Annotated in this window: 35 protein-coding genes (1 of these 35 running past the window's edge); 15 read left to right on the top strand and 20 right to left on the bottom strand. The window is 72.7% G+C overall.

Annotation, left to right across the window (positions count from 1 at the left end; translation table 11 throughout):
• Together ABD366_RS39130 and ABD366_RS39125 are read left to right on the top strand one after the other, a co-directional pair.
• Nucleotides 1-155, top strand: partial view of a TetR/AcrR family transcriptional regulator gene (locus ABD366_RS39130; protein WP_324768555.1) — the 3' portion only. It extends 469 nt beyond the left edge of the window; only the last 155 of its 624 coding nucleotides appear in the window; its start codon lies beyond the left edge, outside the window; its stop codon occupies nt 153-155.
• A gap of 43 nt (nt 156-198) precedes the next feature.
• A complete protein-coding gene (locus tag ABD366_RS39125; RefSeq protein ID WP_324768553.1) occupies nt 199-384 on the top strand; it encodes a DUF5302 domain-containing protein in 186 nt (61 codons plus the stop codon).
• A gap of 144 nt (nt 385-528) precedes the next feature.
• On the opposite strand, the gene dnaE is transcribed toward ABD366_RS39125, so the two are convergent.
• Together dnaE and ABD366_RS39115 are read right to left on the bottom strand one after the other, a co-directional pair.
• On the bottom strand, nt 529-4128 hold the full coding sequence (dnaE, locus tag ABD366_RS39120) for a DNA polymerase III subunit alpha (protein ID WP_324768552.1): 3600 nt from the start codon (nt 4126-4128) through the stop codon (nt 529-531).
• A gap of 473 nt (nt 4129-4601) precedes the next feature.
• Nucleotides 4602-5366, bottom strand: coding sequence for a TetR/AcrR family transcriptional regulator (locus tag ABD366_RS39115; protein WP_324768551.1), 765 nt, complete (start codon nt 5364-5366; stop codon nt 4602-4604).
• Nucleotides 5367-5487: 121 nt separating this feature from the next.
• Between ABD366_RS39115 and ABD366_RS39110 the strand changes: the two genes are divergently transcribed.
• The gene (locus ABD366_RS39110; protein WP_324768550.1) at nt 5488-6606 is read left to right on the top strand and encodes an FAD-dependent oxidoreductase; all 1119 of its coding nucleotides are present in this window, start codon (nt 5488-5490) and stop codon (nt 6604-6606) included.
• A gap of 142 nt (nt 6607-6748) precedes the next feature.
• Nucleotides 6749-8116 (top strand): COG1361 family protein, encoded by a 1368-nt coding sequence (locus tag ABD366_RS39105; RefSeq protein WP_324768549.1) that lies wholly within the window; start codon nt 6749-6751, stop codon nt 8114-8116.
• A 45-nt stretch (nt 8117-8161) separates the two neighbouring features.
• Here the strand turns inward: ABD366_RS39105 and ABD366_RS39100 are convergent, their stop codons facing one another.
• On the bottom strand, nt 8162-8908 hold the full coding sequence (locus ABD366_RS39100) for a GbsR/MarR family transcriptional regulator (protein ID WP_324768547.1): 747 nt from the start codon (nt 8906-8908) through the stop codon (nt 8162-8164).
• A gap of 273 nt (nt 8909-9181) precedes the next feature.
• Here ABD366_RS39100 and ABD366_RS39095 point away from each other — a divergent pair, with 273 nt between their 5' ends.
• Genes ABD366_RS39095 through ABD366_RS39085 form a run of 3 tightly spaced genes read left to right on the top strand, consistent with a single transcriptional unit; the run spans nt 9182 to nt 11653 of the window.
• Nucleotides 9182-9850: a DUF4097 family beta strand repeat-containing protein gene (locus tag ABD366_RS39095; protein ID WP_324768545.1), complete on the top strand. Its 669-nt coding sequence runs from the start codon at nt 9182-9184 to the stop codon at nt 9848-9850.
• Between the two features lie 46 nt (nt 9851-9896).
• Nucleotides 9897-10880 carry an ATP-binding cassette domain-containing protein gene (locus tag ABD366_RS39090; protein WP_324768543.1) on the top strand — a complete coding sequence of 328 codons (984 nt, stop codon included), beginning with the start codon at nt 9897-9899 and terminating at the stop codon, nt 10878-10880.
• Nucleotides 10877-11653, top strand: coding sequence for an ABC transporter permease (locus ABD366_RS39085; protein WP_324768542.1), 777 nt, complete (start codon nt 10877-10879; stop codon nt 11651-11653). Before ABD366_RS39090 ends, ABD366_RS39085 begins: the two co-directional genes overlap by 4 nt.
• A gap of 81 nt (nt 11654-11734) precedes the next feature.
• Here ABD366_RS39085 and ABD366_RS39080 read toward each other — a convergent pair whose 3' ends face one another.
• From ABD366_RS39080 to ABD366_RS39050, 7 genes are all read right to left on the bottom strand, one after another.
• Nucleotides 11735-12310, bottom strand: coding sequence for a transcriptional regulator (locus ABD366_RS39080; protein WP_324768540.1), 576 nt, complete (start codon nt 12308-12310; stop codon nt 11735-11737).
• Nucleotides 12311-14068 carry a helix-turn-helix domain-containing protein gene (locus ABD366_RS39075; protein WP_344443384.1) on the bottom strand — a complete coding sequence of 586 codons (1758 nt, stop codon included), beginning with the start codon at nt 14066-14068 and terminating at the stop codon, nt 12311-12313.
• Nucleotides 14065-14310, bottom strand: a complete 246-nt coding sequence (locus ABD366_RS39070) for a hypothetical protein (RefSeq protein WP_324767981.1) — start codon at nt 14308-14310, stop codon at nt 14065-14067. The genes ABD366_RS39075 and ABD366_RS39070 overlap by 4 nt, the downstream gene beginning before the upstream one ends.
• Before the next feature lie 170 nt (nt 14311-14480).
• Complete coding sequence (locus tag ABD366_RS39065; protein WP_324767982.1) at nt 14481-14906, bottom strand: XRE family transcriptional regulator; 426 nt, start codon at nt 14904-14906, stop codon at nt 14481-14483.
• Nucleotides 14907-15470: 564 nt separating this feature from the next.
• Nucleotides 15471-16163, bottom strand: coding sequence for an RES family NAD+ phosphorylase (locus tag ABD366_RS39060; protein ID WP_324767983.1), 693 nt, complete (start codon nt 16161-16163; stop codon nt 15471-15473).
• A gap of 277 nt (nt 16164-16440) precedes the next feature.
• The gene (locus ABD366_RS39055) at nt 16441-18798 is read right to left on the bottom strand and encodes a hypothetical protein (protein WP_324767985.1); all 2358 of its coding nucleotides are present in this window, start codon (nt 18796-18798) and stop codon (nt 16441-16443) included.
• 145 nt (nt 18799-18943) lie between these two features.
• The gene (locus tag ABD366_RS39050; protein WP_324767986.1) at nt 18944-21100 is read right to left on the bottom strand and encodes a hypothetical protein; all 2157 of its coding nucleotides are present in this window, start codon (nt 21098-21100) and stop codon (nt 18944-18946) included.
• Between the two features lie 86 nt (nt 21101-21186).
• Here ABD366_RS39050 and ABD366_RS39045 point away from each other — a divergent pair, with 86 nt between their 5' ends.
• Entirely contained in the window at nt 21187-22605 is a 1419-nt protein-coding gene (locus tag ABD366_RS39045) for an esterase/lipase family protein (RefSeq protein ID WP_324767987.1), read from the top strand.
• Here the strand turns inward: ABD366_RS39045 and mhpA are convergent.
• The 3 genes from mhpA to ABD366_RS39030 form a co-directional block, all read right to left on the bottom strand.
• Nucleotides 22602-24194, bottom strand: a complete 1593-nt coding sequence (gene mhpA, locus ABD366_RS39040) for a bifunctional 3-(3-hydroxy-phenyl)propionate/3-hydroxycinnamic acid hydroxylase MhpA (RefSeq protein ID WP_324767989.1) — start codon at nt 24192-24194, stop codon at nt 22602-22604. The genes ABD366_RS39045 and mhpA overlap by 4 nt on opposite strands.
• A 93-nt stretch (nt 24195-24287) precedes the next feature.
• On the bottom strand, nt 24288-25226 hold the full coding sequence (locus ABD366_RS39035; protein ID WP_324767990.1) for a glycoside hydrolase family 113 protein: 939 nt from the start codon (nt 25224-25226) through the stop codon (nt 24288-24290).
• A gap of 68 nt (nt 25227-25294) precedes the next feature.
• Nucleotides 25295-26848, bottom strand: coding sequence for an FAD-dependent monooxygenase (locus tag ABD366_RS39030; protein WP_324767991.1), 1554 nt, complete (start codon nt 26846-26848; stop codon nt 25295-25297).
• A 173-nt stretch (nt 26849-27021) separates the two neighbouring features.
• On the opposite strand from ABD366_RS39030, the gene ABD366_RS39025 reads away from it, so the two are divergent.
• Together ABD366_RS39025 and ABD366_RS39020 are read left to right on the top strand one after the other, a co-directional pair.
• Nucleotides 27022-28095: an arylcarboxylate reductase gene (locus ABD366_RS39025; RefSeq protein WP_324767992.1), complete on the top strand. Its 1074-nt coding sequence runs from the start codon at nt 27022-27024 to the stop codon at nt 28093-28095.
• Nucleotides 28096-28146: 51 nt separating this feature from the next.
• Entirely contained in the window at nt 28147-36261 is an 8115-nt protein-coding gene (locus ABD366_RS39020; RefSeq protein WP_344443381.1) for a type I polyketide synthase, read from the top strand.
• Between the two features lie 31 nt (nt 36262-36292).
• Here ABD366_RS39020 and ABD366_RS39015 read toward each other — a convergent pair whose 3' ends face one another.
• The gene (locus ABD366_RS39015) at nt 36293-37258 is read right to left on the bottom strand and encodes an ACP S-malonyltransferase (RefSeq protein ID WP_324769024.1); all 966 of its coding nucleotides are present in this window, start codon (nt 37256-37258) and stop codon (nt 36293-36295) included.
• A gap of 176 nt (nt 37259-37434) precedes the next feature.
• On the opposite strand from ABD366_RS39015, the gene ABD366_RS39010 reads away from it, so the two are divergent.
• Nucleotides 37435-38511 (top strand): alpha/beta hydrolase, encoded by a 1077-nt coding sequence (locus tag ABD366_RS39010; protein WP_324769025.1) that lies wholly within the window; start codon nt 37435-37437, stop codon nt 38509-38511.
• A 96-nt stretch (nt 38512-38607) separates the two neighbouring features.
• Entirely contained in the window at nt 38608-39423 is an 816-nt protein-coding gene (locus tag ABD366_RS39005; RefSeq protein ID WP_324769027.1) for a helix-turn-helix transcriptional regulator, read from the top strand.
• Here the strand turns inward: ABD366_RS39005 and ABD366_RS39000 are convergent.
• Nucleotides 39381-40529, bottom strand: coding sequence for a macrolide family glycosyltransferase (locus ABD366_RS39000; RefSeq protein WP_324769028.1), 1149 nt, complete (start codon nt 40527-40529; stop codon nt 39381-39383). The genes ABD366_RS39005 and ABD366_RS39000 overlap by 43 nt on opposite strands.
• Nucleotides 40530-40790: 261 nt before the next feature.
• Here ABD366_RS39000 and ABD366_RS38995 point away from each other — a divergent pair, with 261 nt between their 5' ends.
• Together ABD366_RS38995 and ABD366_RS38990 are read left to right on the top strand one after the other, a co-directional pair.
• Nucleotides 40791-41438: a class I SAM-dependent methyltransferase gene (locus ABD366_RS38995; protein ID WP_324769029.1), complete on the top strand. Its 648-nt coding sequence runs from the start codon at nt 40791-40793 to the stop codon at nt 41436-41438.
• Between the two features lie 21 nt (nt 41439-41459).
• On the top strand, nt 41460-42323 hold the full coding sequence (locus tag ABD366_RS38990; RefSeq protein ID WP_324769030.1) for a 1,4-dihydroxy-6-naphtoate synthase: 864 nt from the start codon (nt 41460-41462) through the stop codon (nt 42321-42323).
• 85 nt (nt 42324-42408) lie between these two features.
• Here the strand turns inward: ABD366_RS38990 and ABD366_RS38985 are convergent, their stop codons facing one another.
• The 4 genes from ABD366_RS38985 to ABD366_RS38970 form a co-directional block, all read right to left on the bottom strand.
• Nucleotides 42409-43623 (bottom strand): macrolide family glycosyltransferase, encoded by a 1215-nt coding sequence (locus ABD366_RS38985; RefSeq protein ID WP_324769031.1) that lies wholly within the window; start codon nt 43621-43623, stop codon nt 42409-42411.
• Entirely contained in the window at nt 43610-44623 is a 1014-nt protein-coding gene (locus tag ABD366_RS38980; RefSeq protein ID WP_324769032.1) for a Gfo/Idh/MocA family protein, read from the bottom strand. Before ABD366_RS38980 ends, ABD366_RS38985 begins: the two co-directional genes overlap by 14 nt.
• 88 nt (nt 44624-44711) lie before the next feature.
• On the bottom strand, nt 44712-46022 hold the full coding sequence (gene rfbH, locus ABD366_RS38975; protein WP_324769033.1) for a lipopolysaccharide biosynthesis protein RfbH: 1311 nt from the start codon (nt 46020-46022) through the stop codon (nt 44712-44714).
• Nucleotides 46015-47025, bottom strand: a complete 1011-nt coding sequence (locus ABD366_RS38970; protein WP_344443377.1) for an NAD-dependent epimerase/dehydratase family protein — start codon at nt 47023-47025, stop codon at nt 46015-46017. Before ABD366_RS38970 ends, rfbH begins: the two co-directional genes overlap by 8 nt.
• A 237-nt stretch (nt 47026-47262) precedes the next feature.
• Between ABD366_RS38970 and ABD366_RS38965 the strand changes: the two genes are divergently transcribed.
• Nucleotides 47263-48531 carry an activator-dependent family glycosyltransferase gene (locus ABD366_RS38965; RefSeq protein ID WP_324770691.1) on the top strand — a complete coding sequence of 423 codons (1269 nt, stop codon included), beginning with the start codon at nt 47263-47265 and terminating at the stop codon, nt 48529-48531.
• 82 nt (nt 48532-48613) lie between these two features.
• Here the strand turns inward: ABD366_RS38965 and ABD366_RS38960 are convergent.
• Nucleotides 48614-57671, bottom strand: a 9058-nt coding sequence (locus ABD366_RS38960; RefSeq protein ID WP_344443375.1) for an SDR family NAD(P)-dependent oxidoreductase, incomplete at its 5' end; no start/stop codon positions are given.

Raw genomic sequence — 57671 nt, 5'->3', positions numbered from 1 at the left:
GCCTGCTGATCGCCGCCACCGCGCCGCTCTATCATCAGCTGGTACTCCTGCGGACCGCTCCTGATCCGCAGTTGCCCGCACACGCGGCCACCACAGCGGTCCTCGCCGCCACCGCCGGAGCGTTCACCCGCTCCGCCACGGACGGGGGATCATGACGGCCGGCCCGCTGTCTCCTACGACCACGAGAAGGAGGACCGGATGACCGAAACCCCGAAGAACAACCGCTCCGAGGACGACGAGGTACGCGCCAAGTTCAAGGAGGCCCTGGAGCGCAAGTCCCAGGCCTCGCAGGCCAAGCAGGCGCACGAAGAGGGGCGCGGCAAGGTCTCGAACATGAGCGGACCCGCGGGGCGCAAGCGCAACTTCCGACGCAAGTCTGGCTGAGTCCCCGAGCACGCATTCCTCGAAGAGACCGCGACACCCGTACCGGGTGTCGCGGTTTTTCAGATGCACGTCTCCCGCCAGGAGCCGGGGGCGTGGGGCGGGCGGGGCGCGGAGGGCCGGGCCCCGCAAGGGGGCCCGGTCAGGTCACGCCACCCCCTGCCACGCGTCCGGGCCGAAGGAGCCCTTGATGTCGGAGGCGATGGTGGTGGCGTTCACCATCGAGGGCAGCTCGTAGACGGTCGTCTTGCGGGGGCCGCGCACGGCGACGTGGACCGGGTTCTGGCCGGGGTGGGCGCCCATGATGCGCTTGAGTTCGCCGATGAACTGTTCGGTGATGCGGTGGTACGGCAGTTGCAGCCGGACCGGGGCCGCGCCGTCGCGTTCCGCCGACGTGACGTCGAGGACCTGGAGCTCCTGGCCGAAGATGCTGATGGCGCCGTCGCGGTCGTTGATCCGGCCCTGGACGGTGATGACGCTGTCCTCGACGAGGGCGGCGGCGACCAGCGGATAGGTGGCGGGGAAGAAGAGGACCTCGGTCGTGCCGTCGCGGTCGGCGAGGTTGACGATGGCCCACGCGTTGCCCTGCTTGGTCATCTTGGGCTGGACGCTGGTGATCAGGCCGGAGAGGCGGACCATGCCCTCGGTGCGGCCGGAGGCCAGCAGGTCCACGATGGTGGTGTCCCGGTGGTTGGAGAGGATGTGCTCGGTGCCGTCCAGGGGGTGCGCGGAGACGTACATGCCGAGCATCTCCCGCTCGGTGGCGAGGAGTTGCTTGCGCGGCCACTCGTCGTCGCTGATCGGCACGTCCAGGGTGAAGCCCGCGTCGTCGCCGCCCCCGTCGCCGCCCATACCGGCGAAGAGGTCGTCCTGCCCGTAGGCGGCGGCCTTCTTCAGCGGGACGACGGCGTCGATGGCGCTCTCGTGCGCGGCGGACAGGCCCTTGCGGGTGTGGCCGAGGGAGTCGAAGGCACCGGACTTGATGAGGGACTCCACGGCCCGCTTGTTCAGGGCGGGCAGGTCCACCTTGTCGAGGAAGTCGCCGAACGACACGTACTTGCCGGCCGACTTGCGAGCCTCGATGATCGATTCGATGACGTTGTCGCCGACGTTGCGCACCGACAGCAGGCCGAAGCGGACGTCGTCGCCGACGGCCGCGAACTCCGCGAGGGACTCGTTCACGTCCGGCGCGAGGACGGTGACGCCGAGCTTGCGGGCGTCGGCGAGGTAGATGCCCGCCTTGTCCTTGTCGTCGCCGACGGAGGTGAGCAGGGCCGCCATGTACTCGGCCGGGTAGTTGGCCTTGAGGTACGCGGTCCAGTAGCTCACCAGGCCGTAACCGGCGGTGTGGGACTTGTTGAAGGCGTAGCCGGAGAACGGGAGCATGACGTCCCAGATGGCCTTGATGGCCTTTTCCGAGTACTTGTTGGCCTCCATGCCGTCGTGGAACTTCTGCCACTCGGCGGCCAGCACTTCGGGCTTCTTCTTGCCCATCGCGCGGCGCAGCATGTCGGCGCCGCCCAGGGTGTACCCGGCGAGGGTCCGGGCGATGGCCATGATCTGCTCCTGGAAGATGAGCAGATGGTGGGTGGAGCCGAGGATCGGGTCGAGGACTTCTTTCAGCTCCGGGTGGATCGGGTCCGGGTTCTGCTTGCCGTTCTGGCGCAGCGCGTAGTTGGTGTGCGCGTTGGCGGCCATCGGGCCGGGCCGGTACAGGGCGAGTGCTGCCGCGATGTCCTCGAATCGGGACGGTTCCATCAGCTTCAGCAGGGCGCGCATGCCGCCGCCGTCGAGCTGGAACACGCCGAACGTGTCGCCGCGGCCGAGGAGTTCGAAGGTCTTCTTGTCGTCGAGGGGGATGACGGTGATGCCGTCCTCGCCGTTGCCCGGGTCGACGGTGGCGAGCCGCACCCCGCGGTTCTCGCGGATGTTCTTGAGGGCGTGGTCGATGACGCCCAGGTTGCGCAGGCCCAGGAAGTCCATCTTGACCAGCCCCATGTTCTCGCAACTGGGGTAGTCGAAGCCGGTGATCTTGACGCCGTCCTTGGCGCGCATGTGCAGCGGGATGCGGTCGGTCAGCTTCGTCTTGGACAGGATGACCGCGGCCGCGTGGACACCGGTGCCGCGGGTCAGGCCCTCGACGCCCTTGGCGGTGTCCATGACCTTCTTGACGTCCGGCTCGTTCTCGTACATCTGCCGGATCTCGCCGGCCTCGCCGTAGCGGGGGTGCGCGGGGTCGAAGATGCCGTCGAGCGGGATCGACTTGCCCATGATGTCCGGCGGCAGCGCCTTGGTGATGCGCTCCCCGTGCTGGAAGGGGTAGCCGAGGATGCGGGAGCTGTCCTTGATCGCGTTCTTGGCCTTGATCTTGCCGAACGTGTTGACCATCGCGGTGTACTCGTCGCCGTACTTCTCGGTCACGTAGCGGACCATGGCGTCGCGCTGGCGGTCGTCGAAGTCGAGGTCGACGTCCGGGGGGTTGATGCGCTCGGGGTTGAGGAACCGCTCGAAGAGCAGGCCGTGTTCGAGGGGGCACAGCTCGGTGATACGGGTCGCGTACGCCACGATCGAGCCGGTCGCCGAACCACGCCCCGGACCGACCGGGATGCCGTTGTCGCGGGCGTGGCGGCAGATGTCGGCGACGACGAGGAAGTACGAGGAGAAGCCCATCGGCCCGATGACCGTCATCTCGGTCTCGAAGCGCTCGGTGACCTCGTCGGGCAGCGGGGTGCCGTAGCGCATCTCGAGTCCCTGGCGGCACTCCTTGCGCAGCCAGGACTCCTGTGTCTCCCCCTCCGGCACGTCGGGGTACTGCGGCATCTCGTCCTCGTTCTCGAAGACGCTGTCGTACGAGCCGACGCGCTCGGCGATCAGGAGGGTGTTGTCGCAGGCCTCGGGCAGTTCGGAGAACAGCTCGCGCATCTCGGCGGCGGACTTGAGGTAGTAGCCGTTTCCGTTGAAGCGGAACCGTTTTTCGTCGGCCTTGTTCTTGCCGACGCCGATGCACAGCAGGTTGTCGTGCGCGTCGGCCTGGTCCTGGTGGACGTAGTGCGCGTCGTTGGTGGCGAGGAGGGGGATGTCCAGGTCCTTGGCGAGGCGCAACAGCCCTTCGCGGACGTCCCGTTCGATGGACAGGCCGTGGTCCATCAGCTCCAGGAAGTAGGACTCCTTGCCGAAGATGTCCTGGTAGGCGGCGGCGACCTCGCGGGCCTCTTCGTACTGGTTCAGGCGCAGCCGGGTCTGGACCGCGCCGGAGGGGCAGCCGGTCGTGGCGATGATGCCTGAAGCGTGCTCGCTGATCAGCTCCATGTCCATACGCGGCTTGCCGGCCGGGAACTGGCCGGTGTAGCTGGCCTCGGTGGACATGTAGAAGAGGTTCTTCAGGCCCTGGACGTTCTCCGCCCACATCGTCATGTGCGTGAAGCGGCCGCCGCCGGAGACGTCCTTGGAGCCCTCGCCGTCGTCCGACATGGCGCGCTGGCCGCCGGGCCCCCAGAACTCCTGCTTGCGGTTGCGGCGGGAGGACGGGGCGACGTAAGCCTCGATCCCGATGATGGGCTTGACCCCGTCGAAGCCCTTGCTCACCGAATGGAACTCGTACGCACCGAACATGTTGCCGTGGTCGCTCATGGCGACGGCGGGCATGCTCTGACGGTCGACCTCCGCGAACATCGGCTTGAGCTTCTGCGCGCCGTCGAGCATCGAGTACTCGGTGTGATTGTGCAGGTGAACAAAGGAATCAGGCACCGGGAGGGCCACCTCCGAAGGGGTCGTGGATGTGGGCGTGAAGCCAGCACCCTAACCCCCCGGACGGGGTCGGATCAGGCCACGGGACGGCACCGGAAACGCCCTCCCCAAACGCGGCACGGGTGACCTCGCGGTCTCACACGCGGAAGTCGGCCGATTCCTCGGCGTGGCGGCGTATCGCGTGTCGCGTGTGATCTTCAGAGGGACGGCACAGGCGGTCCTGGCCGCTCCGCCGTGATGCCGGTGAGAGCCTGTCTTTGAACCCCCGTCGTCCGCGCGGAGCGCGGGCGCAGCGGCGGTCGGTGCGTGCGATCGGTGCGCGGAGTCCCAGGTCATGTGGCGGAGCCACCTGTCCTGGGGCACCGCGCAGCATGGGGGTCCCCCCTGCTCGAGCGAAGCCGAGAGCTTGGGGGAGTGCGTGCCGGGCGTCGGGGCGCTGGGGGCACCTCCCAGCGTTAGCTGGGGGAGGGGGTTCAAAGACAGGCTCTCAGGATCAGATCGACGCCCGCGAGGAACTGCTCGCGGTCGTCGTGGTCGCGCACCTGGGCCGCGACGGCGCGGGTGAACGGGTACTCCCCCGGGTCGAGTTCCTCCCAGGTCCGCGACACGGCGTCGAGGTACTGGCCGCGGTCCGCGTCCGGGCCCAGCGCGCGGCCCGTCTCGTTGTTCGCGGCGTTCTGGCCCGCGGCGCCGAGGATGTAGTGCACCAGCGCGGAGGTCGCGGTGAACCAGGCGCTCTCGGGCACGCCAAGCGCCTGGACCCGGCGGCCGATGGCTTCGAAGATGCGGGGCGTCACCGATTGCCGGGCATTGCGGGCGAGCTGGCCGGTGAGCTGCGTGGCGAGCCAGGGGTGGGCCTCGATCGCCTCGAACAGGCCGAGGGCGACCGTACGGATCTGCTCCTGGGGTGCATTCTCCGGTGCCTTCTCTGGTGCTTTCTGCGATGCCTTCTGCGGTGCCTTCTGCGGTGTCTTCTGCGATGCGGTGGCGGGGCCGGCCTCGGGTCCGGTGGGCAGAGCGGCGGCGACGACGGCTTCGGTGGCGGCGGCGAGCAGTTCGCCCTTGTTCGCCACGTGCCAGTAGATCGCTCCGGGCCCGGTGGCGAAGCGTTCGGTCAGCGCCCGGAACGTCAGTCCGCCCTCGCCCGCCGTGTCGAGCAGCTCGACGGCGGCCTCGATGATCCGCTCCCGGGTGAGCGCGTCCGTGCGCCGCGGTGACCGGCGTGCTCGCGTTGCCATACGCCCAGTCTGGCACAGCTGGAGCGGCGTTCCAGCTTGACAATTCTGGAGCGCCGTTCCAACACTGGTAGAACCGAATGGAACGCCGTACCAATGTGGTACCGGCAAGGGAGTGATCCTCATGAACACCCACGTCACGATCATCGGTGCCGGACTCGGCGGCCTCGTGCTCGCCCGCGTCCTGCACGTGCACGGCATCCCGTCCACGGTCTACGAGGCGGAGGCCTCCGCCACGGCCCGGGCGCAGGGCGGGATGCTCGACATCCACGAGGAGAACGGGCAGGCGGCGTTGCTGGACGCGGGCCTGACAGAGGAGTTCCGCGGCCTCGTCCTGGAGGGCCACGAGGCGGCCAGGCTCCTCGCCCCGGACGGGACCGTGCTGTTCGAGGACGACGAGGAGCGCGGCCGGCCGGAGGTGCAGCGCGGGGCGCTGCGGCAGATCCTGCTCGACTCGCTGCCGGCCGGCGCCGTCCGGTGGGGGCACAAGGTCGCGGGCGTCCGCGCCTTGGGCGACGGCCGCCACGAGGTGACCTTCGCCGACGGCACCACCGTGAACACGAGCCTGCTGGTCGGCGCGGACGGCGCCTGGTCACGCGTGCGGCCGCTGCTCTCGGACGCGGTCCCCGCCTACACCGGCCGGTCGTTCGTCGAGACCTACCTGTACGACGCCGACACCCGGCACCCGGCCGTCGCGAAGGCGGTCGGCGGCGGGTCGATGTTCGCGCTGGCGCCGGGCAAGGGGATCCAGGCCCACCGGGAGAGCGGCGGGACCCTGCACACATATGTGGCGCTCACGGAGTCGCCCGAATGGTTCGCCGGCATCGATTTCACCGACGGCGCGGCGGCCGCCGCGCGGATCGCCGAGGAGTTCGCCGGCTGGGCGCCGGAGCTCACCGCGCTGATCACCGACGGCGAGAGCGCGCCGGTCCTGCGCACGCTGCACGCCCTGCCCGTCGACCACCGCTGGGACCGGGTGGCGGGGGTGACCCTGATCGGCGACGCCGCCCACCTCGCGGCGCCGAACGGCGAGGGCGCCAACCTGGCCATGTACGACGGCGCCGAACTCGCCAAGGCGATCGCCGCGCACCCCGACGACATCGAGGCCGCGCTCACCGGGTTCGAGCAGGCCATGTTCCCGCGCAGCGCGGCGGCCGCCGCCGACGGGGACGAGCTGCACGCGCTGATGTTCGGCGACGACACTCCGCAGGGGTTGCTCGCGATGTTCACCGGGGGCGAATAGGCCTCCGAGCAGGCCGCCGAGCAGGCCGCCGAGGCGTGGCCGAAAATCCGGGCGTCGGGGGTCCCCTGTCATGTGATGATCCTTCCGGCGCGCCGGAGTTGTTGGTGCGTCAGTCGCTTTATCGCACCCTTGGGGGGTAGCAATGAGACTGTTCTCTGCTGGACGCCCGGTACGTCTCAGATCCGGCGCCGCCGTGGCGGTGGCGGCCGGTCTGCTGACCGCCGGCCTCGCCGCGCCCGCGGTCGCCGACGACGAGCCGCAGAACGACCAGTTGTGGATCAACAAGCCGTACGAGCGGACGCTGCCGCTCGGCACCGACGGCGGCCGGCCGCAGTCCCGGACCCTCGGCGTCGGCCTCTCCCACGACAACGACACCTTCACGGTGACCGACGGCAGGCTCGCCGTCGACGTCTCGGGCCTCACCGGGGTCGCCGAGGTGACCTGGCCCGACAACTGCGCGCCCAGCGGCACGAGCGCGGTGTGCGACATCCCCGTGGTGCCCACGATGGGCGGCGACTACGAGGACCAGGTGTTCCTGACGGTGCGCGCGGCCGACGGCGCCGAAGCGGGCGCCCAGGGCAGGATCACCTACGAGGCGACGGCCACCGGCGGGCCCGACGGCACGCTCACCGCACCGCACGAGAGCTTCGAGACCACGCTCACCGTCGGCGCCGGACCCGACCTCGCCATCGCCCCGGTCGCCGACGTCGAGGACGCCCGGCCCGGCGACGAGCGGACGATCCCGTTCGAGGTCACCAACAACGGCAACGAGAGCGCGAACGGATTCACGGTCCAGCTGAACGCCTCGTACGGCCTGACGGATCTGACCCGGTACGACGCCTGCGCCTACACGACGACGGACGGCGTGGACTACGCACCGTCGAACATGGCGCTCTGCACGTTCGACCAGGTGCTGGCGCCGGGCGACTCCTTCGAGCTGCCCGAGCCGCTGACGGTGCGGCTCGCCCCGCACGCGCTGAACGAGCGGCTGGACATCGATGTCGAGCCGGGCGGCGGCGCCCAGGACATCGACTCCGAGAACGACTACACAGCCATCCAGATCGGTGCGCGGAACACCGCGGACTACTCCGTGACCGGTGACGCCGTCGCCGGTGCGGCGGGCGAGACGGTCACGGCCGAGCTCACGTTCAAGAACAACGGCCCGGCCTGGTTCGGCAACCTCGGCTCCGGCGACGCGGTCGCCGACGTCCGGCTGATCGTGCCGGAGGGCAGCACGGTCACCGGCGTGCCGTCCGGCTGCATCCCGCACACCCTCACCGGCACCTACTACCCGCAGCGGACGGGCGCCCCGCGCTACGACTGCAAGCTGCCGTACTGGGTCCTCGAGGACACCCGGCGCACGTTCGCGTTCTCCGTGCGCGTCGACACCGTGGTGCCCGGCGCGACCGGTGCCGTGAGCATCCACCCGCCGTTCGGCGAGTTCGGTGAGCGTCCCTTCGACTTCGACCCGGACCTCACGAACAACACGGCGGTCCTGGCCGTCAACTGACCGGCCCGGGACGGCCGGCGGCGGGCTTCTCGCCGAACTGCCGCACTACTCGGTATCGCCCCCGACAGATGTCGGGGGCGTTGCCGGTTGGGCGTGGAGGACGTCGCGGGCCTGGTCGGCGGCGCGGGTGATGCTTTCGGAGACGAAGTCGAGGAAGCGGGCCATGTTCTCCAGGCGCACGGCGGCGGGGGTGCCGAAACCGAGGGGGGTGACGCCCTCGCGCGCGGTGGCGGCGAGCTGGGCGGTCGACTCGGCGCTGGCGATCACCGACTGGTACATGACGTCGTTGTCGACGACGTAGCGCTCGCGGCGGCGCTCGTCGCGCTCCCGGCGGACCAGACCCTGGCTCTCCAGGAACGCGATCGACTTGGAGACGGACGCCGGGCTGACCTGGAGGTGCTGGACGAGCTCGGCCGCGGTGAGGCTGCCCTCGTCGGTGATGTAGAGGCAGGCGAGGACCCGGGACGTCATCCTGGGTGCGCCCGAGGCCATCATGACGGTGGTGAACACCTCCTCGTACTCGCGCACCGCCTGGGGGTCGCGTCCGTAGGGCAGCGAGGTGGTCCCCGGCCCGCGGGGCGCGGACTGCCTGCGCCGGTGGGCGCGGTGCTCGGTGGCGCGATGGGCGATCTCGGCGCGGTAGGCGGTGGGGCCGCCGTTGCGCATGACCTCGCGCGTGATCGTCGAGGTGGGGCGGTCGAGGCGGCGGGCGATCTCCGCATAGGGGTGCCCGTCGGCCAGCCCCAGCGCGATCTGCTGACGCTCCTGCTGGGTGAGCCTGCCTCCCGGCATCGCGGTCTCCTTAGTGCCTTGCAGAGCCTGTCTTGGCGGTCCCGGGCTACCCGGTGGACCCAGCATAGCGTTTACCGACACTTCATTGCAACGTGCGACGGGCGGTTCGTTGCGTTACGTTGTACCCCATTGCAACAAAATTGGCGCTTTGAGCTGCGAGTACTGCATTTTGATGCAACAAGCTTGTTGCCGACATCGTGAATGCAACGTAGCGTTTCTCTCATCAGAAACGGCGGGCCGCAGGGGCGCGCTTCGCAGCTGGAGGAGAGCACAATGCAGAAGTTCGACACCGCCGCCCCGGTCTCCGTCGTCCTCGACATCCCCGCCGGCAGCATCCGGTTCATCGCCGCCGACCGGGCCGACACCACGGTCGAGGTCCTGCCCGCCAACGCCTCCAAGAGCCGCGACGTGAAGGCCGCAGAGCAGGTCGGCGTCGGGTACGCCGACGGTGTCCTGCGGATCGAGGCCGCACCGGCGAAGAACCGGCTCCTCGGCTCCTCCGGTTCCGTCGAGGTCACCGTCCAGCTGCCGTCCGACTCCCGGGTCGAGGCGAAGGCCGCCGCCGCCGAACTGCGCGGCGTGGGACGCCTCGGTGACGTCGCCTTCGACGGCGGCCACGGCCTGGTCAAGATCGACGAGGCCGCGAGCGTCCGCCTCAACGGCCTCGACGCCGACATCACGGTCGGCCGGCTGAACGGCTCCGGCGAGATCAGCACGATGAAGGGCAACCTCAACATCACCCAGGCCGTCGCCGGCACGCTCGCCCTGACCACGCAGATGGGCAACATCACCGTCGGCGCGGCCCCCGGCGTCTCCGCCTCGCTCGACGCCGGCACCACCTACGGCCGGATCAACAACTCGCTGAAGAACAGCGACGGCACGCCCGGCCTGGTCATCAAGGCCACCGCCACCCAGGGCGACATCACCGCCCGCAGCGTCTGACCCCCGCACGCCCAGCTCTCGACCCAGCTCTGAAGGAGCACTCCCCATGACGAACCCGGCCATCGTGGCGAACGGGCTGCGCAAGTCCTACGGCGACAAAGTCGTGCTGGACGGCATCGACCTGAGCGTCCCCGAAGGGACGATCTTCTCCCTGCTCGGCCCGAACGGCGCGGGCAAGACCACCGCCGTCAAGATCCTCTCCACGCTCATCACCGCCGACGCGGGCTCCGGCTCCCTCCACGTAGCCGGCCACGATCTGACCACCGAGGCACAGGCGGCCCGCGCGGCGATCGGTGTCACCGGGCAGTTCTCCGCCGTCGACGGACTGATCACCGGCGAGGAGAACATGCTCCTCATGGCCGACCTGCACCACCTGTCCAAGAGCGAGGGCAAGCGCGTCGCCGCCGAACTCCTGGAGCGGTTCGACCTGGTGGAGGCCGCGAAGAAGCCCGCGTCCACCTACTCCGGCGGTATGAAGCGCCGCCTGGACATCGCCATGACCCTGGTCGGCAGCCCGCGGATCATCTTCCTCGACGAGCCGACCACCGGCCTCGACCCGCGCAGCCGCCACAACATGTGGGGCATCATCCGCGAGCTGGTCACCGACGGCGTCACCGTCTTCCTCACCACCCAGTACCTGGAGGAGGCCGACGAACTCGCCGACCGCATCGCGGTGCTGAACGACGGCAGGATCGCCGCCGAAGGCACCGCCGAGGAGCTCAAGCGGATCGTCCCCGGCGGACACGTCCGGCTGCGCTTCTCCGACCCGGCCGCCTACCAGAACGCCGTGGGCTCGCTCAGCAAGGCCACCGCCCTCGACGACGACGCGCTGTCGCTGCAGATCCCCAGCGACGGCAGCCAGCGCGACCTGCGCGCCGTACTCGACCAGTTGGACGCCGCCGGCATCGAGGCCGACGAACTCACCGTGCACACGCCCGATCTCGACGACGTGTTCTTCGCCCTGACCGACAGCACCACCGCGACCGCCGGCGCCACCGTCCCCGCCCAGCCCAAGGAGACCGTCCGATGAGCTCTCTCTCCCTCGCCGTGCGCGACTCGTCCACGATGCTGCGCCGCAACCTCCTGCACGCGCGCCGCTACCCCTCGCTCACCCTGAACCTGCTGCTCACGCCGGTCATGCTGCTCCTGCTGTTCGTCTACATCTTCGGCGACACCATGAGCGGCGGCGCGGGCCGCACCGCGTACATCGCCTACATCGTGCCCGGCATCCTGCTCATGACCATCGGCTCCACCGTCATCGGTACCGCGGTCTCGGTCTCGACCGACATGAGCGAAGGCATCATCGCCCGCTTCCGGACCATGGCGATCCACCGCAGCTCCATCCTGTTCGGGCACGTCGTCGGCAGCGTCCTGCAGACCATCCTCAGCGTGGTCCTCGTCGGCGCCGTCGGGGTCGCCATGGGCTTCCGCTCCACCGACGCCAACGTCCTGGAGTGGCTGGCCGCCCTCGGCCTGCTCGCCTTCTTCGCCCTGGCCATGACCTGGATCGCGGTCGGCATGGGCCTCGGCAGCCCCAACGCCGAAGCCGCCAGCAACAACGCGATGCCGCTGATCCTGCTGCCCCTCATCTCCAGCGCCTTCGTCCCGCTGCACTCGATGCCCGGCTGGTTCCAGCCGATCGCCGAGTACCAGCCCTTCACCCCGGCCATCGAGACCCTGCGCGGCCTGCTCCTGGGCACCGAGATCGGCAACAACTGGTGGATCGCCCTCCTGTGGTGCGCCGGCCTCACCGTCCTCGGTTACCGCTGGTCCAAGGCACAGTTCAACGCCGACCCCAAGTAGGCGACGTGACACGCCGGAGGCGGCGTACCCCGACATCCATGTCGGAGTACGCCGCCTCAGTGCTTTCTCGAAGCCAGGCCCTCAGGCCGCGAAGCCGATGTTCGTCACGTACTCGTACTCGCCCCACTGCGAGCCGAGATCGATGACCGCGTCGTTGATCCACGCGTCGTCGAGGGCCCTCGTGTCGTCCGCGGCCCAGGCGTCGACGATGCGGTCCCACTGGCGGACGTTGAGCGTGCGGTAGTCGACCACGCGCTGGAGGGGGCGCGGGACCTGGGACTGGTTGAGCGGGTGGAACTCGACGCGGGTGCCGCGGCCCCGGCGGTTGAGGCGGGCCAGCAGGTGCCGGGAGACGTTGGCGCGGCGGACCGTGCGGTAGGCGGCCTCGATGCGGTCCAGGTTCTTCGCCGTCGGGGTGCGCCGACCCTCGAGCCAGGCCTTCAGGGTGCGGTCGGTGACGGTGAGGCCCGCCTGGCGCGCGGCGGCCTTCGCGTGGTCGGTGCGGGTCAGGTAGTGCAGGCGGGCCAGCAGGCCGCGGCGCTGGGTGACGGGCGTGGCGATGAACCCGGCGAGCCGGTCGAGCTGACGGGCGACCGCCTCGTGCCCCTTGATGCCCTGGGCACCGAACTTCCCGAACTCCTTGTTCCTCTCCGGCACTTACTCGTCCTCCGTACGCGTCGTCTCGTCGTCGTCCTCGGCGGTGCCGGCGGTGTAGACGTCCTTCACCTTCACCTCGGTGACACCTCGTCCCTCGGGAAAGACACGGCGCCAGTCGCCGATGAGGTGGAGCTCGTCGGTACCCATCGCGCGGACGACGGTGAGGCCCTCGTCGTACGCCTTGAGCGCCTTCATCCAGAGGTTGGCGAAGGCCTGGGAGCGCACGAGGTGCATCCAGTCCGGGCGGTACAGCTCCCGGTTGTAGTTCGACTCCCCCATCGTCGAGACGAACTTGGAGTACATCGCCTTCACATACTCCAGGGTGACGTCGTCCTCTTCGGCGAGCGCCGTGTCGCGGGCGTCCTTGAGGGCGATCCGGAACTTCTCCAGCAGGTTCTCCGTCGCGCCCGAGGTGTACGACTCGTGGATCTCGGGCGGGTCGCACAGGCCGTGCTTGGGCCCCGATACGCGTTGCAGGAGGCGCAGGGTGGGTTCGGTGACCCACAGCGGGCCCGGCTCGTCGCGCTGCCCGAGCGGGTTGGGCAGGACGTCGTCGTGGTCCCAGGGGGCGGGGGTGATCAGGTGGACACCGGCGCGGCGGCGGTCGTGGTCGAAGCCGGTGGAGTGTTCCAGCTGGCCGATGGGGAGATGCGTCTTCAGGGCGGAGAGGTAGGCGCCGTTGATGTCGAGGGCGGTCACCTCGTGCTCGCCGGGCGGGAGTCCGGACCGGGTCCACTTGGGCCGGGCCTCCCAGATCTGGTCGGCGCCGCGCGAGGTCTGCTTCTTGAGGATGTCCGGCATCCAGGGGTGCGCGATCACGTCGTAGCGGGCGCCCTTGCGGGTCTCGTCAAGAAGCGCCATCGCGTCCGGGATCGCCCGCTTGACGAGCGCCGCGGTCGCGGCCTCCACGTCCCCTTCGTGCGCGGCGAGCGCGGCCTGGACGGCCTGCCCGATGAGATCACCCGGCTCGTTCGACGGCTGGAACGCGCGCCGGGTGGGCGGCTTGGGCGGCTTGGCCCGCTTCGGGGCATGGGGGGCGGGGGCGGCCGGGGCGGGGGCTGCGGTCGCGGGGGCGGCAGCCTCGGGACCGGGAGCCTCGGAGCCCGGAGCCTCGGCGCTCAGAACCTCGGCGCCCGGAGCCTCGGGCGCCCGGCCGCACTCCGCCGGGTCGAGGTGCTGGGTGAACCCGGCCACGCGCTGGGCCGCCGGCTGCCCGCACAGAACGCAGGGCTCGGGCACGGCCAGGATCTCGACGTCGTCGTCAGCCTGGGGGGCGGCGGCAGTCGCGGCGGTTCCGGAGGGGCCGGGGAGCGCGGTGGCCGCACTCGCGGAAGCGGGAGCTTCAGCGGCCACGCTCGCCGGGGCGACCCCGCCCGCAGCGACGCTGTCGGGGGCGCCGGGGGCATCGCTGCCGGCCGTCGCGCTGTCAGGGGTGCTGCCGGCAGCAGCGCTTTTCGCAGTTGCGGCTTCACCCGTAGCGGCGGCGCTCTCCGCAGCCGTCCTCTCCGCCGCGGCGGCGGCAAGCTTGGTGGCGAGCCCGTCCAAGAAGTACGCGTACTTCTTGCGGATGGAGCCGGCCGGGTCGCGGCCCGTTTCCCAGCCGGTGAGCGTGGACGGGCTGACGCCCAGCGCCCGAGCGACCTGCGCCTTCGTGAGGCGGGCCTGTTCGCGCAGGTCGCGGCGGACATCGGGCTCGGGGAGCGCGGCCTCGGGGGCGACCGAGTCGAGCAGCGAGTCGATGGCGTCGAAATCACTCATGAACCGGTCGCCTTCCGCTTGGCCCGGCGACGCTCCGCCAGGGCCGGGGTGACAGTCTCCTTCACCCGCTGCTCGCCCCACCCCGTGAGGCGCGCGGCGCGCCCGATCCGGCCGTGCGGCGGGCGGCCGGTCACCGGGTCGCGGGACAGATAGCCGCGCAGGGCCTCGGCGACCCGCTCCTCGGCGGCCTGCAAGGCGGCCACCGCCTCCGCGAGTTCGCGCTCGTCGTCCCTGTCCGTCACGCCCGCATTGTCGAAAGTTCTGCGACGGAAGTCAATTCACGGACGGTCTACGAATTACGGAGTCGCGGGGGCTGCGCACACCCCGGCAAGGGGACCGACGCCGGACAGCCGTCCCCGCCCCGGAGAGGGGGCGGGAACGGCTGTCGGGCGAACGTGGTGCGCCGTACGGTTCAGGACTCGGCCGGGACCGTCCCGGCCGCGCTGTCGGTGGCCTCGACGTAGGCGCGCGCGGCGACCATGACGTCACGGGCACGGTCGTCGGCGATACACAGGGCCGGGGCCATGTCCTCCAGTTGCGGGTTCATGCCGATCATCCACGCGCGGGCCGTATATACGGACTCCGCGGCCTGGATGAGGTGGAAGATCTGGATCGCGTCGATCAGCCGGGCCTCGGCCTCGGGCCGGGGCCGGCTGGTGCCGGCGGCCCAGCGGCCCACCTGCTTGGCGTCGTTGATCCCGGCCATCCGCGCGGTGAGGCGCTGCCCGAGATTGTCCTGGAGGAATCGCGCTATGTCGGCGATGGGAGTACTGACGGCAGCGCTGTGGGCCCGGAGGGCGGCGGTCGCGCTACGGGGCTTGCTCTTGGTCGGAGGCATGCAGGTCTCCCTCGCTGACCCGGGGGGCGTCACCGTGGGAACCAGGGGGTGAGTGCACGCCGGGAGACGGGTGGTAAGGCTCGACGGCGCTGCGCTTCGAGTGAGGTGCGGGCCGACGAGATGGGAACGCTTCGAAAGTGACTACGCGCCCGCGGGGAAGCGTGACCGCTGCGGGGCTCGGCAGGGCCGCTCGTACGGCGGCCGGCAGGCATGGAGGGCCGTGCGGGCACGGCGGCGGACCCTCGCGATGGCCGCGTGGACTGCCCCCTGTACTGCTTCATGACGCCCTCCTTCCATAGTCTGTAACCAAAAGCGTACCCACGGTGGTAGGTCAACTCCACCTGTCGGCGACGACTTTGAGGTGGCGTCATATGCCGTGCCAACCGCTCGAAACCGCCGTCCCAGCCGCCCTCACCTGCGGCTTCCCCGGCTCTCCGAGCACTTTCGGCCATCTGCGCCGCCACCATATTTGGCTGCTTTCCATCGCCTCAAGGCACCTTTTCAGGTGGGGTTCCGGTGTGTTGCGGGTGGGTTTTCGGGGTGATCGGGGTGGGGAAAGGGGGGTCAGAACATCTGGAGGCCGTACTCGTGGGCGACCGTGCGCAGGGGAACCGACTCGGGGAAGACGTAGGTCGACTCCAGCCGTTCGACGGTGGTGTTGTCGAAGACCGCCCAGCACTGGCGCATGCCGAAACGGGACTTGTAGGCGATCCCGTGGATGCTCGGGGTCCCCTGGGAGGTGCGCTGGGCGTGGGCCCAGCGGGCGATGGCCCGGGTGAGGCGGCGGTGGAAGCCCTGGGTGTGCTCGCGGGTGAGCTCGGGCAGGGTGACGCCCAGCTCCTCGAGCCGGGGTTCGAGCAGGGCGGTGAGCGCTTTGAGGGTGGTGTCGTCGTCGACGTCGAGAAAGCGGCTCTCCTTGGCGGGTTCTAATCGCAGCAGGGTGTGTTTGGCACTCCAGTCCCGCACCATTTTCCCCGGTCCGACGAAGTACGGCTCGTGCCAGTCGCCGTCGACGAGCTCGCGCATGTCGGGGTGGACGCGGAAGGGGGCGAGGGCCTCGGCGAAGCAGCCGTCCTGCTGGGAGGCGCAGTAGAGGGTGCCGTACGTGCTGGCGCTCCAGGCGTTGCCCGCCGTGCTCTGCTCGTCGGCGGGCGCGAGGGTGTCGTAGCTGAGCGGATCAGGGGTTTTACCCAGTCGCCAGACGCCCTCGGCGGGAGCCGGTATCAGTCTGACGTCGGCTGCTGGGCTGGAGGTCATGGCTTTCGGCTCCGGTCGTCGTCCGCTCAGTCCCTCTGAACGGGGCGGCCCGCCGGTTCCGGCCGGCGGGCTTGGGGTGGTCTGCTGTGCCGCGTGTCCTGACCAGGGGAAGGACAGGGGACAGTTGATCAATTGTGGTGGCCGGACTGCCGGGACGCGAGTCACTTGCGAGACATCCCGGGGGCGCACGAGGCATTCCGGGGGGCGCATAGACCGCAAGCATGTGTCGGGCCGGGCGTCCGTTCCGGTCCTGGTCCTACGGTTCCAGCCGGGCCTCTCAGCCCGCCAGGGCCGGGTGGGCCAGGTCCAGGCTGGTCAGGGCCGTTCCCGCGGGTCCCGCCAGGGTGAGGTCGACGGTCGCGGTGCCGGGGTGGGGCGTGGCGTCGAGCCAGGTCAGCGGGGTCGCCGTCGCCACGGTGAGCAGGGGCCTGCACGTGGCCGCGTCCCACAGCCGGACGATGCCGTCGCGGGAGGCGCTGACGACGTAGGTGCGGCGTTCGGCCGTGAACGTGGCGACGGCGTGCACCGGGGCGTGATGGCCCGTCAGACGCGGGCCGATGGGCTGCGTGGTCGCCAGGTCCCACAGCCGGATGTCCGCCTGGTCGCCGGCGGTGACGAGGAACGGCGGGAGGCCGTCGGCAGGTTCGGTGTTGAGGGCGAGCGCGTGGAGGATGCCCTGGTCGCAGTGGATCCGGTCGGCGCTGTCGTCGGGTGTGGCGGGGTCCCACAGGCGGACCACGCCCTCGGTGCCGGCGGAGGCGAGCCAGGGCCGGCCGTCGCCCGTGCAGGCGGCGGCGAGCGCCTTGACGCTCATCGTGTGGCCGTCCCAGGTGCGCAGCCCGGTGGCGGTGTGCAGGTCCCACAGGCGGACGCGGTAGTCGTCCGAAGCCGTCAGGAGCAGGGCCAGGGCGCCGTCCGCGCTCGCGCAGGCGGCTAGGAGGCGGGTGGGGGCGCCGCAGTCCAGGGGCGTCAGGGGCGGCAGGCCGGGCGCCGCCGGGTCCCAGCCGCTGACGGTGCCGGTGGTGTCGGCGGACAGGAGCAGGTGCTGGGCGGCGCGGCGGGCCCAGGTCAGTGCGAGTACGGGTTCCGGGCCGGTCAGCGCGGTGGTCGTCCGGCCGGTGCGGGTGGCGGTCAGCCGGACGGTGGTGTCGTGGGCCGTCGCGATGAGCGGGCCGCTGTCGCTGTGCCACAGCGCGGTGCCGGACGCGCGGCGCGGGGCGGGGGTGTGCCCCGCGGTGAGCCGGACCCCGATGTCGGCCGCGGTCCACAGGCGCAGGGTGGCGTCGGCGGCGCCCGACAGGAGTGCGCCGGGGCGGTCCGGGCTCTCGGGCAGCGCGGCGAGTGCGGTGACGGTGTCGGTGTGGCCGCGCAGTTCGGCCACGGTGTCGGTGGCGGGCTCCCACAGGGTGACGGTGCGGCCGCGGGCGGCGGCGAGCACCGTGCTTTCGGCGTCGTCGTCCAGGGCGAGCAGGCACAGGTCCTTGACGGGCTCCCCGTGGCCGGGCGCGGTGGCGGGCAATTGTCCCCCGGTGGCGGACCAGGAGGTGATGCTGCCGTCCGCGTGCCCGCAGTAGAAGAGGCCGGGCTCGGCCCCTGCGGTGACCGTGCGGGCGGGCGTGGGCAGGGGGTGCACGGCGCGGACCGTGCCGTCGAGGCGGTGCACGGTCAGGTCGCGTGCGGCGTGGACGAGGACGCGTTCGCCGTCGGTGTCGACGAGCGTGGCGAGGGCGCCGCGCAGCACGGCGGGTGCGGTGGCGAGGGTCCGCGGGGGCGCGGGCGGGGCCCAACCGGTCAGCTCGCTGCGCCCGTTGACCGACCGGACGGTGAGGTCGCCCCGGTCGTCGAAGCAGCACAGGGCGTCGTCGAACCAGGTGGAGTCGGTGTGGCAGCCGAGCGCGGCGTGCCGGTGCGCGTCCCACAGCCGTACGGTGCCGTCGGTACTGGCGGTCACCAGGTACTGCCGCTGGTCGGGGCCCGGCTGGCTGAGGTGCACGGAGCGGATCTCGCCGGTGTGCGCGGCGAGTGGCGTGCCGATGGGGTGGGCGGTGGCGGCGTCGAGGAACTCCAGGGTGCCGGTGGTGGTGGCTACGGCGACCTGGAGGCCGCGGCGCGGATGGTCCAGGGTGAGCAGCCGGGTGGGTGTGGCGGGGAGCGTGGCCCAGATGTTCGCGGACAGCCGCCAGTTGGCGAAGTGGACGGTGAGCGGGCTGTCGGCGGGCGGCGCCGCCTCGGGCGGCATCCGGGTGCGCGGTGTGTCCGGGTAGGTGAGGGCGGTGTGGGCGAGGTGCAGGCTGGCCATCCGGGACGGCAGCGGCGCCTCGCGCAGGTAGGGCTCTATGGCGGACCAGGCCGTCAGCCAGTGCCGGGGGCCGCCGGCCGGGGTGTGGTGGAGCAGCGCGCGGATGCCGCCGCCGGTGTCCCAGGCGAGCGCCTGCGGCGGGACCCGCGCGTCGTCCAGGACGTGCCCGAGCGCGGCGTGCCGGGCCAGGTGCCTGCGGGCGTACGGGGGCGGGGGCCGCTCCTGCTCTGTGCTCAGCGCGGCGAGCTGCGCGGCGATCCGGGCGTGCACGGCCGCCTCCCCGTCACCGTCGTCCTGCAACTCGTGGCCGCGGGCGGTGTCGCTCTGCTCCGTCACGGGGTGCCCTCCAGGACGGGCCGCGCGGTGATGGCGCACGAAGTGCGCATCACAGGGGCGCGGGGAACTGCGCGACCAGCCCCCATGGGACCCGTGGACGGCACCGCACCCCGCGGGAGCGCGTCGGCGGTGTCGGGGTGGCGGGTCACAGCGGGCTCCTTCCGGTGGTGGGCCACTGGCGCAGGATCTGGGCCAGTTGTTCGTGGGCCGGGCGGTAGACCACGCGGTCGTCCTCGTGGTCAGTGGTGAGATACCCGGCCAGGCGGCTCTTCAGCAGCTGACGGATCTTCTCGTCGGGGTCGCGCAGGGGCGCTTGGAGCACGGCGTGGGTCAGTGCGGGCCACACGTCCCCCCACGCGACCCCGCGCCCCAGCGCGAACGCGCTCGCCCGCAGCAGGCCGACGGCCTCCGTGGCGGTGAGGCCGCTGCCCGCGGCGACCGCGAGTTCGATGTCGGTGCGCAGGAGCCCGGTGATGCCCTCGCCGACCCGGTCCAGCCAGCCCCGGTCGGCGAGCAGGGCCGGGCCCGCGGCCCTCAGTTGCTCGACGGCGAGGCGGGCGTGCAGGAAGGAGCCGGCGGCGCGGACGCCGACGACGTCCGCGGCCCGGGCGACGGTCGCGGGACTCCACCGCTCCTGGTCGCGCAGCAGGACGCGGACGTAGGCGTGGATGTCCTGGCCGGGGTCGGCGTCGCAGCGCACGGTGCCGGCGTGGGGGAAGCGGTCGGCGAGTTCGGTGAGCAGGTCGTCCGCGCCGGGCGGGGCGGCGCCGTGGTGCGCGGTGGGGCGTGCGCTGCGTACGCCGAGGAGCAGCCGGACCCGGCGGCGCCGGGCGGCGGGCCCGCCCGCGGCGGGCGCGGGCACGCCGCCGGATGCCTGGCCCTCGGGCCGGGTGGCGGTGACGAACGGGGCCAGGGCGGTGGTGATGAAGTGCGTCGGGTCGTACGCCTCGTCGAGGCTGTCCACGACGACCGTGACCGGCGGTCCGGGGCGGGCCAGGAACTCCTCCAACGCGCTCTGCCAGTCGCCGAGTTCGTCGCCCTCGGCGGGGGGAGGGCAGCCGAGTGCGTGCCCGAGTTGGCGCAGCGCGGTCAGTGCGGTGTGGTTGCGGGCGGAGACGGCGGCGCTGACGGCGCCGGGCGGCGGGATCGTCTCGGGCGGCCCGTCGAGGGCGGTCTTGTAGCGCTCCTCGCTCCGGAAGAGGGGGTCGCTGAGCGTCACCATGCGGCCGAGCAGCGCGGACTTGCCCGTGCCCGCGCTACCGGTGACGATCATGGTGCCGCGGGGGCGCTGGATGAAGTCGACGAGCAGCCGGTTGAGGTTGGTGCGCCCGGAGAAGTACCAGCCGCCGTCGGCCTTGTCGAGGCGGCCGCTGGCCTTCTCCAGCCAGTACTCCAGCTCGTCGAAGGTCGCCGCGACATCGCTGACCTCGGCCTTGGCGACGCGCGGCGCGGGCTCGTAGCCGGGGTTGGGCAGCGCGCGGGACCGCTCGTGCTGCCACTGCGTCAGGAGCGGCTGGGGGATGTTGACGCGGGCGTGGGCGCGGCGGGCGCCGCGGCGCATGGGCCGTTCGTCCTCCAGGAGCTTCGCGGCGCGGTTGAGCAGCTGCGTGAACTCGCTCATCGTCAGATGGGGGTGGGCGATCTGCTCGCTGGTGGTGGCCAGCAGATGGGCGCGGGAGAGCACCCGGGCCAGCTCCAGGCCGAGCACCTGGCGGCCCCGCTCGGTGGTCGCGAGCACGTTCAGACGGGCCTCTTCCCTGCGGGCGGGCGCCAAGTCGTCCTGGAGAGAGACGAGTTCGCTCTGTACGGCCGCGGACTCGCACATGTTGAGGATGACCAGGACGTCCTGGGCGCGGGAGTCCAGGGCCGCGTAGGCGAGGGCGGAGGTGGGGACGGCGGTGGCGAGGAGGCGTTCGTCGGTGGTGTCCGGCAGCCGCAGGTAGTGCCGGGTGGATCTGGCGGCGAGGCCGTGCGCGCTGACGAAGAGGACGAGCGGCGTCGTGGATTCGGCGGCGCGCAGGCCGCTTCTCTCCAGGTACGCCTCGACCTCGTGCCGCGTCGACAGCGGTGTGCCGTCCGGGTTCTCGGACAGCCGCCAGCCGAACTCGCCGCCGCCGCGCGGCCACCACAGCTCCAGCGCGGCCAGCTGCTGTTCGAGCGCGTCGTCGAAGCCCGGGTCGCCGTCGGGGACGACCAGTCCGACCAGCAGTCCGCGTGGTCCCGCGTCCAGCGGCCCGTGCGGCCACTGCAGTGCGTCCGGTTCGGCAGCAACAGCCACAACCGGCCCCCGTTGCTTGCTCATCTTGCCTATTGTTCCCGTCCATGAGCTCCCAGCGACAGGTCTTATCGTCCCGACCCGACTCAGGAGAGCGAGAGCTGTCCCCCCATGTGACGCAGGACGCGGTCGTCATCGTTCCCGGGATCATGGGCAGTGAGCTGCGCTCCACCGTCACCGGCGACGTCCTGTGGGGTCTTTCGGGGGCGCGCTGGCTGCTGCGGGCGTGGACGCGGCGCGACGGTCTGGCCCAGTTGCATCTCACCGAGGACGAACTCGCCGGCGGGAGCGGCCGGGTCGAGGCCACGCAGTTGCTGCGCCACGGCACCTGGACACCGTATCTGCGCGGTCAGGAGCCCTACACCGATCTGCTCGACACGGTCCTGGACTACGTCGCCTCCCCTGCCGCCGTGCTGCCCTTCCCCTACGACTGGCGCCTGCCGGTCGCCACGAACGGGAAGCTGCTCGCCGCGCGGGCCCGCGAACATCTCACCGCCTGGCGCGAGCACCCCTCGCATCTGGCCGCGCTGCGCCACCGCGTCGACCAGCGCCCGGCCCGCCTCGTCTTCATCGCCCACTCGATGGGCGGTCTGGTCACGCGCAGCGCCCTGGACGGCACGCACTTCGACGACCTGGCGGCGGACACCCGTACGGTCATCACGCTCGGCACGCCGTTCTACGGTTCCGTGAAGGCCACCGTCATCCTCAACAGCGGGCGCGGCGCCCCGGTCCCCCTCCCCCACGCCAAGCTGCGGGCCCTGTGCGCGAACATGCCCGGGCTGCACGATCTGCTGCCGCTGTACCGCTGTCTGCGCGCCGACGACGACGTGCGCCGCCTCGACGCCGGTGACATCACCGCGCTCGGCGGCCACCCCGAACTGGCCCGCGACTCCCTGGCCTTCCACGCCCGCCAGCAGGGTGTGGCGCTGCCCGACCACCGCACGGTGGTCGGCACCCGCCAGCCCACCTGGCAGAGCCTGTCCCTGACGTCCGGCCAGGTCACGGCGTACGAGGACGGCCCCCGCCAGAACAGCGACGGCACGCTCATCCGCGACCCCCACGACCGCGTCCGGTACTTCGCGACGCACGGCGACGGCACGGTCTACCGCGACGCCGCCGCCCTGTCCGGGCACGTCTCCACGGTCCCCGTCCAGCACGGTGATCTCGCCCGCGCCGACAGCGCCCTCGACGCGGTCGCCGACATCCTCCTGGAGGACCTGCCGACCGGCCCTCCGCTGGGCGAGCCGGGCTGCGGTCTCACGGTCCCGGACCTGGCCGAGGCGGGTGTCCCCTGGGAGGCGACCGTCTCCGACATCGACTCCGTGCAGGGCCTGACCTGCACCGTCACCGACACCGAGACGGGCGCGGAACACCGGATCCCGCTGCGCATGCAGGACGGCCGCCCCACGGCCACGGTCACCACGGACGCGCCGGGGCTCTACCGGGTCGAGCTGCACACGTACGACCGGTACACGATCAGTCAGCTGGTGCTGGTCGGGGAACCCGGGGCGCCGGTCGAGGCGGAGAGCTAGAGCCCCAGGTCCTGGAAGACCGCGGCGTCGGCCCCTGTCGCCGCCAGCAGGCCGGTCAGGAGCCGGGTCGTCTCGCCGGGGGTGCGGGCGGCGCCGTAGACGTGGAAGTCGGGACGGACCAGCGCTGCCCGGGCCCCCACTTCCTCCGTCAGCCAGGCGGTGTAGGTGCCGTCGACGTCGACCTCGGGGGTGAGGTGGACGACCGAGCCGCCCAGCGCGCCCAGCCGTTCGGCGAGACCCGGCTCCACCAGGGTGCGGGGGTCCTCCAGCGTGAGGAGGACGAGATCGTTCCCGCACAGCTCGCCGCCGTCCGCACGGTTGGAGCGTGCCTGCGGGACGATCCGGCTGTCCGCTCCGGTGAACAGGCCGTCGGCGGCGGGCTGGAAGAGACCGGCCTTCACGGCCTCCTCCCCGGGACGTGCGAACGCCTCCGGATCACGCGAAGGCGCGTCGTCCGAGCCGCGTGCGGCGAGCAGGGCGCTGTCCCGGTAGCCGGCGACGGCCGGGTCGACCGTACCGATGAGTTCACCCAGGTTCACCGACATGTCGATGGTCCGCTGGGCGTCGGGGCGGCGCTCGGCCTCGTACGTGGCGAGCAGCTCCTGCCCGGCCGAACCGGCGAGCACCAGATGCAGTTTCCACGCCAGGTTCGCCACGTCCCGGATGCCGGTGCACATGCCCTGCCCGGCGTGCGGGGGCATCACATGGGCGGCGTCGCCGGCGAGGAAGACCCGGCCGGAGTCGCCGGACCGCCAGCGGTCGGCATTGCGGCCCAGGCAGGTGTAGGCGACGTACCGCTGGAGCGTCGCGTTGCCGCGGTCGATCCCGAAGTGGGTCAGCAGCCGCCAGGCGTTCTCCACGGTGTCGAAGTCCTCGAAGGACTGGCCGGGCGGACGCAGGAACTCCCAGCGGCTGTGGCGCGGTCCGGCCGAGAGGTCGACGCGGGGCTGGGCCGGGTCAGCGACCTGCACGTTCTGGGAGGGGAACGCCTCGGGGTCGTGCGGCATGACATCGCACGCCATCCAGTCGGCGGCGTAGTCGGAGGCGGAGACCGTGACGCCCAGGTGCTCGCGGACGAAGCTGTTGGCGCCGTCGCAGCCGACCAGCCAGCGTGCGGCGAGTACCTCGTCTCCGGCGGCCGCACGGACGGTGAGCCGCACCGAGTCGTCCTCCTCGGTCAGGCCGACCGCCTCGTAGCCGCGCAGCACCCGCAGGTTGCGCAGTTGGGATCCGCGCCCGACCAGCGCGGACTCCAGGCCGGGCTGGTAGAAGGAGGTCGCCTCGGGCCAGCGGTACCGGTCGTCCTGGTTCAGCTCGAAGTGCATCAGGGTCCGCCCGTCGCCGTTGACGACGACGTAGTCCTTGGTCGGCTCGCTGACCGGGGCGAGCGCGTCGGCGACGCCGATCGTGCCGAGGATGCGGCCGACATGCCGGTCGAAGGAGACCGCCCTGGGCAGGTTGTAGGGATCGACGTACTTCTCGACCACGGTCACCCGCCAGCCGCGCTGGGCGAGCAGAATCGACAGCACCTGCCCCACGGGGCCGTAGCCGACTACAAGAACATCCGCGTCCGCTGCGTCTCTATTCACGGCCCGACCGTAAGTCAGCGGGGCGACGGCGGTCCGGGTCCCCCGACGGGTCAAGGACAAGACCCAGAATGAGCGGCCGCGGGCTTGACGTCTTCAGGGCCGGGCGTACCTGGCCGCCATCGCGTGGAAGACCTTCTTGGGTTCCCAGCGGGTTTCGTCGAGCATGCGGACCACTCCGTAGGAGGCGATGTCGCGCTCCCCGGGCTTGTCGTAGTTGGCGAAGGAGAACCACAGCGCGGTGTCCACGCCCTCTTCCTCGAAGACCGTCAACAGCTGGCTGAGACAGCGCACTTGCTCGTCCTCGTCCGGTACCGCCTCCGGGGGCGGATTCCATGCCATGCCGCCGAGGTCGGTCGCGCCGCGGTACGCACACGTGCCGAACTCGGTGACGACGACGGGCTTGCCGTGCCGGAAGAACTCGCGCAGATGGGTGCGGAAGGTGTCCGTGGTGTGGGCGGGACGGTAGGCGTCGATGCCGACGAGGTCGAAGGGCGTCCAGTCGATGGTCTCCCAGGGACCGGACGCGTAGGTGACCTGCCCGCCGAAGTGCGTGCGCACGGTGGTGACCGCTTCGGCGAGGAGGCTGTTGACACGCTCCGACACCCGGCCGAGGGAGGACCACCACTGCGGGTCGGACCCCATGGTGTGGACGCGGTGGCCGAAGGTGTCACCGGGGAAGAAGCCGCCGCAGAAGACGCTGATCTCGCACCCGGTCACGAACACCACCCGGGCGCCGGTCCGCCGGACGGCCTCGGCGCGCCGGGCGCAGTCCGCGAAGAACGGCAGCAGTCGCCCGGCGGGCAGGTCCACGGGGAACGGGGCGAACCAGACCTCGAGGCCGGCCTCCGCCGCGTACCGCGCCGCCAGGCTCAGTCGTTCGGGATCGCGCCCCGAGATGCGTACGGTGTCGCAGTGCAGTTCGTCGGCGATCACCCGCATCTCGTGCCGGACCGACGCGGGGTGGAACGTCCTGCGGGTGAACTGCTCACCGGGCAGGAACCCGGTGTCGTAGTTGATGCCGCGTGCGCGCACGTCACCGCCCCTGCCCGCGTACGGGCCCGTGTTCCGGCCGCCGAAGAAGAGTTCGCGCGTCCATCGGGTCAGCCGAACCAGCCCGCCAGCGCGGTACGGAGACCGTCCTGGACCCGGCCGGAGGGCTCGTCGGGGGCGGCCGCCCAGGCGACGTAGCCGTCGGGGCGGATGAGCAGGGCGGCCGCCGGCGGTTGCGGGCAGCGGGCGGCGACCACGTCGACCCGGTCCTTCCAGTCCACCGCCGTCTGCGCGAGGGAGGGGTCCGCGCCGAGGTCGAGGAGGACCGGCCGGGCGGCGCGCATGAGTTCGGAGAGCCGGGCCGCGCCGCCGCCGGTCTCCAGGGCGAGGTCCGGGGCGAACCGTCCGGCGAGCGGATGGGCCGAGGTCGTCTCGTAGCGGAGGTCGTCACCGGTCAGGAGGTCGGCGACGCGCTGGACGTTGTCCGTGGAGTGCAGGAGTTCACCGAAGAGTTCGCGCAGGGCGGTGACCTCGGGGCCGGGAGCCATGAGCGCGGTCTGGGCCTGGGTGTGCATGAAGACACGCCGCCCGGCCGCGTGGCGTTCGGCGTGATAGGTGTCGAGCAGGCCGGGCGGCGCCCAGCCCTGAAGGTGTGCGGCCAGTTTCCAGCCGAGGTTGGCCGCGTCCTGAAGGCCCAGGTTGAGCCCCGGCCCGCCGACGGCGGAATGGACGTGCGCGGAGTCGCCCGCGAGGAACACCCGGCCGCTGCTGTAGCGCTCCGCCAGCCGGGTGTTGCGTCCGACGAGGCGGCGCAGCATGTGCGGGCCGGGGCCGGACGGCGGGGCGAGGGGCACCTCGGTGTCGAGGACGCGGCACACACTGTCGCGCATGTCGTCGAGCGTCATCGCCGTCTCCTCACCTTCCGGCGGGGCGCCCCATTCGAGGGTCAGCAGGCGGTGGTTGCCGTCCGGGAGCGCCGCGAAGGCGAAGATGCCGTGCTGGGTGCGGGTGAAGGTGAACACCGGGCTGATCCGGCCGTGGCCGAATACGTCGAGCTCACCGGTCTCCGGGACGAGCATCGACGGTGGCAGCGTGGCATAGGCCGCCCGGGAGACCAGATCGCGGCCGACCGTGCCCGGGAAGTCGATGCCCGCCAGTTTGCGGACGGTGCTCTTCCCGCCGTCGCAGCCGACGAGATGGCGGGCGCTCAACTCGTAGACGCCGTCGGCGCATCGGATCTCGACGGTCGCCCGCTCCTCGCTCTGCCGGAGGTCCGTCACCTCGTGCCCGCGGCGGATGTCCACGCCGAGTTCGCGGGCGCGTTCCGCCAGGACCTGCTCGATGCGCTGCTGGGTCACCGGCAGGACCGTCATCGGGTTGTCCTCCAGCGCGCCCAGGTTCAGCGGGAGGGCGCCGAAGAGGTAGCCGGGAACGGGCCGGGGCACGTCGGTGGCGCCGCCGAACCGCTCGTACAGGCCACGGTGGTCGAGGAACCGGACCACCTGGCCGGCCAGGCCGTTGGCCTTGATCTGCGCACTGGGCGCGGGCAGCCGCTCGAGGACGACCGGACGCAGGCCGGCCAGGCCCAGCTCGCAGGCGAGCAGCAGCCCGACAGGACCGCCGCCGACGATGACGACATCGGTGCTCTCTCGTTCCATGGCCATCACGGATCTCCTCGAAAGGGGCGCAGGATGATCCGGGACCGGGCCCGCGCTCCCGCTGGAACGTCCTTGCGCGCCCACACTAGACACGCCTTCGCGGGACCTGGCCGCGCGGCCGGGCGCACTAGGGGATCCCCTATTCGGTCCCCGCCGATACTGCCGTCATGGTGGTGACGATGAGCACGGAAGAGTCGAGGTCACTGACCGACGGCTGGCTGGCCCAGGACCTCGACGACTGGACCCGGCGCGTGCTGCGGCGGCATTTCGACCCCGAACAGGGCTCCCCCTACTGGCTCAAGCGCCGCACCGAGCTGGACTTCGACCCGCTCGCTCTCACCGGCTACGACGACCTGGCCGCGTTCGGCCACTTCGACGTCACGGCGTTGCGGGACCTCGACCCGGCCGACCTCGTCCCGGCCGCCGTCCCGCGTCCCCTCGGCGGCCGGGTCTGGGAGTCGGGCGGCACCACCGGCAGGCCCAGCCGCGTCCTCTACACCGACCGGATGACGGCGCACTGGACCGCCTGGCGCCTCCACGGCTCGCGGACCGCGGGTTTCCGCCCCGGCGCCACGTGGATCGACGCCTGCCCCTCCGGGCCGCACATCGTCGGTGAGGAGGCCGACTACCTGGCCGACATGTGCGGGTCCACGGTGTACACCATCGACCTCGACACCCGGTGGATCAAGCAGCTGATCCGCAGTGGCCGGCTGATCGAGATGGAGGAGTACGTCGATCATGTCGTCGGGCAGATCACCGACATCCTCGACACCACCTCCGTGGACTACTTGCGCAGTACCCCCGCCACGGTGCACGCCCTCATCAACCGCCGGCCCGACCTGATGGCCAACCTGTCCGGGGTCTATCTCGGCGGCACCCAGTTCACCGCCGACGCCTACCGCAGGTTCGCCGAGGCCATGCCCGGCGGCATCATCGCCTGCACCTACGGCAACACACTCGGCTGCGCCAACGGCCTCCCCTCCCCCGACGGGGGCGCCACCCTCCCCTACGTGCCGAACTATCCGCAGATCACCATGGCCGTGGTCGACAAGAACGACTCCGGCCGTGTCGTGGACTACGACGAGGTCGGCCGGGTGCGGCTGACCGTGCTCCACGAGGACCTCTTCCTGCCCAACATCCTCGAACGGGACCAGGCGGTCCGCGTCCGGACCTCCGCGCAGTGGCCCTGCGACGGTGTGGCCAACGTGCAGCCGCTCCAGCTCAGTTCGGAGATGCCCGAGGGCCTGTACTGAGCCTGCCCGCCCGACCGACCGAACCGTGAACCAGAGAGGCGGGGGCGGCTGATGCTGCGCACCGAGCTCATCAGGCCCCTTCACGAGCTGCTGCCAGCCCACGCCGAACGCCTCGGAAGCAAGATCGCGTTCCGTGACGCGCGGCGGTCCGTCAGCTACGCCGACCTCGACGGGCGCACCCGCCGGCTCGCCGGCCAGTTGGCCCGCCTGGGACTGGACCGGGGTGCGACCGCCGCGCTGCTGCTCGGCAACTGCCTGGAGATGGTGGAGGGTTACCTCGCCGTCGCGCGGGCCGCCGCCGTGGGCGCGCCGCTGAACCCGCATGCCACCGACGACGAGCTGGAGCACCTGCTCGCCGACAGCGGGGCCGTCGTGCTGATCACCGACCCGGCGCACCTGGAGCAGGTGCGGCGGCTGCGGGGCGGCCGTCCGGGGCTGCGGGTGGTGGTGACCGGGGACGGGGCCCTGCCGCCGGACGTCGAGCGGTTCGAGGCCCTGGCCGCCGGCGAACCGACGGTACCGGCCCGGGACGACGCCGCTCTGGATGACGTCGCCTGGATGCTGTACACCTCCGGCACCACCGGCAAGCCCAAGGGCGTGCTGTCCACCCACCGGATGTCCCTGTGGGGGGTGGCCGCCTGCTACGGGCCGATGCTCGGTCTCCAGGAGACGGACCGGGTGCTGTGGCCGCTGCCGCTGTCCCACACCGTGGCCCACAACCTCTGCGTGCTCGGTGTCGTCGCCGTCGGCGCCACCGCGCACATCGTGGACGGCATGGCCGCCGACGAGATCGTCACCGCCCTGCACGAGGACGGGACGACCTTCTTCTGCGCCGTTCCCACCGTCTACCAGGAACTGCTGCGGGCCGCCCGGGACACCGGTCTCGGCACCCCCGGTCCGCGCGTCTGCATGGTCGCCGGCGCCGCCTGCCCGCCCGGGCTGCACGAGGAGTTCGAAGCGGCCTTCGGCGTACGGCTGCTGGACAGCTACGGCAGTACGGAGACCGGCGGCCCCATCGCGTCCACCCTGCCCGGCGGGCCACGGGTTCCCGGCTCCTGCGGACTGCCCGTGCCGGGCCTCGACCTCCGTCTGCTCTCCACGGCCACCGGGGCGGAGGTGCCCAGCGGCGCCGAGGGCGAGGCGTGGGTGAGGAGCGCCGCCGTGATGCTCGGCTACCACGGCCATCCCGAGGCCACCGCGCAGGTGCTGCGCGACGGCTGGTACCGCACCGGCGACCTGGCCCGGCTCGACGAGGCGGGCTTCCTGACCATCACCGGCCGGGTCAAGGAACTGATCATCCGCGGTGGGGAGAACATCCATCCCGGCGAGGTCGAGGCGGCCATCGCCCCGCTGCCCGGGGTCGCCGAGGTGGCCGTGGCGGGCAGGCCCCATCCGCTGCTGGGCGAGGTCCCGGCGGCGTTCGTGGTGCCCGGCCCGGAGGGCTTCGACGCCGGGCGGCTCATCGATGCCTGCCGGGCGCGGCTGTCGTACTACAAGGTGCCGCACGAGGTGTGGGAGGTGGACCGGCTCCCGCGCACCGCGCTCGGCAAGGTCATGCGGCCCGCGCTGACGAAGGCGGACGCCCCGGGGCGGCTGGTGCTGTCGCGTGCGCAGGACGGCGGTGCTCCGCGGGAGGTCGACGCCGGGCAGTGGGCGCGGCGGCTCGGCGAGGCGCCCGCGGACGGCCGCGAGGACGTACTGCTCGACCTGGTCCGGAGCGAAGTCGGCGCCGCACTCGGCCGGTCGGCGGCGATCGCGGCGGATGTCGTCTTCCGGGAGCTGGGGTTCGACTCGGTGACGGCGGTACGGCTGCGCGACCGGCTGATCGACGCCACCGGTCTGCAACTTCCGGCGACGCTGGTCTACGACCACCCGACGCCGGCCGCCGTCGCGGCGCTCCTCGGCAGGGAGCTCTACGGTCCGGCGACCACGACGGCTCCCGGCGCGACGACGGCGGGCACGAACAGCGCGGGTGACGGCGCGGATGACCGCGCGGGTGACAGCGCGGGTGAGGGCGCGGGTGAGGGCACGGACACGGCGGACGAGGCGATCGCCATCGTGGGTGTCGCCTGCCGCTTCCCCGGCGGGGTCACCTCGCCGGAGGAGCTGTGGCGGCTGGTGGCCGACGAGGCGGACGCCGTGGGCCCGTACCCCGAGGACCGGGGCTGGGGCGCGGCGGACGCGGCGCGGGACGGCCATGCGGGGCCCGGTTACGCCCGCACCGGGGGTTTCCTCGACGACGCCGCCCTCTTCGACGCCGCGTTCTTCGGCATCAGCCCGCGCGAAGCCCTGGCGATGGATCCGCAGCAGCGGCTGTTGCTGGAGTGCGCCTGGGAGGCGTGCGAGCGCGCGGGCATCGCTCCGACCGCCCTGAAGGGCAGCCGCACCGGGGTCTTCACCGGAGCCATGGCCGGCGAGTACGGGGCGCGGCTGCTGGGCCGTCCGGCCCCCGAGGGCCTGGAGGGCTATCTCGGCAACGGCAGCGCGAGCAGTGTCGCCTCCGGCCGTCTCGCGTACACGCTCGGCCTCGAGGGCCCGGCGCTCACGGTGGACACGGCGTGCTCGTCGTCGCTGGTGGCGCTGCATCTCGCGGCGCGGTCGCTGCGGGCGGGCGAGTGCTCGATGGCCCTGGCGGGCGGGGTGACGGTGATGTCGACGCCCTCGCCGTTCATCGAGTTCGGCCGCCAGCAGGCGCTGTCCCTCAGCGGCCGGTGCCGCCCGTTCTCGGCCGCGGCCGACGGGACCACGTTCGGCGAAGGCGTGGGACTGCTGCTGCTGGAGCGGCTGTCGGACGCCCGGCGCAACGGACACCGGGTGTGGGCCGTGGTGAAGGGCTCCGCCGTGAACCAGGACGGAGCCTCCAACGGCCTGACCGCGCCGAGCGGCCCCGCGCAGCAGCGAGTCATCCGGCAGGCCCTGGCCGACGCCCGCCTCTCCGCGGCGGACGTGGACGTGGTGGAGGCGCACGGCACGGGCACCACGCTCGGCGACCCGATCGAGGCGCAGGCCCTCATCGCCACCTACGGACAGGGACGCCCGGCGGACCGGCCCCTGTGGCTGGGCACCGTCAAGTCCAACATCGGGCACGCGCAGGCCGCCGCCGGTGTCGCGGGCCTCATCAAAATGGTCATGGCGATGCGTCACGAGGTGCTGCCGAGGACGCTGTACGCGCAGGAGGCGTCGCCGCTCGTGGACTGGTCGGCGGGCGCCGTCGAGCTGCTGACCACCGCCCGCCCGTGGCCCGCGGCGGACCGGCGGCCCCGGCGGGCCGGTGTCTCCGCGTTCGGCGCGAGCGGCACCAACGCGCACCTGATCCTGGAACAGGCGCCCGACGAGCCGTCGGCGGATCCGGCCGCACCCGGCCCCGGGCCCGCCGCGACGGAGGCCGTGGTGCCGTGGACGCTGTCGGGCAGGAGCGCCGCGGCCCTGCGGGACCAGGCGGCGGCGCTCGTGCCGCCGGCCGCCGGTGCCCGGGAGGCGGACGCCGTCGACGTGGGGTGGTCGCTCGCGACCGGCCGGGCGCAGTTCGAGCACCGCGCCGTGGTGGTCGGCGGGTTCACCGCCGGGCTGCGGGCGCTGGCCGGGGGTGAACAGGCGGACGGGGTGGTCACCGGCGTGGTCGCGGACACCGTCAGGAACGGCAGGCCGGTGTTCGTCTTTCCCGGCCAGGGCGCGCAGTGGGCGGGCATGGGCATGGCGCTGGCCGGCACCTCCGCGGTGTTCGCGGCGCGGCTCGAAGAGTGCGAGAGAGCACTGTCGGAGTTCGTGGACTGGTCGCTGACGGAGGTGCTGCGCGGCGAGGACGGTGCGCCACCGCTGGAACGGGTCGATGTCGTCCAGCCCGCGTCGTTCGCCGTCATGGTGTCGCTGGCCGCGCTGTGGCGCTCCTTCGGTGTCGAGCCGGCCGCGGTGGTCGGCCACTCCCAGGGTGAGATCGCCGCCGCCTGCGTGGCCGGAGTGCTGTCGCTGCGGGACGCGGCCCGGGTGGTGTGCCTGCGCAGCAGGGCGATAGCGGAGCTGGCACCGCCCGGCGCGATGGCGTTGCTGACGTCGCCCGTCGAGCGCGTGGAGGAGCTGCTGGCCGAGGGTGTGTCGGTGGCGGCCGTCAACGGCCCGTCGCAGGTGGTGGTCTCCGGTGAGGTGACCGCCGTCGAGAACCTGCTGGCGCAGTGCGCCGGGCGGGGTGTGCGGGCACGGCGGATCGCGGTCGACTACGCCTCCCACTCGGCGGCGATGGACGTACTGGCGGACCGGCTGACGGCCGACCTGGCCGGGATCACGCCCCGGCCCGGCCACGTGCCGATGGTCTCCACGGTGACCGGGGAAGCGGCCGACCCGCTGACCATGGACGCCGGATACTGGCTGACGAACCTGCGCCGGCGAGTGCGGTTCTCCGACGCCGTCCGGACGCTGGCCGGCCGAGGGCACACCGCGTTCGTCGAGATCTCCTCGCATCCGGTGCTGACGGCCGCCCTCACCGACGCCGTACAGGACGCGGAGGTGGTGACCGGCTCGCTGCGGCGCGACGACGGCGGCTGGGACCGGTTCCTGACCAGCGTCGGCGAGGCATGGGTCCGTGGGGTGGCCGTGGAGTGGACAGCCGCGTTCCAGGGACACCGTCCCCGGGTCGTGGACCTGCCCACCTACCCCTTCCAGCGGCAGCGGCACTGGCTGCATGCCGGCCCCGCGGCCGGCGACCCCGCCGCATGGGGCCAACACGCCGCCGCACACCCCCTGTTGGGCGCGGTCGTACGACTCGCGGACGGCGATGGCGTCCTCCTGACCGGGGTGCTCTCGCCGCAATCCCAGCCGTGGCTCGCCGACCATGTGGTGGGCGGGTCGGTACTCTTCCCCGGCACCGGTTTCGTGGAGCTGGCGCTGCGCGCGGGCGACGAGGTCGGCATGGACGTCCTCGACGACCTCGTCATCGAGACGCCGCTGGTGCTGCCGGAGGCCGCCACCGGTGAGGTACGGGTCCAGGTCCGCGTCGGAGAACCGGACGCGACGGGGCGCAGGCCGGTCGGCGTCCACTCCTGCGGAACCGACACCGGAACCGGACCCGAAACCGGGATCGGCACCAGCACCGGCACCGGCACCGAGACCAGGTCCGCTGTCGCCGACGACGAGGGCGACCCGGTGTGGATCCGCCACGCCACCGGATTCCTCACCACGGCTCCGGCCGGCCCGCCCGGCACCGAGGACGCGGCGGCCTGGCCGCCCACCGGTGCCGAGCCCGTCGAACTGGACGACATGTACGAGCAGTTGGCCGACGGCGGCCTCGGCTACGGTCCGGCGTTCCAGGGGCTGCGCGCGATGTGGCGGCGCAAGAGCGAGGTGTTCGCCGAGGTCGCGCTGCCGGTCGAGGCGGGCCGCGACACGGGGTTCGGAATCCATCCGGCCCTGCTGGACGCCTGTCTGCACCCGGATGTCATCGAGGCGGCAGGCGGGGAGTTGCGGCTGCCGTTCGCCTGGAGCGGGGTACGGCTGCACATGGCGGGCGCCTCCGTCCTGCGGGTGCGGCTGCGCCGTGGCGCCGACGGCGAGGTGGCTCTCTCGGCGACCGATGGGTCCGGGGTGCCCGTGGTGACGGTCGGAGCGCTCAGGACCCGCCCGGCGCAGTCGCGGATCGCACGGTCCGGCATCGCGCGCGACGCCCTGCTGCGGATCGTATGGAGTCCTTTGCCGACGCCGGACCCGGAGGCGGGCGGCCATCGCTGGGCGGTGGTGGGGCGCGGGGGCGCGGCCGGGACCTACCCGGATGTGGCGGCACTGGCCGCGGCGGTGGCCGCGGGCGACGCCGTACCCGACTATGTGCTCGCGCCGTGCACGCAGGCGCCGCGTACCTCCCTGGGCGACGCGGCGCACCGCGCCACCGCCGAGGCTCTGCGGCTGATCCAGGAGTGGCTGGCGCAGGAGAGTCTGTCCTCGTCCCGCCTGGTGCTCGCCACCCGGGGCGCGGTGGTGGGCGCGGGCGTCGGAAAGGTGACCGACCCGGTGCACGCCGCCGTATGGGGGCTGGCCCGCTCGGCGCAGTCGGAGCACCCGGGCCGGATCGTGCTCGCGGACTTCGACATCGCCTCCTCGCGGGAGGACTGGCGGATGCTGGCGGCGGCCATGGCGGCGGCCGGGCCCGCCGAGGAGCAGTTCGCGCTGCGGGCGGGCGCCGTGCTGACGCCCCGTCTGTCGCCCGTCCCGGCCGGGGCTTCCGCTCCGGCCCCGCCCGCGCTCGACCCCGAGGGCGTGGTGCTGATCACCGGCGGCACCGGGATGATCGGACAGGTCATCGCCCGGCATCTGGTCGTGGAGCGCGGCGCGCGGCACGTGCTGCTGGTGAGCCGCGGTGGGGACGCCGGTGAACTGCCGGCGGAGCTGGCCGCCGGCGGCGCCGAAGTGACGGTCGCCGCCTGCGACGTGGCCGACCGGGCGGCCCTCGCCGCCCTGCTGAAGAGTGTGGAGCGGCCCCTGACCGCGGTGATCCACGCGGCCGGTGTCCTGGACGACGGCGTGCTCACGTCGATGACGCCCCAGCGGCTGGCCGCGACGCTGCGGCCCAAGGCGGATGCCGCGGTGCACCTGGCCGAACTGGTCGGGGAGCGGGGCGACGCGCCTGCCGCGTTCGTCATGTTCTCCTCCCTCGCCGGGGTCCTCGGCGGCTCCGGGCAGGCCAACTACGCGGCGGCCAACGCGTTCCTGGACGCCCTGATGCAGCAGCGCCGCGGGCAGGGTCTGCCCGGGGTGTCGGTGGCCTGGGGTCTGTGGGAGCAGCCGGACGACGGGCCCGGACTCGCGGCCGACCTGGCCACGGCCGACCGCCGCCGGCTCGCCGCCGGTGCCGTACGACCGCTCACCCCGGCGCAGGGCGCGGCGTTGTTCGACGCGGCGCTCGGTGTGGCCGGGTCGCACGACGACGCGGTGGTCGTGGCCGCCCGGTTCGACCGCGGCCGGCTGCGCGGCACCTCGCCGGCTCTGCTGCGGGGTCTGGCGCGCGGTCCGGTGCGGCGCACCGCCGCGGCCGGCACGGACCGGACGTCGCTGCGGCGGCGCCTGGCGGGCCGTCCGCCGGCCGAACAGCAGGAGATGCTGGTGGAGTTGGTGCGCGGTGAGGTGGCCGCCGTGCTGGGTCACCCCGGCCCCGGCTCGGTCTCCCCCTCCCAGCCGCTGGCCGAAGCCGGATTCGACTCCCTGACCGCTGTGGAGCTGCGCAACCGTCTCGGCGAGGCCACCGCGCTGCGGCTGCCCACCACCCTGGTCTTCGAGCACCCCACAGCCGTCGCGCTCGCCGGGCAGCTGGTCGAGCGGCTCGCGGACAGCGGTGCCGGGGGCGACGGCGCGGAGGGGGCCGCCGAGGGTCCGGACGTCTTCGGCGCGCTGTTCCGGGAGGCGTGTGCGCAGGGCCGCACCGACGAGGGTTTCGCCTTTCTGCGCAGCGCTGCCGGGCTGAGGCCCCGGGGCATCGCTCCGGTGGAGCCGGTCCGGCTCGGCGCGGGCGGCTCGGGGCCGGCGCTGATATGTGTGAGTTCCCATGTGGCGTTGGGCGGGGCGCACGAGTACGCCCGCTTCGCCGCGTCCTTCCGCGGGCAGCACCCCGTGTGGGCGCTGCCCAACCCCGGGTTCGAGCTGTCCGCGCCGCTGCCGCCCGGCCGGGAGGCGCTCGTCGAAGCGCACGCGGAGCACGTTCTGCGGTGCGCGGACAAGGGCCCGTTCGTCCTGGTGGGGTCCTCGTCCGGCGGCGTGATCGCGCACGCGGTGGCCGCTCTGCTGGAGGCGGCCGGCACTCCCCCGGCGGGAGTCGTCCTGCTGGACAGTTACGCGCCCCGGATCCTGGACTCCGCGCTCGCCGCCACCGCGTTCCGTGACGTGCTCGTCGAGGGGCTGCATGAGCGGCAGAGCGCGTTCGCGCGGCTCGACTTCACCCGGCTGACGGCGATGAGCTGGTACGGCGAGCTGTTCGCGCAGTGGGAGGCGGAGCCGCTGGGCGCGCCCGTGCTGTTGCTGCGGGCCTCGGAGCCGCTCTCCCCCGTGCTCGAGAAGGAGGACTGGCGGACCGTGTGGAAGACGGCGCACACCACGCTGGACGTGGCGGGGAACCACTTCACGCTGATGGAGGCGCATGCGTCGAGCACGGCGCAGGCGGTGCGGGAGTGGCTGGGAACGGTGGCGGGGTGACCCCCGCCGCGCCGTCCCCGCCCTCGCCCCGCTACCGGCGCAGCGACACCCCGTGCTCGAAGACCGCCGCGACGGCCCGCGGGACCGCGGCCGGGCTGTCGACGAAGACGACGGGGAAGGGGTAGTGCAGCGCGTCCAGAATGGGTGAAGGGCCCACGATCAGCCCCAGCCCGGCACCGTGCTGCTTCATCTCCCGCGTCAGATGCAGGACGCTGATGGGCTCGACGACGTTGTCGGTGAACATCGCGCGCACCTCTTCGGCGCGGGTGAGGGTCTTCTGCTCCAGGGACGAACAGAGCGTCAGCGCGGGGTCGGTGAACGGCATCGCGCCGATGTGCCCGCGGGTCACCTCCCGGGCCGGTGCGCGCAGCGGGCTGTGCTCCGCCACATCCGCGCCCTCGGTGACGCTGACCAGGCCGCCGGTCTCGGCGCTGAGCTTCTCCAGCGCGTCCCGGTAGCCGCTGAGCATGACGATCCGCACCTTGCGGTCCCTGTCCCAGCCGAAGTCGCAGCTGAGAAACACGCCGTCGCGGTCGGCGCAGAGGTCCCGCGGATCGTCGTCCGGGCCCAAGTAGGCGGAGGCGAGGGCCTCTTGCCGCGCGGGTTCGGGCCGCGCCGCCGTCTCCGGCTGGAGCGGGCGGAGCTCTCCGCGCATCAGCAGCCCCATCAGTTCCTCGCGCGCACACGCCCCGGCGACGCACGAGGCGACCATGCCGCCCAGGCTCATGCCGCCCGCCATGTGCGGGCGCAGCCCTTTCGCGGCGAGCACGTCCTGGATGCCGAGCTGGGCCGCGGCCAGACCGACGGGGACGGCGAGCCGCCGCGACGCGTCGTCACCGTCGCCGTTCTGGCGCACCAGGATTTCGACATCGAGTCCGGTCCACGCCGCGGCCTGCGCGAACGACTCGCGCACTGCCTCGTACCGGTCGTAGAACTCGATGACCCCGCCTGGTTCATAACGGAACTGATTCGTACCAAATATCGATGCCAACGCCACTTGTGTCACCTCCATGACAAGGCAACGCTAGGTGAAGAAGTACCAGGCACTTTCCCAGAGTTGACCGGGGTAGGATCATGCCCATGCCGATGGGATACGTGGTGCCGACCGCGCTCTTAGCCTGGTGCACTTTCTTCGCTGTTGTCGCGCCACGCCGGCCCCGGCCGCTGGCGACCATGAGTTTCTGGTTCGGGCTGATCATCAACGAGGTGCCGTTCGTGGGCATCTACGTCCTGGCTGCCTCCACGGCTCTGGCCGCCGCCCAGGGCGATCTGGATTCCGCGGGCGCCAAGGTGACGGCCGCGGTGGCCGCCGCCGCCACCCTCGGCCTCGCCGTCTGCGCCTGGCTGGGCGTGCGCTCGGCCCACGTGGTCGGGCAGGCTCTCGAGCAGGGGCTCGGGACCGGCTGGCGGGACCGGGTGCGGACGCCGCTGCGCCGGCACCGGCCCTGGCTCCGCATCCTGCTGCTGCCGGCCATGATGCGCCGGCGTGACGTGCGGCGGATCCCCAACATCAGCTACGGCGATGCCGGACGCCGCAACCTCCTCGACCTCTACCGCCGCCGCGACGCACCGCAGAACGCGCCGGTCCTGGTCTACTTCCACGGCGGCGGCTACACCAGCGGGTCCAAGAGCCGCGAGGCACGTCCCCTGCTGTACCAGCTCGCCGCCCAGGGGTGGGTGTGCATCAGCGCCAACTACCGGCTGCGACCCCAGACCACCTTCCCCGGTCACCAGATCGACGCCAAGAAGGTCATCGCCTGGGTCCGCGAGCACGGCTCCGAGTACGGTGCCGATCCGTCGAGGCTGTTCGTGGCGGGCAGCTCCGCCGGCTCCAACCTGGCGGCGCTGTCCGCGCTCACGCCGAACGACCCGATGTTCCAGCCCGGGTTCGAGACCACCGACACCTCGGTCACCGCGGCGATCTGCCTCTACGGCTACTACGGCCACTACTTCGGCGCCCCGCCGGACGAGCCGCCGCCCCCGCTGCAGCCCCAGGGATACATCACCGCCGACGCACCGCCGTTCCTCGTCGCCCACGGCACCAAGGACGCGCTGGGCACCGTCGAGGGCGCCCGGAACTTCGTCACCCAACTGCGCCGCGCCTCCGGCAACGTCGTCGTCTACGCCGAACTGCCGGGCGCACAGCACTCGTTCGACGTCTTCCACTCCCCGCGCTTCGAAGCGGTCGTGGACGGTGTCGAGGCCTTTGCCGCCTACGTGCTGGCCGCCGCGGATCGAACGCCGCACTAGCGCGGCGCTACCAGCAGTGCAGTGAGACCCAGCTTCGCCCTCATACGCTTCCCGGAGTTCGCCAAGAACACAAAACGGGGAAGGTGTGTGGCGGAGATGAGCTACGCGGAGCACAGCACCAGAAGCGCCCTTCAGCAGAGAACGGACGGCTTCTCCGTCCTTTCCGACCACGCGCCACGCACCATCGAGGAAATGCACGACCTCGACTCGCCCATGTTCGCCACGGAGATCCGCAGCGATGAATACAGCGAAGTGATTCTCTCGCTGTTCGAACGGTCCGGTATAGGTCTGGCGATACTCGATCCGACGCTGCGGGTGCGTTCGGTGAACTCCGCTTTCAGTGCGCAGTGCGGCCGCTATCCCGACGAGATATGTGAGCGCAGTTTCGCGGATTTCCTGCACCCGAGTGTGCGGCAGTACGTGCTGCGTCAGTTCGGCCGGCTCGTCCAGGGACACCACGCACCGCTCGTCAGCCGGTCCATCGCGATGTGGTTCCACGACACCGCGGTCGCCGGCAAGCTCACTGCCTTCCCGGTGGCGGACAGCAGCGGCCGGATCAAGATGATCCTCGCCCAGTTCACCCCCGAGGAGACCGCGGACGAGCGGCAGGAACTCGTGGGCGCACAGCGGAAGTTGACGGCGCTCACCGCGAAGGTCCTGGAAGGCGTCGCCGCGGGCGACCCGACCGTGCGCCTGGCGGCCAAGCTGTTCCTCAGCCGCCAGGGCATCGAGTACCACGTGAGCATCCTGCTGCGGCAGTTCAAGGTGCCCAACCGCACGGCGCTCGCGGCGAAGGCCTACTCGATGGGCATGTTCTCCATCGGCTGCTGGCCGCCGCGGATTCTGCCGGAGTACATCCGCCCCGACCGTCAGGGTGCCGAACGACGCCCGGCGGCCACCTCCTCCACGTAGTCCGCGGCGCGCGCCGGGCCGTCGGCGGCGCGCATGGCCTCGCCCAGGGCGCGGACCCGCGCGCGGGTGTGCCCGTCCCCGACCACGCGGTCCACGGCGGCGCGCACCCGTTCACCGGTGGCCTCGGCCTCCGGGAGGTGCACACCGAGGCCGAGCTCCTGGAGCCGGTCCGCGACGAGTCGCTGCTCGGGCATGTGGGGGACGGCGACGACCGGCGTCCCGAAGTACATGGCCTCCATCACACTGTTCATGCCCGCGTGGGACACGAACGCGTCCGCCTGCTCCAGGACGGCCAGCTGAGGCACCCAGGGGTGCACCCGGACGTTGTCCGGCAGGGGCGGCGCGCCGTCGCCGCCGGCCAGCGAGTCGGCCGAGACGATCACATTCCATTCGGAGTCCGCGAAGGCGTCCGCCCAGGTGCGCAGCGACTCCTTCTGGTGCTCGAAGCTGAAGCTGCCCATGGAGACCAGCAGCAGCGGGCGGCCGTCGTCCGGCGGGGTCCAGGGCCGGTCGTCGCGGCTGCCCAGGCAGGCTCCGACGAACGCGAACCTGTCGTCGAAGGTCTCCTCGGCGGGCTGGAAGCTGCGCGGCAGGAAGACCAGGTTGGCGTCGTCGGCCGCGGCGTTGAACTCCTCCAGGGTGACGTCCGTCAGACCGTGGTCGCGCAGCAACTGCCCTTGTTTGACGAAGAAGTCGATGAGCGCGGGGTGTTCCCGGTCGATCTCGTCCGCGTACAGGGCACCGATCTGCTGGGTGAGCGAGTAGTGCTCGTTGGAGGCGAAGGTCGCGAACAGCTCGATGGCGGGCCGCTGCCACTTACGGGCCAGGACCCGGCCGGCGGCGAAGGTGCTGACGTCGTAGAGGAGCACGTCCGGCACGTCGTCGCCGAACCCCCGCTCGTAGACGGGGACGGTGGCGATGGCCTCGTCGATGGAGCGGACCGGCTCATGGACCAGGTACTCCGCGTCGACGCGCTCGGGCAGTTTGCGCGAGGCGAGCCAGGACTCGTACTCCAGCACTTTCGCGCCCGCCGCGGCGGCGAGGGGTGCGAAGCGCGCGTTGGTCGCGAAGGTCACCCGGTGACCGCGGCGCACGAGCTCCGCCACGACGGGGAGTGTCGTGTTGATGTGTCCGAACGCTGGGAACGGCATGAATGCCACGTGGTACGCCGACATGAGCAGCAGCTTGCCAGCGGCGGGCCGCCACTGCCGCCCAGGACGGCCGACACTGGGCGATTCACCAGTCGCTCCCTGCAACGGCGCCGTGGAGTTCGGGAGAACACCTGGTGTGTGGCGGCCGATGTGGTCGCGTGCGCGCGTGCCGTGCTCCCGTGGGCCACAGCCTGTTCCCGACGAGAGCGAGATGCCGTGAGCAACCCAGCAGTCAGCGCCGCCGCGTCTGTGGCGGACCCCACGCTCGCCCCGGGCCTGGACGTCTTCTCACGAGGATGGCCCGACCACGCCTGCGACACCGTCTGCGGCTGGGGTTCCAGCGAGCCGCACACCCAGCTCGTGCGCAAGGGACTCCAGACGATCCTCGACACCTACCATGTGCGGACCGTCAACGACGCCGGCTGCGGTGATCTGGCGTGGATGAGCACGATGGACCTCGAGGGCATCGACTACATCGGCTACGACGTGCACGAGCGCGCCACCTGGCCGCAGTTGCGGCAGCGCGGTTACCGCCTGGAGGTCGTCGACATCACCGGCGACGAGCTGCGTCCGGCCGATCTGCTGGTGTGCCGTGACGTGTTCATCCATCTGCCCAACGACATGATCCTGCGCGCGCTGGAACACTTCCGGCGCTCCGCCAGGTATCTGCTCACGACCACGTTCCGCAGCGACCCCACGGTCGCCGAGGACACGTTCTCCAACACCGCGCGGCTGGCCGAACCGAGTCTGCGGCACGCCAAGCTGGACCTCACCCTCGCGCCCTTCGGGCTGGGCCGGCCGCTGGAGCTCATCCCCGAGACCTTCCCGAACAAGTACCTCGGGCTGTGGGACCTGGCCCGCTAGCCGCCCGACGACAGGAGCATCATGGCAAGCCCTGTGAACCTCGCCTATTCGCCGTGTCCCAACGACACGTTCGTCTTCCACGCCTGGGCCGCCGGGCTGCTGCCCGGCGTCCCCGCTCCCGACGTCACCATCGCGGACATCGACGTCACCAACGGCCGTGCCGCGCGGGGCGACGGGGACGTACTGAAGATCTCCTACGGGGCGCTGCCGTACGTGCTCGACCGGTACCGGCTGCTGGCGTGCGGCGGGGCGCTCGGGCACGGCTGCGGCCCGCTGCTGCTGACCCGCGATGCGTGCGGGCCGGCGGACCTGGCCGGGCGCGTGGTCGCGATCCCCACCGAACGCTCCACGGCCTACCTGCTGTTGCGGCTGTGGGCGAAGCAGGCCCTGCCCGGTGTGGAGATACGCACCGTGGTGATGCCCTTCGACCGGATCATGGCGGCCGTGCGGGACGGTGAGGTGGACGCGGGCCTGGTGATCCACGAGGCCCGGTTCACCTTCCACGAGTACGGACTGCACCGCCTCGTGGACCTCGGTGAGGCCTGGGAGACCCGGACGGGGCTGCCCATTCCGCTGGGTGCCATCGTCGCCCGGCGTGATCTGGGCGAGGAGCGGCTCGCGGGCATCGCCGACGCCGTCCGCGCCTCCGTCCGCAGCGCGTGGGCGGACCCGGGGGCCTCCGAGGAATATGTGCGCGCGCATGCCCAGGAGATGGCGCCCGAGGTGCAGAAGCGGCACATCGCGCTGTACGTCAACGGCTACACCGAAGACCTCGGTGCGGACGGTCGGGCAGCGGTCCGTACGCTGCTCGACCAGGCGGTGCGGGCCGGGGCCGTCCCCGCGTTCCCCTCCGGGGCGCTCGATCCGGTGGGCTCCTTGCGCTGAGGCGGTACGGCGCCGTGAGGGGCCCCGGGGCCCCGGGGCCCCTCACGGCGCCGCCCGTCCCGCGTACGGGGTCACACGGCGCGGTTCACGCTCCGGCCATGACCGCCTCCAGCCGGTCGGCGACCGCGGTGGCGCCGGGGGCGGCGCGAAGGTGCCGGCTCAGTTCGCGCACCCTGTCCCGTGTCGCGGTGTCGGCGGTGAGTGTCTCGACCTCGCGGCGCAGGGTGCCGCCGTCCAGCTCCGCGGGGGCGACGGCCCGTCCCAGACCGAGGTCGACGACCTGCTGGGCGGTGGCCCGCTGGTCCTGCTGGTGCGGGACGACCACCACCGGCACGCCCTGGTGGAACGCTTCCATCAGGCTTCCGGTGCCACCCTGGCAGACGAACGCCGTGGCGTGCCGGAGCACCTTCAGGTGCGGGATCCAGGGATGTGCCTCCACATTGGGCGGCAGCGGTCCGAGAGCCGCCGGGTCGACCCCGCCGCCGAGGGTCATGACCACGTGCCACGCGGTGCCGGCGAACGAGTCGGCGCAGCGCCTGAAGAAGTCCGGGCGGCGGTTGACGGACGTGCCGAGCGACACCAGGAGCAGCGGCGCGGTGCCGGGCGGCGGGGACCAGTCGCCGGTGAAGTCGGCGGCGCGCAGGCAGGGGCCCGCGAAGAGGTAGTCGTCGCCGAACGCCTCCGGCCTGATCTGGAACTCGCGTACGACGAAGGAGATGTTGACCGCGGCCTCGACGCCGCCGGGCGGCGCGTCGGCGAACAGTTCGGCGACCCCGGCCGCCCGGACCCGGGCGGTCAGCAGCCGGGTCAGTTCGCCGAGCCGGGGGTCGTCGGGGTCGGCCGGGGTGTGCGCGGGATCCGCCTCCGTCCCGTTCTGCCGCACCTGCGCGTTCGCGCCGAAACCGGCGTAGGTCCGCACGGTGGGCACCCCGTGTCTGCGGCTCACGGCAAGCGCCGTGTCGGAGGCGAGGGCGTCGTGCACGACCAGCGCGGGCGGGTCGGCGGCCGCCGCTTCCAGGGCTGCTTCCAGGGGCGCGAAGCTTTCCTGGACGAAGGCGTGCAGCATCGTCGTCGCGTCCTCGTCGGACGTGATGGACGCCGGGAAGTGTGAGGCGTACGGCACGACGCGCGCGCCGGTGGCGGCGACAGCGTCCGCGAGCCGGTCGGCCACCACGTAGGTGACGCGGTGGCCGCGCCGGATCAGCTCCTCGACCATGCCGAGGGTCGCCTTGAGGTGTCCGTACGCGGGAAAGCCCAGCCACAGGACGTGCGCGGGCGAGGTGGCGTCAGGCGACGACATGGCTGCTCCTCGGCGCGGCCTCGGGGGTGCCGGCCAGTTCCACGACCGACTCGACGAGGGCGGCCTGGCGGATCGCGGCGGCGGAGTGTTCGCGGTGCGCCGCCGGATCGCGGGCGGCCTCGGCGAAAGCGGTGACGGCGCCGAGGAACTGGTCGGCGGCCGGCAGGGTCCACTCCTCGGTGTGGCCCGCCCGTCGCAGGCGCACCAGGGGGGCGTGGCCGGGCGGCGGGGTGAACGCCCAGTCCACCTCGATGCGGCCTTCGCTGCCCCAGAGCGCGTAGGTGTTGCGGTAGGCGTGGTCCAGGCCGAAGTCGCACTGGGCGGTGGTGCCGGCGCCGTCGGCCAGCAGCACCGATCCGGCCAGATCGCAGCCGCCGTCCGGTTCGTGGCGCAGCCGGGCGCCGACGACCTCCACGTCCTCGCCCAGGAAGAGCTGAGCGGCGCGGATCGGGTAGCAGCCGGTCTCGCGCAGCGCGCCCCCGGCCAGGGCCCGGCTGTAGCGGATGAGCGAGCTGTCGGTGCGGGGGATGCCGAAGGAGGCGGTGAAGACGCGAAGGGTGCCGATGGCGCCGTCGGCGAGGAGTTCGCGGACCCGGGTGTGCTGGGTGTGGTGGAGGAACGCGAAGTTCTCCATGAACGCCAGGTTCCGCTCCTGCGCGGTGCGGGCCAGTTCGGTGGCGGCGGCCGCGCTCGCGGTCAGTGACTTCTCCACCATGACGTGTTTGCCCGCCCGCAGCGCCTTCTCCGCCCACGTCTCGTGCAGGGCGTTGGGCAGCGGGATGTAGACGGCGTCGACGTCGTCGCGGTCCAGCAGCCGTTCGTAGCCGGTCACGGCCTCGCAGCCGAACCGGTCGGCGAACGTGCGCGCCTTGTCCGTGGTCCTGCTGGCCACCGCGACCAGGCGCACCAGGGGGCTGCGGAGCAGAGCAGGGACCGTACGGCGCCGGGCGATGTCCGCGGCGCCCAGTACCGCGACGCCCAGCGGTTCGATGTCAGGCACGGCGGCCTCCGTGTCCGGGGCCGCGGCCGGGCCCGGTGGGAAAGGTGCGGGTACTCGGTGTCGGCTGCATGGGATTCCCTGGGGGTGCTCAGCGGTGCTTGGCGACGAACTCCCGGATGGACGCGGTCATGTAGTCGGTCATCTCGGTGGTGATGCCCGGGTACACCCCGATCCAGAAGGTGCGTTCGGTGATGATGTCGCTGTTGGTCAGCTCGCCGCCGACCCGGTGGTCGACGGTGCGGTAGGCGGGGTGGCGCAGGAGGTTGCCGGCGAAGAGCAGCCGGGTGCCTATGCGGCGGGAGTTGAGGAAGTCGACGAGTTCGAGACGGCTGAAGGGGGCGTCGTCGGTGAGGGTGATGACGAACCCGAACCAGCTCGGGTCGCTGCCGGGGGTGGCCTCGGGCAGCAGGAGTCCGGGCAGTCCGTCCAGGCCCTCGCGCAGACGCCGCCAGTTGCGCTTGCGGGCGGCGACGAAGTCGGGGAGTTTGGGCAGCTGGCTCAGGCCCAGCGCCGCCTGGATGTCGGTCGTCTTCAGGTTGTAGCCGACGTGCGAGAAGATGTACTTGTGGTCGTACCCCTGGGGCAGATCCCCCATCTGGTACTTGTACCGCTTGAGGCATTTGTTGTCCTCGCCCGGCTCGCACCAGCAGTCGCGCCCCCAGTCGCGCATCGACTCGGTGATCCGCGCCAGCTCCAGGGTGTTCGACAGGACGCAGCCGCCCTCCCCCATGGCGAGGTGGTGGGCGGGATAGAAACTCACGGTCGAGTAGTCGCCGAACGTCCCGGTGTTGCGGCCCTGGTAGGTCGAGAGGACGGCGTCGCAGTTGTCCTCGACGAAGAACAGGTCCCGGTCCCGGGCCAGTTGCTCGACCTCGGCGGCCGGGAAGGGGTTGCCCATGGTGTGCGCCATCATGATGGCTCTGGTGCGCGGGCCGATCGCCGCCTCGATCCGCTCGATCGTCGTGTTGTACGTGGCGAGGTCCACGTCGACGAAGACCGGCACCAGACCGCACTGGATGATCGGATTGACGGTGGTGGGGAAACCCGCGGCGACCGTGATCACCTCGTCGCCCGGGCGCAGCCGGCGCTCCTCCAGTTCCGGCACGGTGAGCGAGGCGAGGGCCAGGAGGTTCGCGGACGACCCCGAGTTGGTCAGATGCGCTTTGCGCACCCCGATCGTTTTGGCGAACAGCCGCTCGAAGCGCAGTGCGGCGGCCCCGGAGGCGATACGCAGTTGCAGGGCCTGTTCCACGAGCGCGGCGCGGTCGTCCTCGTCGAGGACCGCGCCCGACGGCAGGATCGGGGTGACCCCGGGCACGAACTCGTGCGCGTCGGCGTCCTGGTCCCGGTGGAGCTTCCTGGTCAGTTCGAGGATGGACTGCACGTCCGTGTCAGCCATGAATGGTCTCTCCGTCCACTGCAAGGGTCGCTGCGAGGGTCGTTGGTGAGGCGGGGGCCGTGTCCTGCACGCTGTCCCACAGGGCGTGCAGCGCGTCGGTGAGGGTGCGCGCCGGGGCCCAGCCGAGTTCCCGGCGCGCCAGGCCGATGTCCAGGGCCTGTTCGCCGATCCCGGTGTCGCGGCGCACCGTGGGCGCCGGGCCGCGCACGACCCTGGCGGTGGCGGCCCGCGGTCCGGCGATCCGGATCAGGGTGTCCACGGCCTCGGTGAGGCGGACGCCGGTGCCCGAGCCGATGTTGACCAGGGCGGGGGCCCGGCGGACGCGGGCCGCGGCCAGTACGGCGTCGGCGACATCCCTGACGTCGACGAGGTCGCGCACCCCGGCGATCGGCGGCAGCGTCAACTCGACGGGTCCTTCGGCGAGTTGACGGGCCAGGCCGCCCAGCAGGCTGTGCCGGGAGGCGAACGGGCCGACCGCGACGGCGATCCGCAGCACCACGGCGTCGAGCAGGCCGCCGGCGGCGGCCTCGGTGACGATCCGGGTGCCGGCGAGTTTGGTCTGCGCGTACCGGCCGGCCGGGCGGGCGTGCAGGGTCTCGGTGAGCCTGCTCGGCCCGGCCTGTGCGCCGTACTCGTACGCCGAACCGATGTGGACCAGACGGACGGGTCCGGGCAGCGTGGTGACGGCGCGCACGAGCCGTTCGACGAGGAGCACATTGCCCTCGGTCAGCTCGCGGTCGGTGACGTTCCACAGGGCGCCCGCCGCGTTCACCACCAGCCCGGGCCGCAGCGCGCCGAGTCCGGCGGCCAGAGCGGCGGGGTCGCAGCGGACGGCGTCGAGGGGCAGCGCCCGGCAGCCCGCCGGCAGGTCCGCCGGGCTGCGCAGCACGGCGGTCACCGGCCGGCCCGCCGCGAGCAGCGCGGCGCACACGGCACGGCCGACGAAGCCGCCCGCGCCGAACACCACGGCGGGCGACCGGTCCACGGAACCGACTGGGTCCATCGACGCCTCTCCTGGTTCGTCTGCCCCGGATCATCCGGCGGCCGAGGGGAAGGCCCGGCCGGACGATCGCCTCTGCGGCCACTATCCACGCGCCCCGGGAATGCACACAGCCACGGCCGGGGCATGCAGCCAAACTCTGGGTGTTTCCCCCGATGCTCGGCCCCGCCCGGCCGGCCGGGCGGGGAGCGGACGAACCTGGAGAGGCACCGGATCACTTGCCGCTCCCAGGAGTCCACCGTGCGTGTGCTGTTCATGACGATCCCCGAGAAGTCCCATCTGTTCTGTATGACGCCGATCGCGTGGGCGGTCCGTGCCGCCGGGCACGAGGTCCGGGTCGCCAGCTCCGCGGAGCTCGTCGATGTCGTCGCCCGTACCGGGATGACGGCTGTCGCGGCCGGCCGCCATGACGGGATCAGCAAGGCGATGACCGAGAACCGCCAGTCCCAGGAGGAGTGGGAGGCGGCCAGCTGGAACGAGCTGGATCCGGCGAAGCTGACCTATGAGGCCGAGCTCGACCGGGCCCAGATGGCCGCGTGGGGCAGTGCGATGTACAACGAGCCGATGATCGACGAGATGGTGGAGTTCGCCCGTTCCTGGCGGCCCGACCTCGTGGTCTGGGACCCGCTCACCTATGCCGGGCCGCTCGTGGCGGGGGCCGTGGGCGCCGCGCACGTGCGGTCGCTGTGCTTCGCCGACGTCTGGGTGATGAAGCGCCGGCTCTTTCGCGAGCTGGCCGCGGCGGTGCCCGCCGAGCGGCGCAGAGATCCGCTCGCCGAGTGGCTGGACGGCCGCGCCGCCGGGTTCGGGGGCACGTTCACGGAGGAGTTCGCCACCGGGCAGCTCACGCTGGACCCGCTGCCCGAGAGCCTGGGCCTGGACACCGGGGCCGCACGGACCCCGGTGCGGTTCGTGCCGTACAACGGGCCGGCCGTCGTCCCCGGCTGGCTGCGCACTCCGCCCGAGCGCACCCGCATCTGTATGAGCCTGGGTGCCTCCAACACCGAACGCTACGGCGGGGACTACGTCTCCAAGGGCAAGATCCTCGAAGTGCTGGCGGAGCTCGACGCGGAGGTGGTGGCCGCGCTGCTGCCCACGCAGATCGCGGAACTCGGCCCGCTGCCCGGCAACGTACGCGTCGTGGAATCGGTGCCGCTGCACGCGCTGCTGCCCAGCTGTTCCCTGCTGATCCACCACGGCGGCTTCGGGAGTTACGCGAACGCGCTCGTGCACGGCGTACCGCAACTGACCGTCACCACGCCCGTCGCCGACCAGCTCTACCGGGGGGCCGGCCTGGAGGAGCAGGGCGCCGGCCTCCTGCTGCGCCATGACCTGGCCACGCCGGACGCGGTGCACGAGCGGGTCACGCGCATCCTCGCGGAGCCGGGTTTCACGGACCACGCGGCCCGGCTGCGCGACGAGGCGCTCTCCCGTCCGGCGCCGTCCGAAGTGGTGCCCGTACTCGAGCAGTTGGTGGAGGAGCGCCGGACGGCGCCGTGGACGACGTAGCGCGGAACAGCGGATTACAGATCAGGGCCCGTCCGTCGGACAGGCCCTGATCTGTGTCTCACCGCGTCACCGCGTCACCGTCTCACTGCGGCGGGCGGGCGCGCAGCCACGTGTCGACCGCCTCGGCGGTGGCGCCGGCCAGGTCCTCCATCATCGTGAAGTGGTTGCCGGGCACGTCCACGACCTGGTCCGCCTCGCGCCATCCCGTCTGCCACTGCCCGGGGGCCAGTTGCTCCCCGCCCGGCATCGGTCTCCCGGCCCGTACGAGCAGCACCGGCGGTGTGATCGGGGCCGGGCGCCAGCCGCCGAGGAGGTTGAAGTACCAGCTCATCGCGGACAGCCGGGCGGCGTCCATGCGCGCGAAGCCCTCCTCGCGTTCGAACATGCCGCCGAGCAGCTGGTCCTCGAACTGGCCGAGCGAATCGTCGCCGGGCACATAGGTGTCCAGGAGCACCACCCCGGCCGGGGGCCGGCCCTCCTCGGCCAGGCGGGCGGCCGTCGCGTAGGCGAGGACGCCGCCGGAGGAGGAACCGAGAAGAGCGCAGGGAGCGTCCCCGACCTGCTCGCGCACCATGCGGGCCAGCAGGTCGAGCAGCGCGTCCTCGGTCGCCGGCAGGGGTTCCCCGGCCGCGAACCCGGGCACGGCGAGCGCGGTCACGTCGCGTACGTCCCGGAACGCCGAGGCGAACCGGGCGTACTGGTGGACGCCCGCCAGCGCCACCTGCGAGCTGAAGCAGACGAGGTGGACCGGCTCGGCGCCCTTGGCGAGGCGGACCGAGGTCGGTGAGGCGGGCACCTCGGCCGCGGCGCCGAAGGTCGGGCGCAGCCGGGCGACGCTCTGGAGCAGGTCGAAGCCCTCCCGCAGACGGCGTTCCTCGCAGGCCCGGCGGAAGAGGCGGCCGATGGTCTCGTCGGTGTCGGTGGTGTACGCGGAGTTCTCCGTGGCCTGCGGCCGTTCCGCGCTCGCGGCGCCGAGCAGGGTGTCCAGGTGGCCTGCCAGGGCGAGGGGCGAGTCGTGGTCGAAGGCGATGGTGGCGGGCAGCCGCAGCTCGGTCTCGGCGGCCAGGGCGTTGCGCAGCTCCACCGACGTCAGGGAGTCCAGGCCGAGTTCGAGGAACGGCTGCCCGGGCTCGATCGCTTCGGCCGAGGGGTGTCCGAGGACGGCGGCGGTCACGCCCCGCACCAGATCGAGCACCGCGTCCGCGCGGGCCGTCGCGGTCAGTTCGCGCAGCCGCCGGGCGGGATGCGTACGGCCGCTGTCACGGCCCGCCGCGGTCCGCCTGGCCGCGGGCCCGGCCAGGTCGCGCAGGAGCGGGGCGGGCTCGGGGCCGAGCGCCGCGGTGTCGAGGCGGAGCGGGACGAGTTGGGCCGCGTCGGCGCCCAGGGCGGCGTCGAGCAGGGCGAGTCCTTCCTGGTCGCCCAGGGCGAGCACGCCGCCCCGGGCCATCCGGCCGCGGTCCACCCCGTCGAGCCGGCCGGCCATGCCGTGCTCCCAGGCTCCCCAGGCCAGCGACCTGGCGGGCAGGCCGTCGGCGCGCCGCTGTTCGGCGAGGGCGTCGAGGAAGGCGTTGGCCGCGGCGTAGTTGGCCTGGCCCGGGGTGCCGAAGGTGGCGGCCGAGGACGAGAACAGCACGAAGTCGGCGAGCTCGCCGTCCCGGGTCAGTTCGTGCAGGTGCAGGGCGGTGTCCGCCTTGGCGCGCAGCACCGCGTCGAAGCGCTCGGGGGTGAGGGAGCCGATCACTCCGTCGTCCAGGACACCGGCCAGGTGGAACACGGCGGTGAGCGGGTGCGCCGGGTCGACCGCGGCCAGCGCCCCGGCCAGGGCATCGCGGTCGGAGGCGTCGCAGGCGGTGAGGGTGACCTCGGCGCCGAGCGCGGTGAGTTCGGCCCGCAGCTCCCGCGCCCCGGCGGCGGCCGGCCCGCTGCGGCTCAGCAGGAGCAGCCGCCGCACGCCGTGTGCGGCGACGAGGTGGCGGGTGACCAGGCCGCCGAGGGCGCCGGTGGCGCCGGTGACGAGCACGGTGCCGTCCGGGTCCCAGGCCGGCTCCGGGGCCTCGGGTGCGGCGACCCGGGCCAGCCGGGCCGCGTACAAGTGCCCGTCTCTGACCGCCAGTTGTGGTTCGCCGGTGGCGATCGCGGCGGGCAGGGCGAGGACCGAGGCGACCGTGTCGTCGAGGTCGACGAGGAGGAAACGGCCGGGGTTCTCCGACTGCGCGGTGCGCACCAGGCCCCACAGCGGTGCCGCGGCCAGGTCCGCCGGGCGGGCGGTGCCGTCGCCGAGCGCGGTGCGCGTGACGAAGGCCAGCCGCGTACCGGAGAAGCGTTCGTCCGCGAGCCATGCGCGTACGGTCCGCAGCGCCTCGGCGGTGAGGTCCCGCATGCCGCGGGCCGTCTCGGTCCCGGGGTCGCAGGCGAAGGACACCAGGACGAGTTCGGGCGGTGTCATGCCCGCCGCCGCCGCGGCCGAGAGGGCCTCGATGTCGGCGAAGGACTCGGTCCAGACACCCACGTCGGTCAGGGGGCCGCTGACTCCCACGCTGTCCGCGCCGACCAGCGCGCAGCGTCGGAAGCCCGGTTCGGTCCCGGCCTCGGGCCGCGTGGGTGCCGTCACGGGCTTCCAGTCCACGCGGAACAGTCCGTCCGGTCCGCGCAACCGCGGGGTGCGGTGCGCGGCGAGGGGGCGCAGGGTGAGCGAGCCGACGGTCAGGACCGGACGCCCCGCCGCGTCGGCCGCGCCGATCGACACCTGCTCGGCGCCGGTCGCGGTCAGCCGTACCCGCAGGGTCGTGGCGCCCTGGCCGTGCAGGACCACATCGCCGAAGGAGAAGGGCACCAGGCGCCCGGCGGCGCCCGGCAACAGGTAGGCGAGGCCGTGCAGGGCCGCGTCGAGCAGCGCGGGATGCAGTCCGTACCGTCCGGCGTCCTCGGCCGCCGGGCCGGGCAGCGCGACCTCGGCGTACAGCTCACCGTCGCGCTGCCAGGCGGCGCGGAGCCCCTGGAAGGCCGGTCCGTAGGAGACGCCCGGCAAGGCCGGTTCCCCGCCCTGCCGTTCGCCCGGCCGTTCGTCATGAGGCCCGTCGTAGAGTCCGTCGAGGGGCACCTCGTGCGCGCCGGGCGGCGGCCAGGTCCCGGCGGTGAACGGCTCGGCCCGGTCCGCGTCGCCGGCGGCCAGGGTGCCGGTGGCGTGCAGGGTCCAGGGTTCGTCGGCGGGGCCGCCGGCCGGGCGGGAGGAGATCCGTACGGTACGGGTCCCCGCCTCGTCGGCGTCCCCGACGGCGATCTGCAAGCGCCGTTCGCCCGCGTCGAGCGTCAGCGGGGCGGACAGGACCAGTTCGGCCACCCGGCCGCAGCCGACGTGGTCGCCCGCGTGCACGGCGAGGTCGACGAGGGCCGTGCCCGGCACCGTCGCCGTACCGGACACCCGGTGGTCGGCGAGCCACGGGTGGCCGCTCGTGCCGAGCCGGCCCGTGCACACGAACCCTCCGTCGGCGAGCGGCACGCAGGCGCCGAGCAGCGGGTGCTCGGCGCCGGTGAGGCCGGCGGCGTCCAGGCCGGCCGGGACCGGCGGGTTCTCGGCCCAGTACCGCTGCCGGTCGAAGGCGTAGGTCGGCAGGTCCACGCGGTGCGCGCCGGTGCCTTCGTAGGCCGCCCGCGCCGTGTTCTTCGTGCCGTGGACGAGCAGCGGGCCGAGGACCGCGGCCAGGGTCCCGGTCTCGGGCCGGCCGCGGCGCAGGACCGCGCCGGCGAACACGTCGTCGCCGCTGTCCTCGGTGGCGAGGCACTCCTCGACCGCGGCGACGAGAGCGGGGTCCGGGCCGAGTTCGACGAAGGTGCGTACGCCGTCGGCGCGGAGCCGGGTGATCGCGGCGTGGAACCGGACGGTCTCGCGGGCCTGCCGCACCCAGTAGCCGGGATCCTGGAAGGCGTCCGCGTCGGTGGTGTCGCCGCCGGTGGGGACCACGGGTATGCGGGCCGGGTGGTACGTCACCGACTCGGCGGCCTCGCGCAGCTCGCGCAGCATCGGCTCCATCCGTGCCGAGTGGAAGGCGTGGCTGACCCGCAGCCGCTTGCCGGGGCGGCCGGGGAACCGTGCCGCCACGTCGAGGACCGCCCTCTCCTCGCCGGTGAGCACGACCGACGTGGGGCCGTTGACCGCGGCCAGTTCCACTCCGGGGCCGAGCAGCGGGGCGACGTCCGCCTCGGCCACCCGCAGGGCGACCATCGCGCCGCCGGGCGCGAGTTCCTGCATCAGGCGACCGCGTACGGCGACGAGCCGGCAGGCGTCCTCCAGCGTCAGGACGCCGGCCACATGGGCGGCGGCCAGCTCGCCCACGGAGTGCCCCACCAGGTGATCGGGTTCGGCTCCGTAGGACTCCAGGAGCCGGTACAGCGCCACCTCGACGGCGAACAGCGCGGGCTGCGCCCAGCTCGTGCGCGCGAGAGCCTCCGCGTCGCCGAACATCACCTCCCGCACCCCCTCCACGTGCGCGCACACCTCGTCCAGGGCTGCCGCGAACACCGGTGACGTGTCGTACAACTCCCGTCCCATGCCGAGGCGTTGGCTGCCCTGGCCGGTGAACAGGTAGGCGACGCGCCGCGTGGCGGACCGGCCCCGGGCCGCGGCCGGTCCCGTGGTCCCGGCCGCGATGGCGTCGAGCGCGGACAGGAGCCCGTCACGGTCGGTGCCCGAGGCCAGGGCCCGGTGGCCGAGGAGGGGGCGGGTGGTGGCGAGCGAGAAACCGACGTCGAGCGGGGCGAGTTCCGGACGCTGTGCCAGGTGTGCGCGCAGGGCCGCGGCCTGGCCGCGGACGGCCGTCTCGGTGCGGGCCGACAGCAGGAGCGGCAGCACGGGTGGTGCCGGCCGGGTGGCCGGCACCGGGGCGGGTGCGGGCCGGGCGGCCGGGGCTTCGAGGATGACGTGCGCGTTGGTGCCGCTGATGCCGAAGGAGGAGACGCCGGCCCGCCGGGGGCGGCCGGTGGAGGGCCACGGCACGGTCTCGGTGAGCAGTTCGACCTGGCCCGAGGACCAGTCGACCTGTTCGCTGGGCCGGTCCACGTGGAGCGTCGGCGGCAGCACGCCGTGCCGCATGGCCTGCACCATCTTGATGATGCCGCCGACGCCGGCGGCGGCCTGCGCGTGCCCGATGTTCGACTTGAGCGAGCCGAGCCACAACGGCTCGTCGCCGGTCCGGTCCTGGCCGTACGTGGCGAGCAGCGCCTGGGCCTCGATGGGGTCCCCGAGGACGGTCCCGGTGCCGTGTCCCTCGACGGCGTCCACCTCGGCGGGGCGCAGCCGGGCCCGGTCCAGGGCCTGGCGGATGACGCGCTGCTGGGCGGGGCCGTTGGGCGCGGTGAGGCCGTTGGACGCGCCGTCCTGATTGACGGCCGAGCCCCGCACCACGGCGAGCACGGGGTGTCCGTGGCGGCGCGCGTCGGAGAGCCGTTCGAGCATCAGCATGCCGACGCCCTCGGCCCAGCCGGTGCCGTCGGCGCCGGACGCGAAGGACTTGCAGCGGCCGTCGGCGGCGAGGCCGCGCTGCTTGCTGAAGTCTATGAAGGTGCCCGGGGTCGCCATCACGGTGACACCGCCGGCCAGCGCCGTGTCGCACTCGCCCGCGCGCAGTGCCTGTGCGGCCAGGTGCAGCGCCACCAGCGACGAGGAGCAGGCGGTGTCGATGGTCACCGCGGGCCCTTCGAGGCCCAGCAGGTAGGCGACGCGGCCGGTGACCACGCTGCCCGCGGAGCCGGTGCCGAGGAACCCCTCGGCGCCCTTGGGGACGGTGTGCAGGCGGGCCAGGTAGTCGTGGTACATGACGCCCGCGAAGACGCCGGTGCGCTGTCCGCGCAGGGCGGCGGGGTCGATGCCGGCGGACTCGACGGCCTCCCAGGACGTCTCGAGGAGGAGCCGCTGCTGCGGGTCCATGACGAGCGCCTCGCGCGGCGAGATCCCGAAGAAGGCCGCGTCGAACTCGGCGGCGTCGTGCAGGAATCCGCCCTCACGCACATAGCTGGCGCCGTCGGTGTCCGGGTCGGCGTCGTAGAGCCGCTCCAGATCCCAGCCGCGGTCGGTGGGGAACGGGGTGACGCCGTCGGCTCCCGAACTGACCAGGTGCCACAGCTCGTCGGGGGTGCGGACGCCGCCGGGGTAGCGGCAGGCCATGCCGACGATGACGACGGGGTCGTCGGTGTCCGGGCCGGGGCGCCGTACGGGCAAGGCCGCGGCGGGGCCGGGGCGCTGGGCGCCGAACAGCCGCTCCAGCAGGTGGGCGGCGACGGCGTCGGCGGTCGGGTGGTCGAAGACGAGGGTCGCGGAGAGCCGCAGACCGGTCACGGCGTTGAGCGCGTTGCGCAGTTCGACCGCGGTGAGCGAGTCGAAGCCGAGGTCGCGGAACGGCTGGTCGGGCGCCACGTCGTCCGCCGAGCCGTGGCCGAGGACGGCGGCGGCCCGGTCCTGGACCAGTTCGCGCAGGGCCGCGGTCCGTTCGTCGGCGGGCAGCGGGGTGAGCCGGTCGGTCAGCGACGCCGCGGCGACCGTGTCGGCGGCGGCGGCCTGCCGTCGTGGGGCACGGACCAGGCCACGGAAGACGGGCGGCAGGTGTTCGGCGGACTCGCGCAGCACGGCGAGGTCGAGGCGGACGGGCAGCACCGCGGCGTGCCCGGTGGCGGCGGCGAGGTCGAACAGGGCGGTGCCGTCGGCGGTGGACAGCGGCACGACGCCGCCGCGCGCCATGCGCCGACGGCCGGTGTCGTCGAGCCCGCCCGTCATCTCGCCCGCACCGTCCCAGAGGCCCCAGCCCAGGGAGAGTGCGGGCAGCCCCTCGGCGCGGCGCCGCTGGGCGAGCGCGTCGAGGAAGGCATTGGCGGCGGCGTAGTTGCCCTGCCCGGGCGCACCGAGCGCGGCCGAGACGGAGGAGAACAGGACGAACGCCGACAGGGGCGCGCCGCGCGTCAGTTCGTGCAGCGCGAGCGCGGCGTCCACCTTGGGGCGCAGCACCCGCGCCACCTGGTCGGAGGACAGGGACGTCACCGTCGCGTCGGCGAGCACTCCGGCGGTGTGTACGACGCCGGTCAGCGGATGCCCGGCGGGGACGCCGGCGAGGGCGGCGGCGAGGGCGTCCCGGTCGGCCACGTCGCAGGCGAGGAGGGTGACGTCGGCGCCGAGTCCGGTCAGTTCGGCGACCAGTTCGGCGGCGCCGGGCGCGGCCGGGCCGCGGCGGCTGAGCAGCAGGAGGCGGCGGACGCCGTGGGCGGTGACGAGGTGGCGGGTGATGATCCCGCCGAGTTCGCCGGTGGCACCGGTGACGAGCACGGTGCCGTCGGGGTCCCAGGCGGGTGCCTCGGCGCTCGGCGGGGCGGTGGCCAGGCGGCAGGCGAACAGCTCCCCGTCGCGGACGGCCAGTTGCGGTTCGGCCGAGCCGAGCACGCCCGGGTCCGGCTCGCCCCGCACATCCACGAGCTGGATGCGTCCGGGGTGTTCGGACTGGGCCGACCGTACGAGGCCCCAGACGGCGGCACCCGCCAGGTCGCGCACCGTCTCCCCGGGACGGGCCGCCACCGCGCCGTCGCAGAGGAGAACGAGCCGACTGGTCCCGAACCGCTCGTCCGCGAGCCAGTCCTGGAGGAGGGCGAGGGTGCGCAGGACGGCTTCGTGGGTGCGGGACGCTTCGTGCGTGTGACCAGCTTCGTGCGTGTGACCCGCTTCGTGCGTGTGACCCGCTTCGTACGTGTGACCCGCGGGTTCCGGCCCGTCCGCGTCCCCGACTCTGGCCGCCACCACCTCGGGCAGGGGCTGCCCGGCGTCGACGGCCGCGCGCAGGGCCGACAGGTCGGCATATCCGCCCTCGCCGAGCATCGCCCAGTCGGGTGCCCGCCGCGGTTCTGGTGTCTGAATCCGTGTCCAGTCCAGCCGGAACAGGGCGTCCTGAGGTGCCGTGTCCGCGGCCCCGGCGACGGCACCGTCCGAGGCGTCCAGGGCGTCCAGGGCGTCCAGGGCCATCGGCCGGAGCACCAGTGACGCCACCTCCGCGACGGGCCTCCCCGTGGCGTCGGCGATCTGGACGGTGACGCTCTCCGCCCCGCCGGGCGTCAGGCGCGCGCGCAGGGCACCCGCTCCGACGGCGTGCAGTTCCACCCCGTTCCAGGAGAACGGCAGCCGTCCGGGGCCGCTTCCGCCTTCCGTGTCCTGGTCGCGGCCGGTCCGGGTGACGCCGAGCGCCATCGAGTGCAGTACCGAGTCCAGGACGGCGGGGTGCAGCGGGAAGGCATCGGCGCCCGAGGGCCGGCCGGGGTCGGTGAGGTCGGTGAGGTCGGTGAGCAGGGCCTCGACGAAGAGTTCGTCCGCGCGCCGCCATGCCCGGCGCAGCCCGCGGAAGACGGGACCGTACTGCAGGCCGAGTCCGGCCAGGGTGTCGTAGAGCCCGGCCGTGTCCAGTTCGTGCGCGTCGTCCGGGGGCCACTGGGTGAGGTCGTACGAGGGTTCCGCCTCACGGGCCGGGCCGAGCAGGCCGGTGGCGTGCCGCGTCCAGTGGTCGGCCGGCTCACTGTCCTGCCGCGACGACACCTGCACGGAGCGGCAGCCGGTGGCGTCCGCCGCCCCGACGAGCAGTTGTACGTGTACGACGCCAGTTGCCGGAATCACCAGCGGCGCTGTCAGGGTCAGCTCCTCGACCCTTTCGCAGCCCACGCGCTCGCCGGCGCACAGCGCGAGATCGAGCAGCCCGGTGCCGGGGAACACGATCCGGCCCGCCACCTGATGGTCCGCGATCCAGGGCTGCGACTGCGCCGAGAGCCCGCCCAGGAACAGAACGTCCCCCGAGTCCGCCAGGCTGATCACGGCCTGGAGCAGCGGGTGCCCCGCCCCGGAGGAGCCGAGCGGGAGCGGCCCTGCGGTGAGCCGGGCGGTCGGCCAGAAGCGCCGGTGCTGGAAGGCGTAGGTGGGCAGGTCGACGACGTTGGCGCCGGTCGGTGCGTAGAAGGCGGCCCAGTCGATGTCGGCGCCGTCCGCCCACAGGCGGGCCAGGGCGGTGACGGCGGTGGTGGGTTCGGGCTGCTTGCGGTTGAGCACCGCGACGGCCAGGGCCTCGCCGTCGTACGTCTCGTCGATGGCGCCGGTGAGAGTGGCGTCCGGGCCCAGTTCCAGG

Source organism: Streptomyces kunmingensis (assembly GCF_039533535.1).
GTDB classification, from domain to species: domain Bacteria; phylum Actinomycetota; class Actinomycetes; order Streptomycetales; family Streptomycetaceae; genus Streptomyces; species Streptomyces kunmingensis.
The sequence above is the reverse complement of the archived record's forward strand: the minus strand, read 5'-3'. Positions and strand labels throughout refer to the sequence as shown.

Coding starts and splice junctions, on each gene's coding strand:
- ABD366_RS39125 (WP_324768553.1), top strand. CDS start 199: ATGACCGAAACCCCGAAGAACAACCGCTCCGAGGACGACGAGGTACGC.
- ABD366_RS39115 (WP_324768551.1), bottom strand. CDS start 5,366: ATGGCAACGCGAGCACGCCGGTCACCGCGGCGCACGGACGCGCTCACC.
- ABD366_RS39110 (WP_324768550.1), top strand. CDS start 5,488: ATGAACACCCACGTCACGATCATCGGTGCCGGACTCGGCGGCCTCGTG.
- ABD366_RS39105 (WP_324768549.1), top strand. CDS start 6,749: ATGAGACTGTTCTCTGCTGGACGCCCGGTACGTCTCAGATCCGGCGCC.
- ABD366_RS39100 (WP_324768547.1), bottom strand. CDS start 8,908: ATGCCGGGAGGCAGGCTCACCCAGCAGGAGCGTCAGCAGATCGCGCTG.
- ABD366_RS39095 (WP_324768545.1), top strand. CDS start 9,182: ATGCAGAAGTTCGACACCGCCGCCCCGGTCTCCGTCGTCCTCGACATC.
- ABD366_RS39090 (WP_324768543.1), top strand. CDS start 9,897: ATGACGAACCCGGCCATCGTGGCGAACGGGCTGCGCAAGTCCTACGGC.
- ABD366_RS39085 (WP_324768542.1), top strand. CDS start 10,877: ATGAGCTCTCTCTCCCTCGCCGTGCGCGACTCGTCCACGATGCTGCGC.
- ABD366_RS39075 (WP_344443384.1), bottom strand. CDS start 14,068: ATGAGTGATTTCGACGCCATCGACTCGCTGCTCGACTCGGTCGCCCCC.
- ABD366_RS39065 (WP_324767982.1), bottom strand. CDS start 14,906: ATGCCTCCGACCAAGAGCAAGCCCCGTAGCGCGACCGCCGCCCTCCGG.
- ABD366_RS39060 (WP_324767983.1), bottom strand. CDS start 16,163: ATGACCTCCAGCCCAGCAGCCGACGTCAGACTGATACCGGCTCCCGCC.
- ABD366_RS39050 (WP_324767986.1), bottom strand. CDS start 21,100: ATGAGCAAGCAACGGGGGCCGGTTGTGGCTGTTGCTGCCGAACCGGAC.
- ABD366_RS39030 (WP_324767991.1), bottom strand. CDS start 26,848: ATGGCCATGGAACGAGAGAGCACCGATGTCGTCATCGTCGGCGGCGGT.
- ABD366_RS39025 (WP_324767992.1), top strand. CDS start 27,022: ATGAGCACGGAAGAGTCGAGGTCACTGACCGACGGCTGGCTGGCCCAG.
- ABD366_RS39020 (WP_344443381.1), top strand. CDS start 28,147: ATGCTGCGCACCGAGCTCATCAGGCCCCTTCACGAGCTGCTGCCAGCC.
- ABD366_RS39010 (WP_324769025.1), top strand. CDS start 37,435: ATGAGTTTCTGGTTCGGGCTGATCATCAACGAGGTGCCGTTCGTGGGC.
- ABD366_RS39005 (WP_324769027.1), top strand. CDS start 38,608: ATGAGCTACGCGGAGCACAGCACCAGAAGCGCCCTTCAGCAGAGAACG.
- ABD366_RS38990 (WP_324769030.1), top strand. CDS start 41,460: ATGGCAAGCCCTGTGAACCTCGCCTATTCGCCGTGTCCCAACGACACG.
- ABD366_RS38985 (WP_324769031.1), bottom strand. CDS start 43,623: ATGTCGTCGCCTGACGCCACCTCGCCCGCGCACGTCCTGTGGCTGGGC.
- rfbH (WP_324769033.1), bottom strand. CDS start 46,022: ATGGCTGACACGGACGTGCAGTCCATCCTCGAACTGACCAGGAAGCTC.
- ABD366_RS38970 (WP_344443377.1), bottom strand. CDS start 47,025: ATGGACCCAGTCGGTTCCGTGGACCGGTCGCCCGCCGTGGTGTTCGGC.